The sequence below is a fragment of the Paenibacillus sp. Y301 genome (assembly GCF_059445505.1).
Genome location: NZ_JCAIUL010000016.1, coordinates 57,672 through 115,342, shown reverse-complemented (window position 1 = coordinate 115,342; position 57,671 = coordinate 57,672). Strand labels below are relative to the sequence as shown.

The 57,671-nt window shown below is 39.2% G+C and carries 52 protein-coding genes (2 of these 52 cut by a window edge); 47 read left to right on the top strand and 5 right to left on the bottom strand.

Annotated features, from left to right (window positions below; translation table 11 throughout):
• From ppc to AC1D69_RS21280, 12 genes are all read left to right on the top strand, one after another.
• Nucleotides 1-2,563 carry the 3' portion of a phosphoenolpyruvate carboxylase gene (gene ppc / locus AC1D69_RS21335; protein ID WP_495458151.1) on the top strand. The gene continues 239 nt to the left of window position 1, outside the view, so the window shows 2,563 of its 2,802 coding nt (coding positions 240-2,802); its start codon lies beyond the left edge, outside the window; the stop codon is at nucleotides 2,561-2,563.
• A 186-nt stretch (nucleotides 2,564-2,749) separates the two neighbouring features.
• Nucleotides 2,750-3,319 carry an RNA polymerase sigma factor SigW gene (gene sigW / locus AC1D69_RS21330; RefSeq protein ID WP_495458159.1) on the top strand — a complete coding sequence of 190 codons (570 nt, stop codon included), beginning with the start codon at nucleotides 2,750-2,752 and terminating at the stop codon, nucleotides 3,317-3,319.
• A gap of 117 nt (nucleotides 3,320-3,436) precedes the next feature.
• On the top strand, nucleotides 3,437-4,051 hold the full coding sequence (locus AC1D69_RS21325; RefSeq protein WP_495458150.1) for an anti-sigma factor family protein: 615 nt from the start codon (nucleotides 3,437-3,439) through the stop codon (nucleotides 4,049-4,051).
• 194 nt (nucleotides 4,052-4,245) lie between these two features.
• Nucleotides 4,246-5,085, top strand: coding sequence for a diadenylate cyclase CdaA (gene cdaA / locus AC1D69_RS21320; protein WP_495458149.1), 840 nt, complete (start codon nucleotides 4,246-4,248; stop codon nucleotides 5,083-5,085).
• Nucleotides 5,069-6,487 carry a CdaR family protein gene (locus AC1D69_RS21315; protein ID WP_495458148.1) on the top strand — a complete coding sequence of 473 codons (1,419 nt, stop codon included), beginning with the start codon at nucleotides 5,069-5,071 and terminating at the stop codon, nucleotides 6,485-6,487. The genes cdaA and AC1D69_RS21315 overlap by 17 nt, the downstream gene beginning before the upstream one ends.
• Before the next feature lie 58 nt (nucleotides 6,488-6,545).
• Nucleotides 6,546-7,886, top strand: a complete 1,341-nt coding sequence (gene glmM, locus AC1D69_RS21310; protein WP_495458147.1) for a phosphoglucosamine mutase — start codon at nucleotides 6,546-6,548, stop codon at nucleotides 7,884-7,886.
• A gap of 588 nt (nucleotides 7,887-8,474) precedes the next feature.
• Nucleotides 8,475-10,307: a glutamine--fructose-6-phosphate transaminase (isomerizing) gene (gene glmS / locus AC1D69_RS21305; protein ID WP_495458146.1), complete on the top strand. Its 1,833-nt coding sequence runs from the start codon at nucleotides 8,475-8,477 to the stop codon at nucleotides 10,305-10,307.
• 418 nt (nucleotides 10,308-10,725) lie between these two features.
• Complete coding sequence (locus tag AC1D69_RS21300) at nucleotides 10,726-11,628, top strand: SDR family oxidoreductase (RefSeq protein ID WP_495458145.1); 903 nt, start codon at nucleotides 10,726-10,728, stop codon at nucleotides 11,626-11,628.
• Nucleotides 11,629-11,869: 241 nt separating this feature from the next.
• Nucleotides 11,870-12,295, top strand: coding sequence for a DMT family transporter (locus tag AC1D69_RS21295; protein WP_495458144.1), 426 nt, complete (start codon nucleotides 11,870-11,872; stop codon nucleotides 12,293-12,295).
• 48 nt (nucleotides 12,296-12,343) lie between these two features.
• Nucleotides 12,344-13,042: a Crp/Fnr family transcriptional regulator gene (locus AC1D69_RS21290; protein ID WP_495458143.1), complete on the top strand. Its 699-nt coding sequence runs from the start codon at nucleotides 12,344-12,346 to the stop codon at nucleotides 13,040-13,042.
• A gap of 38 nt (nucleotides 13,043-13,080) precedes the next feature.
• Complete coding sequence (locus AC1D69_RS21285) at nucleotides 13,081-13,542, top strand: DMT family transporter (protein WP_495458142.1); 462 nt, start codon at nucleotides 13,081-13,083, stop codon at nucleotides 13,540-13,542.
• Nucleotides 13,539-14,267, top strand: a complete 729-nt coding sequence (locus AC1D69_RS21280) for a YjjG family noncanonical pyrimidine nucleotidase (RefSeq protein ID WP_495458141.1) — start codon at nucleotides 13,539-13,541, stop codon at nucleotides 14,265-14,267. Before AC1D69_RS21285 ends, AC1D69_RS21280 begins: the two co-directional genes overlap by 4 nt.
• A gap of 57 nt (nucleotides 14,268-14,324) precedes the next feature.
• On the opposite strand, the gene AC1D69_RS21275 is transcribed toward AC1D69_RS21280, so the two are convergent.
• Nucleotides 14,325-14,687: a winged helix-turn-helix transcriptional regulator gene (locus AC1D69_RS21275; RefSeq protein WP_495458140.1), complete on the bottom strand. Its 363-nt coding sequence runs from the start codon at nucleotides 14,685-14,687 to the stop codon at nucleotides 14,325-14,327.
• Between the two features lie 190 nt (nucleotides 14,688-14,877).
• Between AC1D69_RS21275 and AC1D69_RS21270 the strand changes: the two genes are divergently transcribed.
• Both AC1D69_RS21270 and AC1D69_RS21265 read left to right on the top strand, forming a co-directional pair.
• Complete coding sequence (locus tag AC1D69_RS21270) at nucleotides 14,878-15,720, top strand: aldo/keto reductase (protein ID WP_495458139.1); 843 nt, start codon at nucleotides 14,878-14,880, stop codon at nucleotides 15,718-15,720.
• 13 nt (nucleotides 15,721-15,733) lie between these two features.
• Nucleotides 15,734-16,528 carry an SDR family NAD(P)-dependent oxidoreductase gene (locus tag AC1D69_RS21265; protein ID WP_495458138.1) on the top strand — a complete coding sequence of 265 codons (795 nt, stop codon included), beginning with the start codon at nucleotides 15,734-15,736 and terminating at the stop codon, nucleotides 16,526-16,528.
• Nucleotides 16,529-16,609: 81 nt separating this feature from the next.
• On the opposite strand, the gene AC1D69_RS21260 is transcribed toward AC1D69_RS21265, so the two are convergent.
• Nucleotides 16,610-17,923, bottom strand: coding sequence for a hemolysin family protein (locus AC1D69_RS21260; protein WP_495458137.1), 1,314 nt, complete (start codon nucleotides 17,921-17,923; stop codon nucleotides 16,610-16,612).
• 245 nt (nucleotides 17,924-18,168) lie between these two features.
• Between AC1D69_RS21260 and AC1D69_RS21255 the strand changes: the two genes are divergently transcribed.
• Nucleotides 18,169-18,936: a DUF1836 domain-containing protein gene (locus AC1D69_RS21255; protein WP_495458136.1), complete on the top strand. Its 768-nt coding sequence runs from the start codon at nucleotides 18,169-18,171 to the stop codon at nucleotides 18,934-18,936.
• A 14-nt stretch (nucleotides 18,937-18,950) separates the two neighbouring features.
• Here the strand turns inward: AC1D69_RS21255 and AC1D69_RS21250 are convergent, their stop codons facing one another.
• Nucleotides 18,951-19,721: a MerR family transcriptional regulator gene (locus AC1D69_RS21250; protein WP_495458135.1), complete on the bottom strand. Its 771-nt coding sequence runs from the start codon at nucleotides 19,719-19,721 to the stop codon at nucleotides 18,951-18,953.
• A gap of 96 nt (nucleotides 19,722-19,817) precedes the next feature.
• On the opposite strand from AC1D69_RS21250, the gene AC1D69_RS21245 reads away from it, so the two are divergent.
• Nucleotides 19,818-20,399, top strand: a complete 582-nt coding sequence (locus AC1D69_RS21245; RefSeq protein ID WP_495458134.1) for a hypothetical protein — start codon at nucleotides 19,818-19,820, stop codon at nucleotides 20,397-20,399.
• Nucleotides 20,400-20,443: 44 nt separating this feature from the next.
• Here AC1D69_RS21245 and AC1D69_RS21240 read toward each other — a convergent pair whose 3' ends face one another.
• A complete protein-coding gene (locus AC1D69_RS21240; RefSeq protein ID WP_495458133.1) occupies nucleotides 20,444-21,349 on the bottom strand; it encodes a copper amine oxidase N-terminal domain-containing protein in 906 nt (301 codons plus the stop codon).
• A gap of 176 nt (nucleotides 21,350-21,525) precedes the next feature.
• On the opposite strand from AC1D69_RS21240, the gene AC1D69_RS21235 reads away from it, so the two are divergent.
• The 3 genes from AC1D69_RS21235 (at nucleotide 21,526) to AC1D69_RS21225 (ending at nucleotide 23,193) form a co-directional block, all read left to right on the top strand.
• Entirely contained in the window at nucleotides 21,526-21,978 is a 453-nt protein-coding gene (locus tag AC1D69_RS21235; RefSeq protein ID WP_495458132.1) for a CPBP family intramembrane glutamic endopeptidase, read from the top strand.
• A 74-nt stretch (nucleotides 21,979-22,052) separates the two neighbouring features.
• The gene (locus AC1D69_RS21230) at nucleotides 22,053-22,226 is read left to right on the top strand and encodes a hypothetical protein (RefSeq protein ID WP_495458131.1); all 174 of its coding nucleotides are present in this window, start codon (nucleotides 22,053-22,055) and stop codon (nucleotides 22,224-22,226) included.
• Nucleotides 22,227-22,446: 220 nt separating this feature from the next.
• Nucleotides 22,447-23,193: an SDR family NAD(P)-dependent oxidoreductase gene (locus AC1D69_RS21225; protein WP_495458130.1), complete on the top strand. Its 747-nt coding sequence runs from the start codon at nucleotides 22,447-22,449 to the stop codon at nucleotides 23,191-23,193.
• Between the two features lie 84 nt (nucleotides 23,194-23,277).
• Here the strand turns inward: AC1D69_RS21225 and AC1D69_RS21220 are convergent, their stop codons facing one another.
• A complete protein-coding gene (locus tag AC1D69_RS21220; RefSeq protein ID WP_495458129.1) occupies nucleotides 23,278-23,460 on the bottom strand; it encodes a uracil-DNA glycosylase in 183 nt (60 codons plus the stop codon).
• Between the two features lie 751 nt (nucleotides 23,461-24,211).
• Between AC1D69_RS21220 and AC1D69_RS21215 the strand changes: the two genes are divergently transcribed.
• The 28 genes from AC1D69_RS21215 to AC1D69_RS21080 all read left to right on the top strand — a co-directional run.
• Nucleotides 24,212-24,544, top strand: coding sequence for a hypothetical protein (locus tag AC1D69_RS21215; RefSeq protein ID WP_495458128.1), 333 nt, complete (start codon nucleotides 24,212-24,214; stop codon nucleotides 24,542-24,544).
• Nucleotides 24,545-24,706: 162 nt separating this feature from the next.
• Nucleotides 24,707-25,774, top strand: coding sequence for a hypothetical protein (locus AC1D69_RS21210; protein WP_495458127.1), 1,068 nt, complete (start codon nucleotides 24,707-24,709; stop codon nucleotides 25,772-25,774).
• Between the two features lie 113 nt (nucleotides 25,775-25,887).
• Nucleotides 25,888-26,442 (top strand): SLOG family protein, encoded by a 555-nt coding sequence (locus tag AC1D69_RS21205; RefSeq protein ID WP_495458126.1) that lies wholly within the window; start codon nucleotides 25,888-25,890, stop codon nucleotides 26,440-26,442.
• Between the two features lie 139 nt (nucleotides 26,443-26,581).
• A complete protein-coding gene (locus AC1D69_RS21200) occupies nucleotides 26,582-26,866 on the top strand; it encodes a DUF6509 family protein (protein ID WP_495458125.1) in 285 nt (94 codons plus the stop codon).
• Nucleotides 26,867-26,909: 43 nt separating this feature from the next.
• The gene (locus AC1D69_RS21195; protein ID WP_495458124.1) at nucleotides 26,910-27,431 is read left to right on the top strand and encodes a hypothetical protein; all 522 of its coding nucleotides are present in this window, start codon (nucleotides 26,910-26,912) and stop codon (nucleotides 27,429-27,431) included.
• 295 nt (nucleotides 27,432-27,726) lie between these two features.
• Nucleotides 27,727-29,514 (top strand): L-fucose isomerase, encoded by a 1,788-nt coding sequence (locus AC1D69_RS21190; protein WP_495458123.1) that lies wholly within the window; start codon nucleotides 27,727-27,729, stop codon nucleotides 29,512-29,514.
• Between the two features lie 23 nt (nucleotides 29,515-29,537).
• Nucleotides 29,538-30,197: a class II aldolase/adducin family protein gene (locus tag AC1D69_RS21185; RefSeq protein ID WP_495458122.1), complete on the top strand. Its 660-nt coding sequence runs from the start codon at nucleotides 29,538-29,540 to the stop codon at nucleotides 30,195-30,197.
• Nucleotides 30,198-30,234: 37 nt separating this feature from the next.
• A complete protein-coding gene (locus AC1D69_RS21180; RefSeq protein WP_495458121.1) occupies nucleotides 30,235-31,734 on the top strand; it encodes a rhamnulokinase in 1,500 nt (499 codons plus the stop codon).
• Between the two features lie 25 nt (nucleotides 31,735-31,759).
• Nucleotides 31,760-32,188 (top strand): RbsD/FucU family protein, encoded by a 429-nt coding sequence (locus AC1D69_RS21175; protein WP_495458120.1) that lies wholly within the window; start codon nucleotides 31,760-31,762, stop codon nucleotides 32,186-32,188.
• Nucleotides 32,189-32,459: 271 nt separating this feature from the next.
• Nucleotides 32,460-33,617, top strand: coding sequence for a cation:proton antiporter (locus tag AC1D69_RS21170; RefSeq protein WP_495458119.1), 1,158 nt, complete (start codon nucleotides 32,460-32,462; stop codon nucleotides 33,615-33,617).
• A 231-nt stretch (nucleotides 33,618-33,848) separates the two neighbouring features.
• Complete coding sequence (locus AC1D69_RS21165) at nucleotides 33,849-34,586, top strand: glycerophosphodiester phosphodiesterase (RefSeq protein ID WP_495458118.1); 738 nt, start codon at nucleotides 33,849-33,851, stop codon at nucleotides 34,584-34,586.
• Between the two features lie 4 nt (nucleotides 34,587-34,590).
• Nucleotides 34,591-35,808: an SLC45 family MFS transporter gene (locus AC1D69_RS21160; RefSeq protein WP_495458117.1), complete on the top strand. Its 1,218-nt coding sequence runs from the start codon at nucleotides 34,591-34,593 to the stop codon at nucleotides 35,806-35,808.
• A gap of 121 nt (nucleotides 35,809-35,929) precedes the next feature.
• Complete coding sequence (locus AC1D69_RS21155; RefSeq protein ID WP_495458116.1) at nucleotides 35,930-36,862, top strand: manganese-dependent inorganic pyrophosphatase; 933 nt, start codon at nucleotides 35,930-35,932, stop codon at nucleotides 36,860-36,862.
• A gap of 240 nt (nucleotides 36,863-37,102) precedes the next feature.
• The gene (locus AC1D69_RS21150; protein ID WP_495458115.1) at nucleotides 37,103-37,420 is read left to right on the top strand and encodes a thioredoxin family protein; all 318 of its coding nucleotides are present in this window, start codon (nucleotides 37,103-37,105) and stop codon (nucleotides 37,418-37,420) included.
• A gap of 118 nt (nucleotides 37,421-37,538) precedes the next feature.
• Nucleotides 37,539-39,326: a cache domain-containing sensor histidine kinase gene (locus AC1D69_RS21145; RefSeq protein WP_495458158.1), complete on the top strand. Its 1,788-nt coding sequence runs from the start codon at nucleotides 37,539-37,541 to the stop codon at nucleotides 39,324-39,326.
• 1 nt (nucleotide 39,327) lies between these two features.
• Nucleotides 39,328-40,872, top strand: a complete 1,545-nt coding sequence (locus AC1D69_RS21140; protein ID WP_495458157.1) for a response regulator — start codon at nucleotides 39,328-39,330, stop codon at nucleotides 40,870-40,872.
• A gap of 217 nt (nucleotides 40,873-41,089) precedes the next feature.
• Entirely contained in the window at nucleotides 41,090-42,070 is a 981-nt protein-coding gene (locus tag AC1D69_RS21135) for an ABC transporter permease (RefSeq protein WP_495458114.1), read from the top strand.
• Nucleotides 42,071-42,085: 15 nt separating this feature from the next.
• Nucleotides 42,086-42,982 carry a carbohydrate ABC transporter permease gene (locus tag AC1D69_RS21130; RefSeq protein WP_495458113.1) on the top strand — a complete coding sequence of 299 codons (897 nt, stop codon included), beginning with the start codon at nucleotides 42,086-42,088 and terminating at the stop codon, nucleotides 42,980-42,982.
• 175 nt (nucleotides 42,983-43,157) lie between these two features.
• Nucleotides 43,158-44,837, top strand: coding sequence for an ABC transporter substrate-binding protein (locus AC1D69_RS21125; protein ID WP_495458112.1), 1,680 nt, complete (start codon nucleotides 43,158-43,160; stop codon nucleotides 44,835-44,837).
• Nucleotides 44,838-45,065: 228 nt separating this feature from the next.
• Entirely contained in the window at nucleotides 45,066-46,418 is a 1,353-nt protein-coding gene (locus AC1D69_RS21120; RefSeq protein WP_495458111.1) for an ABC transporter substrate-binding protein, read from the top strand.
• A gap of 115 nt (nucleotides 46,419-46,533) precedes the next feature.
• Complete coding sequence (locus tag AC1D69_RS21115; RefSeq protein ID WP_495458110.1) at nucleotides 46,534-47,484, top strand: carbohydrate ABC transporter permease; 951 nt, start codon at nucleotides 46,534-46,536, stop codon at nucleotides 47,482-47,484.
• On the top strand, nucleotides 47,481-48,344 hold the full coding sequence (locus tag AC1D69_RS21110) for a carbohydrate ABC transporter permease (protein WP_495458109.1): 864 nt from the start codon (nucleotides 47,481-47,483) through the stop codon (nucleotides 48,342-48,344). The genes AC1D69_RS21115 and AC1D69_RS21110 overlap by 4 nt, the downstream gene beginning before the upstream one ends.
• 84 nt (nucleotides 48,345-48,428) lie before the next feature.
• Nucleotides 48,429-50,159: a sensor histidine kinase gene (locus tag AC1D69_RS21105; protein ID WP_495458108.1), complete on the top strand. Its 1,731-nt coding sequence runs from the start codon at nucleotides 48,429-48,431 to the stop codon at nucleotides 50,157-50,159.
• Nucleotides 50,160-50,188: 29 nt separating this feature from the next.
• Nucleotides 50,189-51,538, top strand: coding sequence for an ABC transporter substrate-binding protein (locus tag AC1D69_RS21100; protein WP_495458107.1), 1,350 nt, complete (start codon nucleotides 50,189-50,191; stop codon nucleotides 51,536-51,538).
• Between the two features lie 19 nt (nucleotides 51,539-51,557).
• A complete protein-coding gene (locus AC1D69_RS21095; RefSeq protein WP_495458106.1) occupies nucleotides 51,558-53,141 on the top strand; it encodes a response regulator in 1,584 nt (527 codons plus the stop codon).
• A 273-nt stretch (nucleotides 53,142-53,414) separates the two neighbouring features.
• On the top strand, nucleotides 53,415-55,133 hold the full coding sequence (locus AC1D69_RS21090; protein ID WP_495458105.1) for an ABC transporter substrate-binding protein: 1,719 nt from the start codon (nucleotides 53,415-53,417) through the stop codon (nucleotides 55,131-55,133).
• Between the two features lie 337 nt (nucleotides 55,134-55,470).
• The gene (locus AC1D69_RS21085; protein WP_495458104.1) at nucleotides 55,471-57,204 is read left to right on the top strand and encodes an ABC transporter substrate-binding protein; all 1,734 of its coding nucleotides are present in this window, start codon (nucleotides 55,471-55,473) and stop codon (nucleotides 57,202-57,204) included.
• A 260-nt stretch (nucleotides 57,205-57,464) separates the two neighbouring features.
• A protein-coding gene (locus AC1D69_RS21080; RefSeq protein WP_495458103.1) for a glycoside hydrolase family 95 protein crosses the window boundary here: on the top strand, nucleotides 57,465-57,671 show its 5' portion. It continues 2,172 nt past the right edge of the window; only the first 207 of its 2,379 coding nucleotides appear in the window; the start codon lies at nucleotides 57,465-57,467; its stop codon lies off the right edge, out of view.

Below are 57,671 nucleotides of genomic sequence, written 5' to 3'. Positions count from 1 at the left end.
GGTGATTCGAGCGTTCGCAGTCTACTTTCAATTGGTAAATATCGCTGAACAGAACCATCGTATTCGTAGAAAACGTGATTATGAGCGTTCTGCAGGAGAAACAGTTCAACCAGGTTCTATTGAAGGCGCAATTCAAGAATTGAAAGAGCAAAATTTCACATATGAAGAAGTTCAGGATATTGTAGAAGGTCTTTCACTTGAACTTATCATGACAGCTCACCCGACAGAAGCTATGCGCAGAGCAATACTCGATATTCATAAGCGGATCTCTGAAGATGTTATGTTATTAGATAATCCAACACTTACTTTCCGTGAACGGGAACAACTAAGAGAGAAACTTCTGAATGAGGTCATTACTTTATGGCAAACGGATGAATTAAGAGATCGTAAACCAACTGTTTTGGATGAAGTTCGAAACGGTATGTATTACTTTCATGAAACGTTATTCCATGTACTTCCGGATGTATATCTGGAACTTGAACGATGTCTAGATAAATATTACCCAGGAAACCACTGGCATGTTCCAACGTACCTCCAGTTTGGCTCTTGGATTGGAGGAGATCGTGATGGTAACCCATCCGTTACTTCTGACATTACTTGGCAGACGTTGTGTATGCAACGTAAGTTAGCTGTTCGAGAGTATCAACGCATTATGGCTGAATTCATGCAGTACTTAAGTTTCAGTACATCTATTGTTACGATCTCAAGTGAACTAGAAGAATCGATTCTTCGCGACCAGTCCATGATTACGTTGAGCAAAAATTCTATATGGCATAACGATAATGAACCTTATCGTATCAAACTTGTTCATATGATGGCGAAGGTAAATAATGTTCTAGATGACAGTAAGAAGGGTACACCAGAGCGTTATGCATCACCTGCAGAGTTTATTGAAGATCTGAAGATTATTGATCGAAGTCTTCGTCATCACTATGCAGATTATGTAGCAGACACTTACATCGAGAAATTAATCCGTCAAGTTGAATTGTTTGGATTCCATACGGCATCTCTAGATATTCGCCAACATAGTCAAGAACATGAGAATGCAATGACTGAAGTGTTGGCAAAGATGAATATTTCGGAGAACTATGCTCAACTCACTGAAGATGAGAAAATTACTCTACTGAATAATTTATTGAATGATCCAAGACCTATTACATCTCCTTATCATGTATATAGTGAAAGTACTACGGAATGTCTAGATGTATATCGGACCGTGTATAAGGCACAAGAGGAATTCGGCAAAAACTGTATCACGAAATATCTCATAAGTATGGCCGAAGATGCTAGTGATATTCTGGAAGTGATGGTATTCGCTAAGGAAGTAGGCCTATTTTGTCAACATGCAGATCAGACAGTTACATGTACTCTTCAAGCCGTACCATTGTTTGAGACAATCGAGGATCTTCATGCGGCGCCAGATATTATGAGACAAGTACTCGATCTTCCTATTTACCGACAAAGCGTTGCTGCCATGAATGATTTACAGGAAATTATGTTGGGATATTCTGACAGTAACAAAGATGGAGGCGTAGTTACAGCGAATTGGGAGCTACGTGTTGCTTTGAAGAAAATAACTGCAGCTGCAGATGAATACAACGTGAAGTTGAAATTCTTCCACGGTCGTGGAGGAGCTCTAGGCCGCGGAGGGATGGCGCTGAACCGTAGTATCTTAGCACAACCTGCTTCTACCGTTGGTGGAGGTATCAAAATAACCGAGCAAGGCGAAGTTATCTCTTCACGTTATTCTTTGCAAGGTATAGCTTACCGAAGCTTAGATCAAGCAACAGCAGCCCTTATAACAGCCGCTATTAATGCTCGCTCACCTCATAATGATCTTTATGAACAACAAGAAGAGCAATGGGATAATATCGTAAGGGGGATTTCAGAGGTTTCTCTTGATAAGTACCAAGATCTGATCTTCCGTGATCCTGACTTCTTGAGGTTCTTTAAGGAATCAACGCCATTACCAGAGGTTGGAGAGCTTAATATTGGTTCACGTCCTTCTAAACGTAAGAATAGTGATCGATTCGAAGATTTACGTTGCATTCCTTGGGTGTTTGCGTGGACGCAGAGTCGTTATTTACTTCCAGCATGGTATGCTGCAGGTACAGGCTTACAAAGCTTTTATCAGGATAAGGAAGAGAACTTGAAGGTTCTACAAGATATGTATTCTAACTTCTCATTCTTCACAACACTTATTGATACGTTACAATTGGCTATTGCGAAGGCAGATCTCTTGATAGCGAAAGAGTATGCTAATATGACGAAAGAATCATCGTATCGTGACCGTATTTTCAATCAGATTGAAGAAGAATTCAAGTTGACTTCAGATCTTATTCTCAAAATAACAGGACAAAAAGAGATCCTTGATAATGTTCCGGTTATACAGGAATCGATTCGACTTCGTAATCCTTACGTAGATCCACTAAGTTATCTTCAAGTTCAGCTTGTTAGCGAGTTACGTGAACTACGCGATCAGGGCGAAGATAACAATGAGCTACTACGTGAAGTATTATTAACTATCAACGGAATTGCTGCAGGACTTCGAAATACGGGTTGATGTATTTTTGAATAAACTTTGGAACAATGTAAGATATCATGTCGAGAGTTCCTTCGGGAACCTCGATTTTTATTTGGTCTTTTTTGTTAATAATAGAGATGTGGTATTGCTTTTTTGACAGACATGAATTACTATTCTAATGTTGTATTAGAACCTATGATACCCATCAGCAAGTCTGGGGGAATAATGTTGGACCAAATAGAGAATAGATTAACGAAGCTTGCACTAAATGGTGATCAGCAGGCTTTTGCAGAAATTGTTGAGTTATATAAAGATAAAATATACCATTTGGGCTATAGGATGCTGAACAATCGTCATGAAGCGGAGGATGTCGTTCAGGAGACATTTTTGCGTGTATTTAAAAGTTTGGATCGATTTGATCCTAATCAGAAATTCTCGACATGGATTTATCGTATTGCAACCAACCTCTGTATTGATCGTTTGAGGAAAAGAAAATCTACATATTCGCTAGACGCTGATATGAACGAACAGGAGGGTCTGGACGGTTATTCCTTGATCCCAAGTGATGATCGAACCCCCGAAAGTGAGTTAATGATTTCAGAAACAAAACAGCTGATTTACGATGCCATCGAGAGTCTTCCAGCAAAATATAAATCTGTCATGATCTTAAGATATCTTCAAGATTTGTCTTTACAAGAAATTAGTGATGTATTAGATATGCCTGTGACAACGATAAAGACACGTGTTCATCGGGGTCGAGAGTTTTTACGTAAAAAATTAGAGCCGAAGTTGTAAACTTCCCATTATATTATGAAACATCTTTAGCATTGATACGTATGTAAATTATCAAGTCTTATGCCTTATGTTATAGGTAATGGGAAATTAACAGATTTTTTGAAAGGAATGGCTCATATGGAATGCAAGATAGCCGTCTCTTTAATGCATGATTATCTAGACGATGACTTGTCCAAGGAACAACAACTGATGCTAAAGTCTCACTTATTGTCCTGCCCAAGTTGTCGTATGGATTTTAAAGAACTTGAGCAAACAGAAATGATGCTGTATTCTGTTCCTCACCATATTCCTTCTGCATCGAGTGAGTTAACGGATCGCATTATGAGTATCATGCCCAAACATAAGAAGCAACAAGTGTGGGTTAGATGGATGAAAATGCATCCCGCAGCAACAGCGGCAGCTCTATTTCTTGTAATCATGCTGTTCAGTGCTGTTAATATCTTTAATCAAGATACACAGTTATTGGTTCAAGGAAGCGATTTGGATGAAGTAGTTATTAAAGGGAATACAGTCATTGTACCTGAAGGAACAACGATTTCAGGCGATCTAACGATAGAGAACGGGAAGACAGAGGTATTTGGGGAAGTACAAGGGAATTTGACTGTGATTGACGGGTCGTTGTTCAGAGCATCAACTGCACATATTTCTGGACAAGTAAAAAATGTCGATCGAGCGGTAGATTGGATCTGGTACAAAATCTCTAATGTTTTCTCGGATGTTGCCTACCGTTAGTGATTTAAAGGTAACAGGACGTTATGGTGCCTCTTTTACACAAAGATGGCACCTTTTTTGTTGAGATTACCCATTTTGTCCAAATTTATATAACCTTCGCTTGCATCATGAGGTTGATCGTTATAACCTATACATTAGGGACATTATATAGTGAGAGCATAATATTATTAAAGGGAATAAACGGGGGCCTTTGGATGAGTTATTTCACCGACATCACTTGGAGCGATTCCATTAAGGATATTATCGATATCGCTATAGTATCATATATCATTTACCACGCTATTTTGTTGGTAAGGGGTACCAGGGCAATTCAATTGTTAAAAGGAATTCTGGTTCTAGTTATTATTTGGGCACTAAGTACTTGGTTAAATCTGTACACGCTGAAGTGGCTCATGAATCAGATGTTTACTTTTGGAGTATTGGCCATTTTTATTATATTTCAACCGGAGCTTCGACGAGCATTAGAGCAATTAGGTCGAGGTAAATTTCTCGGGCGAAGTTCTGCTGAAGATGAAGAGTTCACTAAATTAATAAGCGAAATGATTAAAGCTGTGAATTATTTATCACGCAGAAAAATTGGTGCATTAATTGTTTTTGAACGTGAGACAGGATTAAATGAATATACTGAATCGGGTATACCCATGAATTCGATGATTAGTTCTGAACTGATCATTAACATCTTTATTCCTAATACACCCTTGCATGATGGTGCGATGATAATTCAGTCGAATAGAATCGCTGCTTCAGCTTGTTATTTGCCGCTATCAGAGAATCCTTTTATCAGTAAGGAATTAGGAACTCGTCATCGTGCTGCAATAGGGATAAGTGAGGTAGGCGATGCCATATCTGTTATAGTGTCGGAAGAGACGGGACAGATCTCATTGGCAATGAATGGTCAAGTGGTGAGGGATATAAAAGAGGAGTCACTGATATCGAAGTTGTATGAGGAATTACGTCCAAGGTCTAGTGTAAAAGAAAAACGTCCTGCATTCTGGAAACGGAAGGGGGGCGGCAAAAATGGAAAGATGGATTAAGAACAACACGGTAGTAAAAATTCTTGCGATTGCCGTCAGTGTTCTATTGTGGGGTATGGTCCATATTGAGGATGTTACACCAACCCCTACTACGGCCATGGATACCACTATTATAGAAAATGTCAAAATACAACCATCTGGCTTAGACGACACTTCCTATGAGTTAAGTTCGGTGGATATTGATCGGGTCAGAATGGAAGTTAAGGGCAAACGATCTGCGATTACATCGATCTTCAATGACGATTATAAAGTTATATTAGATCTTCATGATGTAAAGGAAGGTACCTATACGGTACCTTTGTCATCCGAACTTCCATCAGGCGTTGAACTGGTGTCTATGGAGCCATCGAAGGTTACGATCACGATTGAAAAGCGAACAGATGCCACCTTCCCTGTAACCATTGTAACGACAGGGTCTCAGTCTGATGGATATGTTATGGGTGAAATGACAATAGAACCTAGTGCTGTACAGGTTACATTACCGGATAGTGAACTATTAAGTGTAGTGAAGGTACAGGGAACGATTGATCTTGATGGGAGTAAAGAAACAATTCGTGAGAAAAAGGTGAAACTGATTGCTCTGGACATTAAAGGGCAAGAGGTAAAGAATGCTATTATCGAACCTTCCGTGGTATCGGTACAAGTACCAATATCTGCATCCTTCAAGAGAGTGCCACTGGAAGTTAAATACACCGAAAATTTACCCGAAGGATTAGTACTGTCTAGTGTAGTTTCTAATGTGAAAGAAGTTAAATTATATGGCCCCAAAGAAGCATTAGCAGCAATTGAGGCGTATAATGCCGCAACGGTAGATCTGAGTCAAATTGATAAAGCAGGTAAGTTTACACTGAAAGCTAATCTTGATCTACCTTCGGGTATTGAGAAAATAGAACCAAGCATTGTGGATGTGGAAGTAGAAGTCGTATCTGTAGATCAGATCACAATAGATAATATTCCTATTGAAGTTGAAGGTGCAAGTGAAAATAAACAGGCAACGATTGTGGAACCTAAGGCCATTAGTTTGACTCTTAAAGGGGCATATTCCCAACTTAAGAGTCTAGATGCTAAAGATATAAAAGTGGTTGCAAACGTTGCAAATTTAAAAGCAGGCGTTCAGGAAGTAACTCTAGATGTTACTCTTCCTCAATTCACATCATTTGCTAGTGAAGATGTGATGAAGGCTACGATTGAGGTGAAGGATAAGACACCTACAGACGGTAAAGAACCACCGGATGTACCAGTTGGAGAGATATATGAACCAGATCCGCCTTTAGATCCTGTGACAACCACACCTGAACCAGAGGAAACTCCTGATCCAAGTGTAGATCAATCTAATGCTTCCACTAATTCTAATTCTTCCATTGGGGAAACTAATGGAGACGAAAGTAACAAATTACCGTAAAACGGACAAAAAAGGGAGACAACTCGGGGTTACATGAGTTGATATAAAGGAGAAAATTATGGGTAAATATTTCGGAACTGATGGCGTACGTGGGATTGCTAATATTGAGTTAACAGCTGAAATGGCTTATAGCATTGGACGTTGTGGTGGATATGTACTTACGAGTAATGTAGATAAACCAACGGTCGTGATTGGAATGGATACTCGAGTCTCAGGACATATGCTTGAATCTGCTTTAGTAGCGGGCTTATTATCTATCGGGGCACATGTTATTCGTTTAGGTGTAGTGACTACACCAGCTGTAGCTTATATAACACGTCTATTAAAGGCAGATGCAGGTGTCATGATCTCTGCATCACATAATCCAGTTGAGGATAATGGCATTAAGTTCTTCGGCGGAGATGGATTTAAACTTTCTGACGAAACAGAGCTTGAAATTGAGAAATTAATGGACGCTGAGGTGGATCAATTGCCACGCCCAGTTGGAGCGGATTTAGGAAATGTCATTGTAGATAATGATTCTAAATATAAGTATCTAGATTTCTTGAAGACAACAATTACCCAATCCTTTACTGGACTCAAGATTGTATTGGATAGCGCAAATGGTGCGGCATTTGAACTTGCACCAATGTTATTCCGTGATCTGGGTGCTGAGGTAATTACAATAGGTTCGGAACCAAATGGTCTGAACATTAATGATCACTGTGGATCAACACATCCAGAGAAGTTGAAACAGGAAGTATTGAATCATAAAGCTGATCTTGGATTAGCTTTTGATGGTGATGCTGACCGATTGATCGCTATTGATGATACTGGAGAAGAAATAGACGGTGACTTTATTCTATGTATTTGTGGAGAATCAATGAATCGAAGCGGTAAACTAAATGATAACACGATTGTATCGACGGTCATGAGTAATATCGGTTTCTATAAAGCTGCTGAGAAGTTAGAACTTAAAACATCCAAAACAGCAGTAGGCGATCGTTACGTGATGGAAGAAATGCGCAGAGGTGGATACAACTTAGGTGGAGAACAGTCTGGTCATGTTATTTTCTTAGATTATAATACGACAGGTGATGGTCTTCTTACAGGGATCCAACTAGTAGATACCTTAATACAATCCAGTAAGAAACTTAGTGAAGCTAAGATGATGATGAGAAAATATCCACAAGTATTGGTGAATGTTCGCGTGGAAGACAAGAGCAATTATGAAGGCAATGTCGCAATTCAAGAAGCTGTGGCATCCATTGAAGAGAAGTTAGCGGATAACGGACGAGTTCTTGTACGAGCTTCAGGTACTGAGTCATTGATTCGAGTGATGGCTGAAGGACCAGATAAAGAGAGTTTGGATCGTTATGTAGCAGATATCGTTGAGGTAGTGAAGCGGGAATTAGTGTAAGAAAGCAAGATAGATAGGTACACCTTGATGTCGATGAGACTAGTTTTATAAAGTTTCTTCGGCATCACCATAGGTTATATAATATGGGACTACGGTCAATGTTTTCTATTTATATTGCCAAATCGGGTTAACATGCATATAATAAACGGATGTCATTCAAATATAGAGAGTGAGGATCGTAGGGTTTAAGATTGAAAAGCGCCAGAACTTGGCTAGCGCGGGAAGTAAGATGGACGAAGATCCAGATGATTGATCTGTATCGGGCTCCTGACGACAACGGCAGCTCAAGTTGACGAGGTGGAGGTGTTCGAAATGTTCGGCGGGGACCTCCCGGTGATACACCAGAGCCGTGAATCGGATAACGGAAAATGAGCGGGCGACTGTTCATACAACGTACCGATGGGTGTAGCAATTATATAATCATAAGTGTGCGAGAGCTTAAGTAGCGGTAGGGAACCTGAATGTACATTTGTGAATGAACTTTTGAAAATTAAATACATTTACCGTGCATTCTTGTACGTGCCGCACAGTGGACTCGTACACTTTTATTCTAAAAATAGAGCAGAAGTGAACGGGAGGATTTTATATATGTGTGGTATAGTCGGATACATTGGAAATAAGAATACGCAATCGGTGCTAATTGAGGGTCTTAAAAAGCTGGAATATCGAGGTTATGATTCTGCAGGAATTGCGGTATTTACAGATAAGGGTCTTGAAGTCGTGAAAGCCAAAGGACGTATGGTTAACTTGGAAGCCAAGCTCGAGAATGATCCATTAATTGGAGCAGCAGGTATTGGCCATACGCGTTGGGCAACTCATGGTAAACCATCTGATGCGAATTCCCATCCACATACGGACGAGAGCCAAAGGTTCTCCGTTGTTCATAACGGTATTATCGAGAACTATTTGGATTTGAAGGAAGAGTTAATCCGTGAAGGTCATACGTTTAAATCGGATACGGATACTGAGATTATTGCTCATCTAATTGCTCGTGAATATGATGGAGATATTGTTAAAGCTGTGCGAAAAGCGATTACCTTTATGCGTGGTGCTTTCGCATTAGGCGTATTAACGGAGTATGAGCCAGATAAACTCGTTGCAGTTCGTCAAGCTAGCCCACTGATCATTGGTCTTGGAGATGGGGAGAACTTTATCGGTTCTGATATTCCAGCAATTCTCCAATATACGCGTAATGTGTATATCCTGAATGATGGTGAAATGGCTGTATTGACACAAGATTCCGTCGAATTAATGACTATTGAAGGGAATTTTATTTCTCGGGAAATGATTCATGTCGATTGGGATGCCGTAACAGCAGAAAAAGGCGGCTTTGAGCACTTCATGTTGAAGGAAATTCACGAACAACCAAAAGCGTACCGTGACACTATGCGTGGACGGATTGATGCTAAGGGTGAGAAGGTATTCCTTCCAGAGTTGAAGCTGACTCATGACCAAATTTTAAATATACGTAATATACAGATCGTCGCTTGTGGAACAGCTTATCATGCGGGTCTTGTCGGACGTAATGTGATTGAGCAATTGGTACGTATTCCTGTTGAGAACGATGTCGCTTCAGAATACCGTTATCGTTCACCTATCGTGACACCAGAGACGCTTGTGATCGTTGTAAGCCAGTCTGGAGAGACAGCAGATACACTTGCAGCACTACGTGAGGCGAAGGCTAATGGGGCGCATGTATTAGCTATTACTAACGTTGTAGGAAGCTCGATCGCTCGTGATGCAGATGATGTCATTGTTACATTAGCTGGTCCTGAAATCGCAGTAGCATCGACTAAGGCTTATACTTCCCAATTGATCGCATTTTATCTCTTCGGATTGTATCTTGCTGAAGTACGTGGGACACAGACTACAGAAGCTGTTAAAGAAATCATTCAAGCTATGCAAGCATTGCCTGAACAATTAGATAGTATGTTGGAGCAATCCGAAGCTATTAAGGCTTATGCAGAACAGATTTCACACCATGAACATTTATTCTTCATCGGTCGTGGAGTAGACTTTGCCGTTGCTCAAGAGGGATCTTTGAAGCTTAAAGAAATCTCATATATTCACTCTGAAGCTTATCCAGCAGGTGAATTGAAACACGGAACTCTAGCATTAATTGAAGAAGGAATTCCTGTTATTGCTTTAGTTACACAAGAATCTGTTCTTGAAAAGACAGTGAGCAATATTAAGGAAGTAAATGCTCGTGGAGCAGATATCATGGCCATTACGTATGAAGAGCACGTATCGACCCTACTGAAGTCTGTAGACCAAGTATTTGCTATTCCTAAGACATTACCACTCCTAAGTCCAGCATTGTCTGTAGTGCCTCTACAACTGCTGTCATACTATGCTTCACTTGCTCGTGGTAATGATGTAGATAAACCACGTAACTTGGCGAAGAGCGTGACTGTGGAGTAAGAGGGTTGATTCGGTCGTTGTCTGGTGAAATAAAAGTTTATAACCAGTAACAAACTGTGGAACTGACAAAAGAATAGAAACACATGATGGGTCGTCCTAATTTATGATTAGGGCGACCCTATTTTATTATAGAGAGGAAAAACGATCTAAGTAAAAGCAATTAGAGAGATCAGCAAAATATGAAACAGAATCTGGATATAAACAGTATTAATATTTCAATACATAAAAAAGATAAGTTACATAGATGATGGTTCATTAGCGAATCAATTAGGGCAAATTAGAATGAACCTTTTGGTTATATTATGATCAAAAAATGTTGTAAACCGTTTAAATATGTCCGATTAGGGTTACAAAAAGAAGAGTTAGATCTTTAAAGGCAACTACTAAACTTTACATTCATCTAGAGGAGGAATTGCTTATGTCAGATCAAGACCAATATACAATGCAAGACCCAACTACACAATATCCGAAGGCAACACCTGAATGGAAGCAGAAACAGCCTGAACCAGGGCTCCAACATAAAATGAATCCCGTACCAGATACTGGTGAGACAAGTTATCGGGGTACGGGACGTTTAACGGGACGAAAAGCAGTAGTTACGGGAGCAGATAGTGGGATTGGTCGCGCGACAGCGATTGCTTTTGCCCGGGAAGGTGCAGATGTGTTGCTCTCCTACTTGCCGGAGGAAGAGGAAGATGCTCAAGAGGTAGTTAAGTTAATCGAAGAAGCGGGTCGGACCGCTATTGCTATGCCTGGTGATCTCATGGACGAACAATACTGCGAGCAATTGATTACCACGGCAGTGGAGAAGTTTGGATCCATTGATATTCTGGCCAACGTTGCCGGTAAGCAACAGTTCGTGGAGGATATTGCGGATTTAACCACAGAGCAATTCGATGCCACTTTCAAGACTAATGTGTATTCACTGTTCTGGCTGTGTAAGGCTTGCGTGAAACATATGAAACCGGGTGGCTCGATCATTAATACTTCTTCGATCCAGGCTTATAAACCATCACCAATCCTTCTAGATTATGCGACAACGAAATCGGCGATTAATACTTTTAGCAAAGCCCTTGCACAGCAAGTAGCAAGCAAAGGCATTCGGGTAAACGTTGTGGCACCTGGTCCCGTATGGACGCCGCTTCAAGTCGTCGGAGGTCAACCAACAGAGAAACTAGCAGATTTCGGTGGAAACACCCCACTTGGCCGTGCAGGACAGCCAGCAGAAATGGCTCCTGCTTATGTGTTCTTGGCCAGCCAAGAGTCAAGTTATATTACAGGTGAAACCCTTAATGCGAATGGTGGTACGCCGACACCGTAACATTCTAGTAATCTCAAGAGGAATATATCTCTAAACTTAAATCAAGGTGACTCAAGGGATCTATCAATAAGATCTTCATGGGTCACCTTTTTTCGATTCTAAAAAGTAAAAAGAAGCCGTATTCACATACCATGAACAAAGAAGAACGTCATCTTTCACATTTGAGGACATATGTCCTTTCCAAAGGATTAGGAAATAACATTTAATGAAATAGAGAGAAATGGATCTGGGGGAAGAGACAATGAGAGGGATTATATTTGCATTTTTTGCTGGAGCTTTTATTACCCTACAAGGTGTAGCGAATGCTAGGATTAGTCAAGATATTGGTACATGGCAAACGGCGGCGTTAACACAGTTCACGGGGTTCGTTGCAGCGATGCTTATTTTTATGTTTGTTCGCGACAGTTCGTTGAAGCGGTTCAAGCAAGTAAAACCATTGTATTTGTTCGGGGGAGCTTTTGCGGCAGTCATTATTTTCAGTAATGTTACGGCTATTCAGCAGATTGGTGTTACCCTTACCGTATCGATTATAATGATCGCTCAGTTGGGATTGACCTTTTTAATAGATATTAATGGGTGGTTTGGTGTAGAGAAACTCAAGATGAGGCTGCCACAGTTCATTGGAATTGGTATGATGGTAGCAGGTGTGATAATACTGGGGCTGTGATAGGTAGTACACTATACAGGTTGAAAAGACTGGTGGTGAATCGGTGTAATGAAAGTCATGAATGATCGTGAGGAATTAGAATCTTATCTACGTGCTCACGAATTAGAATCGGTATTTAATGAAGAACTGATGCCATATTTGACGTTAGTTAGTTTTGAACATGGGGAACGGATCTGTTCACAAGGGGAACCTTCAGAGTATCTGTATGTTCTTGTTAAGGGAAAGGTAAAAGTGTCTACGACTTCGGAAGAAGGCAGAACACTTATTCTTTCGTTCAAGACAGCGCTTGAAATTATAGGCGATATTGAATATGTACAGGATATTAACATTATTAACACAGTAGAAGCTGTATCAACTGTTTATATGATTGCTATTCATCATCGTTGGTTGAAAAAGTACGGAAGCGACTATTCGCCACTATTACAATTTTTATTAAAAATTATTACGCGCAAATTTCATCTTAAAAACAATTCAATGAGCTTTAATCTGCTCCACCCGGTGGAAGTAAGATTGGCAAGTTATTTATTGTCTATTTCATTCGATGAGTCCGATGATCTATATAAAGGGCAACAAGGAAGAGTCAATATTAAGGATGCAGCGAACTTCATTGGAACGAGTTATAGACATTTGAATCGGGTTATTGGGCAGTTCTGCACCGATGGTCTGATCGAGCGTAGCAAAGGGTTCATCCTAGTTAAGAATAGAGAAGGATTGAGAAAGTTGTCGAGCCATAATATCTACGAATAACGTGTCATAAAAAATGAACAAATGGGAGAGTTAAAGATATGGTTCTAGGACTAATCTTGGCACTGGTCGGAGGTTCACTGGTCAGTTTACAAAATATTTTCAATAATAAAGTAAATGAACGAGCGGGATCTTGGGCGACAACGACGTTAGTATTAGGTATGGGATTCCTAGCGTCATTAACGATTGGTCTTATCTTTGAAGGAAAACATATGTTTGAACTGGACAATATGCAACTATGGTATTGGTTCAGTGGTCTAATTGGTGTAGGCGTCGTTATCTGTATGGTGCAAGGAATGAAATCACTCGGTCCTACGTATGCCATCTCTATTGTTCTAACATCACAGCTGGGATCTGCTTTACTATGGGATTCTCTAGGATGGTTAGGGTTAGATAAGGTACCGTTTACTCCTAAGCAATTAATAGGTGTGCTCGTCATTGTTGGCGGGATTGTTGTATTTAAATTAGGCGGTGTGATGCAGAGAGTGGAGAGATCAATTTGAGAAAATATCAAACGTTATTATTCGATGTAGATGATACATTATTAGATTTCGGTGCAGCAGAGAAATTAGCGTTACGTTTACTTTTTGAGGATCAACAAATGCCTCTAAGCGCCGAAATCGAAGCACATTATAAAGTAATAAATCAAGGACTCTGGAGAGACTTTGAAGTAGGAACGATTAGTCGCGATGAGGTAATCAATACTCGCTTTTCCATTCTTTTTAAGGCATATGGTCAAGAGGTTGAGGGGGCATTGCTGGAGAATAAATATCGGAGTTACCTAGAAGAGGGACATCAACTTGTTGACGGAGCCCTTGAACTGATAACAGTTCTACAACAGCAATATGATTTATATGTTGTAACTAATGGTGTCTCCAGAACTCAGGATCGACGGTTACGTGATTCCGGGTTACACCCCCTATTTAAGGACATTTTTGTATCAGAAGATACGGGGTTTCAGAAACCCATGAGGGAGTATTTCAATGTTGTGTTTGAACGAATTCCTAACTTTGCTGTGGAAAATGCCTTGATTATCGGAGATTCCTTGAGCGCGGATATTCATGGTGGGCAGCTAGCAGGTCTAGATACATGCTGGTTCAACCCTGGATTGAAACCTAACCCTACTGGGATTGTACCTACCTATGAAATACAAGATCTGAATGAACTGTATCGAATTTTGGATAGCTTGCTGCTGACAGACCTCCAGTCTCTTGGGTGTGGTGGATAATCCCTAATTAGGTGGAAATAATAGTGTTTATATCAACCATGGCTATTATCGAAAGGTCTAATTATTTAATATGTTGTCCTCTAGCACAGCATACTTATCACCGTATTCTCTAATGATATGTTGCTCCCCCCAATTACATAGGGAACTAAGAATGGCTTCTAAACTATGTCCATATTCACTCAGTTCGTATTCGACTTTCGGTGGAACCTGATTATAACTAATTCGATGAATGATGCCATCAGCCTCTAATTCGCGTAGTTGCTGGGTCAGCATTTTTTGTGTGATCTTGGGCATCAACTTTTTCAATTCTGTTGTACGTTTCTTGCCATGAGTCAAATGACATAAGATCACACATTTCCATTTCCCACCGATGACTTCAAGTGTTGCTTCAACAGAGATGTTGTATTTTTTCTGGATCATGATCTTCCTCCATTAGATAGGTACTTTTAAGTGCCTATATTACTTTAAAGTACGTACTGTTCTTTTTATTGTAATTAACTTATCATAGCATTTGTAGTCATTGATGACTATAGCTCACGAGTGCAATAACCTCAGATGGAGACCAGCTCTCCATTATAAATAAAGTGAAAGACAAGGAGGAATACGGATTATGCTAAAAAGTCTGCAAGATACAACAACACTTCATAATGGTATAAAAATGCCCTGGTTTGGATTGGGAGTATTTCAAGTAGAAGAAGGTCCAGAACTTGAACATGCGGTGAAAACAGCGATCAAGAATGGATACAGAAGTATTGATACAGCAGCCATTTATGGGAATGAAGAAGGTGTAGGTCGTGGCATTCGCCAAGGAATGGAAGCAGCCGGGATTTCTAGAGAAGAGTTATTCGTTACATCAAAAGTGTGGAATGCTGATCTAGGCTATGAGTCAACGATTGCCGCTTATGAGACGAGCTTGCAAAAGCTGGGATTGGAATATTTAGATTTATATCTGATCCACTGGCCAGTAGAGAGTAAATTCAAAGAAGCTTGGAGAGCATTGGAGACCCTCTATAAAGCAGGACGTGTAAAGGCAATCGGAGTCAGTAACTTCCTTGTTCATCAACTTGAAGAGTTAATGAAAGATGCGGAGATTAAGCCGATGGTAGATCAATTAGAACATCATCCACGTTTGACACAAAAAGATGTACAAGCATTTTGTAAAAACAATGGCATTCAATTCGAAGCATGGTCTCCGTTAATGCAAGGGCACTTATTAGATCATCCAGACTTAAAAGAAATTGGTGCTAAGTATGGTAAATCGATTGCTCAAGTGATTTTGCGCTGGGATTTACAGAATGGTATTGTAACGATTCCTAAATCGACCAAGGAACATCGTATTATTGAGAATGCATCCGTGTTTGATTTTGAATTGACTAAAGAAGATATGGAGCGAATCGATGGATTGAACCAGAACCTTCGAGTAGGTCCAGATCCAGAAAATTTCGATTTCTAAGGAGCGGTCTTGTATGGAACTTAATTTAAAAGGGAAAACGGCGTTAGTTACTGGATCTACAGCTGGTATTGGTAAAGCAATCGCTATATCTTTAGTTGCGGAGGGTGCAACAGTCCTTATTAATGGGCGCAATGAAGGGAAGGTAAGGCAAACGATTGATGAAATTCAAGGACAATATCCGGAAGCGATTCTTCAATCGGCAGTAGCAGATTTGGGTACAGAACAAGGATGTCAGGAGCTTATAAAGAAATATCCTGAGGTAGATATTCTGATAAACAATCTTGGAATATTTGAACCTGCAGAATATTTCGATATCCCTGATGAAGAATGGTTTAAATTTTTTGAAGTTAATATCATGAGTGGTGTTCGGCTTACAAGGCACTACCTCCAACAAATGATTCCTCATAATGAGGGGAGAATCATCTTTATTGCTAGTGAGGCAGCGATTATGCCATCTCAGGAAATGGCTCATTATAGTGCAACTAAGACGATGCAGCTCTCGCTCTCTCGCAGTTTAGCTGAGCTGACTCGGGGAACGAATGTGACAGTAAATACGATTATGCCAGGGTCGACTTTAACAGAAGGGGTAATGACGATGTTAGATTCTCTTTATCCTCATGACAATTTAACAGTCGAAGAAGCGGAGAAGCGATTTATGAGTGAGAATCGCCCCACTTCTATAATTCAAAGGCTTATTCGACCTGAGGAAATAGCAAATCTCGTTGTCTTTTTAAGTAGTCCCCTTTCCTCAGCCATTAATGGTTCTGCATTAAGAATTGATGGAGGATTAGTGCGTAGCGTGTTTTAGTTGATGATTATAAAAAACCATGTTTTCTAATGTATAGAAAACATGGTTTTATTCTTTGCTTATTAAGAAGCCAACTAGCTTTTATAATTGTTCTTCGAGTGTAAGTTCATCTTCATAATGACGTAGAACTTCTATCTTGCGAACCCGATATTTTTCTTTTTCTCGAATGATGAAGGTTAGTTGCCCATAACGCCACTCGATACCTTTTCCAAGGTCAGGCATCATAGTATATAACCACCCACCAATGGTATCAACATCGACATGCTTAATCGCTACACCTAGCACCTGATTTACTTCATCAACAGAAGTATTTCCTTGAATAATATAGCGATCCTCGCTGATCAGTTCAATGGGTTTCTTCTCATCCGCATCGAATTCATCTCGAATCTCACCGACAATCTCCTCAAGGATATCTTCAATGGTGATTAATCCAGAAGTCCCACCGTATTCATCGACTAAGAGTGCAATATGAACCCGTTCTTCTTGCATTTTCAGTAATAATAATTTAATAGGCATCGTCTCAGGAACAGTTAAGACAGGTTGGATTAAAGAGTTGAAGTCAAAATTAGGATTGTTATCATAGTTCAGGAAGAACTTCTTTGTGTTCACATATCCAACAATATGATCTCTACTTCCTTTGGTTACCAAGAAGCGTGTATATTGTTCTATTTTAATAATAGCTAGATTTTCTTTAAGTGTCTTGTTGGCATCTAAACAGATCATATCTGGACGTGGGACCATGATTTCCTTGGCAAGTAATTCGTCAAAGGTAAAGATTCGATCCACATAACCATATTCCGTATGATTGATTTTCCCACTTTCATAACTTTCGGAGAGAATAATACGAATCTCTTCTTCCGAGTGGGCTTCTTCATGTTCACTAGCTGGTTTAATTCCGAACATTTTCACTAGACCATTTGCGGAACCGTTTAATGCCCAGATGAAGGGATACATGATTTTATTAAATATGATAATAAGGGGTGCTGTAATCACCGCAATTTGCTCAGCTTTCTGAATAGCCAGTGTCTTTGGAGCAAGTTCACCAATAACAACGTGAAGGAATGTAATAGATACAAATGCAATAATGAAAGATAAAAGATGTCCTGTACTTTCTCCAATGCCTAGTTGTTGGAATAGAGGGTATAGAATTTCCTCGACAGTAGGCTCTCCGAGCCATCCTAGTCCCAAGGCTGTAATCGTAATCCCTAATTGACAGGCTGATAAATAACCGTCTAAGTTACTTGTTACCTTTTTTACAGCTAAAGCATTTTTCTTACCTTCCATAACCATTTGATCCACTCTGCTAGGACGAAGTTTAATGACCGCGAACTCGGTAGCGACGAAGAAAGCAGTAAGGATAATTAATAAAGCTACTAAAAACAAATTGAGTACCATATCAAGCTCCTTTATTTATTGTCTGAGTAGTTCATTTAAATAGTTCTTGTGAACTTATATTGATTATAAGTCTTAATTCTCTCCGTATCAAATGACTGTTGAGCCTATATTAGACTGTGAGTGACGATTTTAACTCGTTTATAAAATAAAAGAAGTCATTCTCGTTGGGTATATCATTTTGACACCATCACATAAACATTTTATGATGAGTTCATATGAACGACTCCAGATAGAAAGGTGTTTATATGGAAACTTTAACGTTTACACGCAAGGATATGGCAACCTTATTACTTTCACTACAAGTAGGTAAGACAGAAGCAAAATCACCACGAGCTGTCATTCAAGATGTCTGGAGAGCAAATCATGAGCGGGAATTAGCACAAGGTAGTTCAATGTCGGCGTTCATCTCGACGGCGCTTCCACCTATCATCGAGAAAATGATTAAATCAGATGACCGACCTACGTTTTCTCTTCATGATATTGTTTCCTTAGGTACACAAATTGAATACACCCACTTCTCTATTACCTCTGTCCAGAACTGGGTGAAGCGCGATTTCAAGGAGTTTATTGGGCATGCAGAAGAAGGGAAGAAGTACTCGCTGCAACAAGTTGCTCTATTTTTTATCATAGAGGACCTTAGGTCAACCTTGGATTACGACACGATGCGCAAGTTCTTTCAAATTATATTTCAAGTCTCTGGGCAGGATCATCAAGATAGCCATCTGGTTCAGCCACTTGATTTCTATTCGTCGTATGCTGAATTATTTGAGCAACTGGATGAACGTTACCGTAACTACGGGGGCGAACGAACAGATTTTGTATATAAGTGGGACCAGATGATTAATGAGGTAGCTGAGGATTATGTGGCGGATAAAGGGGATCTATCGAATGAACAAAAGGAAGCACTACAAACAGCGATCCATGTAGCCTTAACCTCTGTTCATACATCATGTTTCCAATCTCTTTCTCGTCGTTACGTTCATGGTATGTTATTTCTGCATAGTCTTAATTGAGTATATGAGGTAGATTAGGCTGGTGATCCCACTTGGTGGGCTTCATCGGCTTCTTTGCGCATTGCGTCTTCTAGAAAAGTAATGACATCTTCTCGAATAGGATATAAGTTTAAAGATTCTGAGTCTGCTGCCGACCTACGCACATTCCAGAACTTTTCTTCTAATTCTCGATCCCCTCCAAATGTTTCTTCAGATAATAAAAGAACATCTTCGGCGATAATCTGCCCTTCTTCTGAAGTAGGGCTTGTGTTGTTGCTTAGACATAGTTCTATTCGTCTAATAATATTGATCCATTTAGCTGTTTGTCCGTCATTCTGTTCCATTTTGGGGAGACGAGTGGTCATTAGTGCTTGCTCATCATCGTTAAAATAAGAGCTCCAGGCAATGTCCCTTTTCTGTTCACTACCCTCACTATTTTTGATGATCAGGATAAGTTGCTCCCAGTTTAGATCCCCATCCATGTGTAGAATGTTGAGCAAGGTGTTGGTATGTAATACGGAAGCTTCAAGCTCATGAATCTTGTCCTTTAATGAATCTCTATGCACATTTAACAATTGCTTAATGGTCACTTTAGATAACACTTTCTTAATATCTTCCAGAGGTAAAGCAAGATTCTTAAGAATGGTAATCTTCTCTATAATGAGAATGTCTTCATCACTGTAATGTCTGTTCCCGTTGTCGTTCTTGAATGAAGGTGTGATTAAGCTGATTTGGTCATAGTAGCGTAAGGTTCGTACGGATATTCCTAATTTCTTGGATACTTCTCCTGTTGAATAATATGTCATAATCATACCTCCTGAGAAAAAAGTGCTTGCAGGTGACGTAACGTCACCTTTTAAACTGAGTGTATCACATCACATACATATTCTGGAGGGATAGAAGTGAATTGGAGAGAGCTGTATTTCAAGCAGACGTCGTGGTCAGCTAGAGAATTAATTCGTATTCTTATCATTGTGTTGGTTGCGGTCCCATTTTTCGTTGAATTTCTATTGAAAAATATGCTGTTAAAATGGTTTCAAAATGACCTGTATTCAGGAACATTAGTAGGTTTTATCATGTCTATTATTTTTATGATAGCCATTTATTTCCTTGCTTTAAGACCCACTAACAAACTTAATTTTTACATTAACGGCTCTGCTACTCCTGTATACATCGGTGATAAAGTGTACAGTGGTACCCTGGACGACTGCCGTGTTGTTATTGGAGCTGGTCAAGCATCAGGAACCGCTGCACCACTGACAGCATGGAGAATTTTCCATGATAACGTGACAGTATCGAACATTTACTATAGAGACGCCTCTAATAACTGGGTGGCTATGACATCAGGGACATTGGATGCATTCCATCAACCAACCGCGGTATCCGATGCTAACACACCTGCACCACTTAATTATCTCACCAGTGCGAATGGCAGCCATCAGTATAGTGGCGGCTCCTTTACCGCTAAATTGGTTAAGTCGTAAGAGCACAAAAAAAAGCCCCGGCATCATTGCTGGGGCTTTTTTATTTATTTATTTTCTTCTGGAAAGTTAACGATAATGTCACTGAGTTGTTTAGGTTCTTGAACGGTATGGGAGAAGACTACAGATCCATTCGTATCAATAATCCCATATCCTCCTTCTCCCTGAGCGTTTACACTATTAAAGAAGACCAGTCGCTTAGTCAACGTTGGCTGTTCTCCCCAAATCGTTTTGATACCGCCATTTAGATATTTAGCTAGTGGGCTAGAGGAATTGTCCTTAGTTGGAACCGTTAGTTGACCTTCCCAAACAAGGCTCATATAGCCATTTTTCAGCTCGTAATAGTAGATACTGCTGTTCCAAATGAAATACAACTTGGAATAATCTTTTTCCGTAAAAATGTAGCTAAAGCTAGATCCTTCGGGACTTACAGGAGAAATATAGAATTGGACTTCAGGCAAAGGAATAACAGCCAACCTTGCTTTTGCCAAGTCACCGCTTTTTATTTGCTTTTGTGCATTAGGATCTGGAGTAACTACGACAATTCCATTATTCTTAACATCCCAGTCTACAACCGCCCCAAAATTTTCGCTAATAAATCGGAGAGGAACGTAAATGGTATTGCTTTTGATTAGAGGTGGCGTAGCCAATTTTAGCTCTTCTTTATTTTTAATTGCAATATTACTCCCAACTTTCAAAACTAACATATCTGAAGTAGTACGGTTGATTATAGAAACCGTTTTAGAAGCACTATCCCAAACCACCTTATATCCTAAAGATTCCACCGTTCGAATAGGTACATAACTAACGTTGTTCTTAACCAAAGGAGAAGGCAGATCCGCCAACAAACTTCCATTTACATTCAACTGAAGAGGCTTTGCAGCAGACACTTGTGATTGTCCAAAAAAAACTAAACATAATATAAGTGATAAAACAGATAAAGCTGTTTTCATAATAAACCCTCTTTCTTAAGTTGTGATTATTACATTCTTATAGACACTTTATTTCTTAAAAGGTTGCACTCGCGAACAAAGAAAATGTTTATTAGTCTTATTTAAGAGAACGACTTCCAATTTACTCTGAAGCAGGATGAAGTAAGAACATAAGTTCGTCATGGAATGCAGTAGGGGTGAACCCATTTCACAAACGTTATTGGGGGCCAATAGTTGGTTGGACGATAGCATTAGTAGTTGGTTCTATTGGGCTTCTTATCGTTATGAGTCTATTAGGGGTAGGGTCTGAGAATAGTAAAACTGAAAGTATACGAACACAGATGACGGTAATGCACATATTCATTGCTTGGGTATCTGCAGGGGTGATTTCACCCATATATGAGGAAATTTTGTATCGCGGATTTCTGTATCGGTGGATCAGAAGTAAATATGGTGTGAGGACAGGTATGATCATTAGTTCTTTCATATTTATGATTGTACATATACCAACGTATAATGTTTTGCCAGTGACATTTATATCAGGACTGCTGTTTGCCTGGACATATGAGAGAACTAAGTCAGTCTTTCCTAGCATGATTATTCATAGTGCCTTTAATACGATTGCGCTTATAGCTACTGTCATTGGATAAAGCACAGCGTATAGAATAAGAGACAGATGGAGAAATTAGGGAGGAGGAATTGAATAGGAAAGGAGTGAAACCTAATGGAAGTTACGCTAGGAGCCGACGAGGTTATTGAGCGCATCAGGAAACTTCAATCCAGTGGAGAAACAATAGGTAAGAAACAAGTAAAGCAAAGTGACCCCGAGTTAATGCGAAATGCATTATTCTATTTTCCAAGTTGGGATCATGCGGTAAAGAATGCAGAGACATTCTAATTCCACCAAAAGATAAAGGAAAGTCGAGTGATGTTTAGGGTAATACCTGCATTCCTCGGCTTTTTTTCCATTTGTGATGACCTTACTTATGGGAAGGATTGCGCAGGGAGCGTAGCTCACGCATTAGCACTTCTTAGACAAATTATTTTCTAAAAGTGTTATTTATGTTAGAATTGTACGTTCTCAATTTGAGATATACTAACCAAAAAGGGTGATAAACATGTCAGATAAAGTTGCTATTATTACAGGTGCAGCAGGAGGAATTGGTTTTGCTGCGGTTCAGAAGTTTTCTTCGCAGGGTTATAAAGTAGTATTAGTGGATTTTAATGAAACAGCCGGGTTGGAAGGGTTAGAGAAAATTAAAAGTGCTGGTGGGGAAGGGATTTTCGTGAAAACCGATGTTTCCTCCGAGTCAGATGTGAAAAAATATATTACGAAGACGATGGAAGCGTACGGAAGAATTGATGTATTGGTGAACAATGCAGGTGTAGTTGAAAAGGCGACTCCATTGGCAGAGAAATCCCTAGAAGATTTTGAACGCATTATTGGAATTAACCTTAGAAGTGTATTTCTTGGTATGAAATATGCATTGCCGATTATGGTTGAACAGAAAAAAGGGGCTATCGTTAATACAGCTTCCATTGGCGGTTTGTTTAGTACGCCACTTAACAGTATCTATGCGGCGAGCAAACATGGTGTCGTTGGATTGACCAAGACTGCTGCCGTTGAATATGGTCCATTAGGTGTACGTATAAACGCAGTATGTCCTGGAACAGTCCATACGAATCTGGTCATTGAAGCAGCTAAGACTATGCCGAAATTGGACCGTCAGTATTATCCCGCATATCCTTTGGATCGCTTGGCACAGGCAGAAGAGGTTGCTAATGTCATTGCATTCCTTGCTTCAGATGAAGCTAGCTATATGAATGGTGCTGCTGTTACAGTTGATGGCGGACAACGTATGTAATTTCAGTATAAGGAAGTAAGAAGAGGACAATCCATCATAGGATTGTCCTCTTGAATTTTAGTGTGAGATTAAAGTGTAACCTAATTATCGGAATCTTTCTTTGAGTTCGAAGCTCATGCAGGGCTTACCTGAAGAAGAAAGAACAGCAGCGCTTGGCATGACTTTTGTTTTGAAACCAAATGCTGAACATCCTTTAGGCAATTGTGGATCCCAGGTGACATAATAAAAGGAACATTTCATACAATCAGTACGTTGAGATTCAGACATATGTACTCCTCAATGGTGTAAGATATGTTCATTATACTAAGGGTTAGAAACGAAGTGTAGCTCTAATTTTACGAAAAAAAACGATTCTATAAGTGCGTGTTCAAAAAGTCGGATTTTCAGCACCAAGAAGATTGGATGAAGATAGGGAGTGAGGAGCGGAGCGTAGGCAGTACCTACGTGAGCACCGGAAGGACCGGCTGAATTCAATCTTCGATGTCGAATAAGCTTCTTGGTATACTTCGTGATCAAAAGATGAATTTTTGAACAACCTCTATAAAAGAGGTTAGTGAATATATAACTTATTCGTTAACCTCTTTTATAGAGATCACTTGCGACACATAAGTAGGATAGATTATGAAGGGTACGTAATCCAAACATGATCATGAATAAATTATTGTCCATGAATGGAATAGAGGATGAATACACTATAAAACACGGCATAAAAGACTCCGATACCTACAAAGATCAGAAAAATTTGGCTTTCACGTTTACTTTTAGGGGTTACCATACCAGATCATCTCCTCATGTATTGATATGAAAATTGTGAACATTATGTGTCTTTTGTTAATTATTGAACATTCTGTGACAAAAAACAAATACGCATTTTAGATGAATTGAAAGCGGATTCAATGAATAGTAAACAAAAGTAAACAAAATTATGGCAACTCTATTAATTTGTGTAAATGGAGAGGGTCTTGTATCCAAGCTAATCCTCGTTACTTAGCATTTATTGTAAGCAGGAGGTGAGGATATGAAAAAAGTAATCGTAATGAAAAAAACAGATGCAAAGACTAGAAGAGTTAGAGTTATCGCGAATAAAGCGAAAGCAACACAGAATCTAGGAAATGGTTTTTTTAGATTCGTGTATTACAGAACAATAACACCGAACACATTCTTCACATTCACATTTAGTGGGGGGAGTCTGAAACCTGTAAGTGGTGGCTGGTGGATTGACAGAAATAACTCATTACCAGCATACGCTACAGCGAATTACTCATTAAATGACAATCAATGGGTTATCGTTCTCTATAACCCTACTAGTATATCAAGACAGATCGCATTTACGTTTATAGCTAAATCATGAGAATTGTTTAATATATCTCATGACACAAATAAGGCAGTTCCCTCGGATGAGGAAACTGCCTTATTTCTTTGTTTCTCATTGAATTGCTTAATCCTATAAACCGCCCATAAACAATTGTCTTTCCGCGAATACAATAACGTATCAAATGGAAAAAGGTGATGGATGTTGGCTACTTTTTTAGAGGCACATGCGATGAAGAAGCGTATGTCCCGCACAATGTTAGGTAAATCTAAAGTACATGGTATAGGGGTAGGCTATCATGATCCCAAGAACCCTAAGAAGGGTGCCGCTGTCATTATCTACACCAATACCATTACGCCTAAGTTCCTTGGAATCTCATCGACGCTAACGATGAAGGCAAAAGGTAAATCTGTAACTGTACCTGTTCGATTCGTGAAATCAGGAAAGATGCATGCCTATGTGGATTATAAGGCGAGGATTCGCCCGATCCCGGCTGGTTATAGTATAGGAACTCCGAGCGGTTCGGGTTCGGTAGGTTTAATTGTTACGGATGTTCCCAAGGCAAAGCAACGGTATATTATTAGTAATAATCATGTTTTAAATCCGACGAATTCAAGTATGATGACTCGGACATTGCAACCTGGTGCAGCTGATGAGGGTCAAATAGGCAGGGATAACGTAGGTAAACTATATCGATATGTGAAGTTAGAGAAAAACAAAAGCAATCGTGTTGATATTGCCTTATCCAAACCCTTAAGAAATAGTTTGTTAAGTCCGAGTTATGCAACGGTTGGTGTACTTCCGGGGTATGTAACAACTTATCGGATAGGTGATCGTTTAAAAAAAGTAGGAAGAACAACCGGCCTGGTGCATGGAATCGTTGATTCCATAAATACAGATATTCAAATCGATTACGGAGAGCTGGGGATTCTTAGCTTTAAGAATCAGACGGTGGTTCGAGGGGTGAATCCGGTATCACTTCCCGGAGATTCAGGTTCCGTATGGCTAAGAACTGTAGATAATTATGCGGCAGCCATGAACTTTGCAGGGAGTTCAGACGGCCGAATATCCATTTCGTTCCCAGTGAATTGGGCTATGCAGGTATTTGGAACCCAAATAGTTCGTCCAAATGGATTAGGAACTGTCAAAAAAGTGAAAACGAAACATTCTCCCAAATCTTATGCACCACAACTGACATCCAAAGAACTTGCATCATTGAGAGTGTTTCAAGCCAAAATGATGAAACGCAAGAGAACCTACCTAGCTTAAGGCTAGGTTCTTTCTCTAAAATAGCATTGTAAACATGGACAGTGAGGAAGTGGGAATCTATACTAAAAGGATTGAATGAAAGTGGAATTTGAGCAATTCAAAAGGAGCTAGAGATGAAGAATCTTCTCGTTACAGGCTATCGCGCACACGAACTTAATATTTATGATCAAAAACATAAAGGCATTCCATATATAAAGAAAGCTATTAAACGCAAGTTGGTTCCTCTCATAGAGGATGGACTCGAATGGGTGATAACACCTGGGCAGTACGGTGTCGACTTATGGGCTTGTGAGGTCGTCATCGAGTTGAAAGAACAGTATCCGCATTTGAAATGTTCTATCATCACAGCTTTTTTGAATCAAGAGGAGAAATGGAAAGACACCAAAAAGGATTATTATCATCAAATTTTGCAGGGTGTGGACTATTATGCCGCGGTAAGTAAGCAACCTTATGAAGGAATTTGGCAATTCACAGCTAGAGACGATTTGTTATTTAGAAAAACAGATGGTATTTTGCTTATCTATGATGAGGACGCGGGCGAAGGAAGCCCTAGATTTTTTAAAGAGAAGGCATTAAAGAAACAAGACAAAGATGGATATAGTTATATGAATGTCAGCTCGGAGGATATTCAAAGTATAGCGGATGAAGAAAATTTGGAGATGGATTAAAAAACAAGGTTTTTTTTAAGAAAAATAACAAATACTATACGAAAGTCTTTCTATGTGGATACATCTATTATTCAATTCGAACCAGAGTATGGTATGATGAGATATTGTTCCTACTTTAATGATTTGAAAGGATGAAGATATGTTAACGATTACGAATTATACAGTGAAGTTAATCAAGGATCCATTTAAGATTTTGACCGGAGAGCGTTATGAGTTTATTCTCGAAATTGATGTTCCGGAAGATGATGAACTTTATTTGGAGAACGGGTTAAATGCAAGAGTTATTTTTACGGTAGATGAGACACGGACAGGGATCGTGAAGTATGAACTTCTAGAGAGAACTTCTGAGAAGTACGTAGAATTCGATCTGGAAGAGGATGAACTTGAATTGCTGGCAACCTTCTGTAAAGAACACTTATCTTAAGCAATAAACACCACTAACGAACTCGCTATAGGAGGGAATAAACATGCATCGGAATGTTCAGTCCGTAACCTATGGCTACGAACCGCCAGAGGAGAAACAAAAGGGCACATTGATTTACTATGATACTTTTGAGAATACAACGGATGGTGAATTAGACCTTGCAGTGGATAGTATAGAGCGATATTCATTTGATAAGCTTGTGCTGTATCCTCTACATGAGGAGACTGTAAGAAGGATGCGGAAGGAACCGGTAAGTGCATTTCACAAGCGAGAGCAACGGTTACACGATTGGAAGCGTGATCGAGGGTACTCGAAAGTGGTGATTGAAGGATGGGAAGGAAAGCGGAAGAAGTATACACCCATGGATTCTGCTCTTCGATTGTTAACGGAGAAATATAAGGCACCCTATTTTCTGTACATAACACCAGAGATGGCTAATCTCTTCGCTTCGTTCTCGTCCTTTGAGGAATGGATTGTTAAGATTCGATTGTTACTAACAGAAGAGCCACATGATTTACACCCCAATCTTGAAAAGTATCAACATCGGTGGAAATATAATGGATGATGCTCAAGCTACTTTTTGTGCACAAAATAAAAGTTGCTAACACTATTGTTAATAACTCTGCTTATTTTGTGGATAAGTATATCAAGTTTGTGTATAAGGTTGTTAATAACTTATTTTGAGTGCTCATTCAAAAAAAAGTTGTCCAGATATGTTCTGGGCAACTTTTTCTGTTCGAATCTATACATTGTAAATAGTACTAGTCACCGTAAATAAAAAACAATTGACACCAAAGAAGCTTATTGATAATTTGGGTTTATCAACAATAAAATCAAATAATGGAAAAGGATGGTTGGATATGTCAATGGAGCAACGTTGGGGCAATCATTTTCCGAAGATTGGTATTCGTCCTACAATTGATGGTAGGCGCAAAGGCGTGAGAGAATCTCTTGAAGACCAGACTATGAACCTTGCGAAGTCAGTGGCTAGGCTCCTTTCCGAACAATTAAAGTATCCAAATGGTGAACCCGTTGTGTGTGTGGTGGCTGATACCTGTATCGGTGGTGTGACAGAAGCATCTCAAGCAGCAGATAAGTTTCGAAAAGAAGGGGTAGGTTGTTCGATTACGGTAACCCCTTGCTGGTGTTATGGAACAGAGACGATGGATACGGACTCCTCCATTCCAAAGGCTGTATGGGGATTTAATGGTACAGGTCGTCCAGGAGCGGTCTATCTAGCAGCTGTTCTATCTGCTCATGCACAGAAAGGATTACCTGCCTTTGGCATATACGGTAACGATGTTCAAGATGAAGGTGACAATAACATCCCTGAAGATGTAAGAGAGAAACTTCTACGTTTCGCAAGAGCTGGCTTAACCGTAGCTATGATGAGAGGACAATCCTATTTGTCGATGGGATCGGTATCTATGGGTATTGCAGGTTCTATAGTGGATGAACGCTTCTTTCAGGAATATTTAGGTATGAGAAATGAATATATTGATATGAGTGAGTTTGTGCGTCGTATGGATGAAAATATCGTTGATCCATTGGAATTTGAGAAAGCGCTTTCCTGGGTGAAGGAGTACTGTGTGGAGGGTGTTGACAACAATCCTGAAGCGATGCAGACTTCTCGCGAACAGAAAGATCAAGATTGGGAAACGGTCATTAAGATGACGATCATCGCACGAGATTTAATGATTGGAAACCCACGGCTTGCCGAATTAGGTTTCGGTGAAGAAGCATTAGGGCATCATGCTATCGTTTCTGGATTCCAAGGCCAGAGACAATGGACAGATCATTTTCCAAATGGTGATTTCATGGAAGCAATTCTGAATAGTTCATTTGATTGGAACGGAATCAGATCACCTTTTATTGTTGCTACTGAGAATGATAGCTTGAATGGCGTTGGAATGTTATTTGGGTATCTATTGACCAATACAGCCCAGATTTTTGCAGATGTTCGTACGTATTGGAGTCCTGATTCAGTGAAGAGAGTGACAGGCTATGAATTAGAGGGGATGGCTGCTAACGGAATCTTGCATTTGATTAACTCAGGATCCGCCTCTCTTGATGGAACAGGAGAACAACAACGCAATGGACAACCGGTGATGAAGCCATTCTGGGAAATTACAGAAGAGGAAACACGTCAATGTCTTAACAGCACTTCTTGGCGACCTGCATCTATTGAATATTTCCGTGGAGGGGGATTCTCATCGGATTTCTTGACAAAAGGCGGAATGCCCATGACGATGTCTCGGTTGAATCTAGTCAAGGGAATAGGACCTGTTCTTCAGATTGCTGAAGGATATTCAATTGATTTACCTGAACATGTCCATGAAATACTAGATGAGAGAACAGACCCGACTTGGCCAACAACGTGGTTCACCCCGATTGTAACAGGTAAAGGTGCCTTCACAAGTGTCTACTCCGTTATGGATCATTGGGGTGCCAACCATGGTTCTATTTCATTCGGGCATATTGGTGACGACCTGATTACGTTAGCCTCCATGCTTCGCATTCCCGTTGCAATGCATAATGTATCGGAAGAGCGAATATTTAGACCAAGAGTATGGGGAATGTTTGGAACAGAACATGTAGAAGGTTCAGATTTCAGAGCTTGTACCAATTTCGGACCACTTTATAAATAGACTCATAGGAATGGAGGATCTCAATGAGCGATATGAATATTCGTCTTGAACTATGTAAATATGCCAAGAAAACCGTTGAGAATGGGCTTGTTGTTGGACCCGGTGGTAATATCAGTGCCCGTATTGGAGATACGATGTATGTGTCACCAAGTGGGTTCGCGATGGAGGATATAACCCAAGAGCAATGGGTTGAAGTAGATATCCCGACAGGGGAGATAACGGACATTGGACTACGACCGTCCTCGGAAGTCCTTATGCATTTATTTTGTTACCGGAACAACTCAACGATTGGGGCGATTGTTCATACACATCCTTCATCATGCATTGCTTTCACACTTGTCAAAACGGAACTTCCGATTATGTTCCCAGATCAAGCTGCACTAGTAGGAAAGACAGCTTTTGTTCCATACGTCCTTCCCACAACGATTGTTCTTGCGGAAGCTGTAGCAAACAAAGTCAATGAAGCAAGCTCCATCCTACTCGGTAACCATGGTCTCGTTACGGTAGGAAGAAATTTACGAGAAGCCTATTACCGTACACAAGTTGTAGCAGAGAGTGCCGCAATCTATATGTCTGCAAAGGTTATTGGTACACCCAAAGCTTTGAGTGACGAGGAATTTGCAGAAATTGCTTCTCTAGAAAGTGAAGATTATCGCATCAAGCTTCTTCAACAAATGAAGTAACCTATAGCCACCAGTATAGTAAGGGCGGTGCAGGACAATGAGCTTAAAGTCTCCAACAGTTCTTGCCTTTGATCTCGGAGCAAGTAGCGGAAGAGCTTTGATTGGTGAAATGATCTCTGGAACCGATGGAGAGAAAAGTCTGCGAATGACAGAAATTCATCGATTCACGAATGGACATATCCAAGTAGGTAAGCATTACTATTGGGATATCTTGATGATTGTACAAGAGATCAAGAGAGGGATTCGTAAAGCATTTCAACAAGGATTCCTACCTGTTAGTTATGGGATTGATACTTGGGGTGTTGATTTCGGACTCCTGGATCACAACGGAGAATTGCTTGGTAATCCATATCACTATCGAGATCCTCAGACGAATGGATTAATTAATGAAATCTGTGAGAGGGTCGGTGAAGAGAGGCTTTTCATAGAAGGTGGACTACAATTGATGCCTTTTAACACCATCTATCAGTTGTATGCTATGAAGAAGGCGAATTGTCCTAAGTTAACCCATGCGAAGACATTGTTACTAACGCCTGATTTATTGAATTATTTCCTCACTGGAGAGAAGACCTGTGAGTTTACTATGGCTACAACGACGCAATTATTCTTACCTAACCAAGGTGTATGGAATGAGCCGCTTATGAAGGAATTAGGCATTCCATCCTCCTTGTTTATCGAACCTATACAGCCGGGTGCGATCATAGGGAACCTCACCGATGAAGTGCGTAAGGAGCTTGGTATACCTGATCTAAAAGCGATTGCAGTTGGCTCGCATGACACGGAATCCGCTATCGTTGCGGTCCCAGCAAACACTTCTAATTTCGTATATCTGGTATGTGGGACATGGTCACTCCTTGGCACAGAACTTGAAGAGGCTTTATTGACTATGGAAGTGAGGCAACTCCAATTCTCTAATGAGGGCGGAGTGGGCCATACATATCAGCTATTGAAGAATATTATGGGGTTATGGCTTTTACAAGAATGTAAGCGTAAATGGGATAGGATTGATACAGAAGTGACCTTTACGGAAATAGTCAGGGAAGCGGCAGAGGTTACTCCTTTTCGGAGTCTCATTGATCCGGATGATCTTAGGTTTCTTAACCCGTCTGATATGGAGAAGGAAATCCAGAAGTTCTGTGAAGAATCGGAACAACCTGTACCTCGTCAACGAGGGGAAGTGGTACGTTGTATTCTAGAAAGTTTAGCGCTTCGTTATCGTAAAGTGTTGGAACAAGTCGAGAAGTTGACAGGTCATGCCTATGCAGGATTACACATGATTGGTGGTGGGATTCAGAACGAGTTATTGTGTCAGTTCACTGCTAATGCCATTGCTCGTCCGGTATGGGCAGGTCCCATCGAAGCGAGTGCAATCGGAAATATAATCGTACAGTTCCATGCCAATGGGGAGATTAACGATGTTAAAGAAGCTGCATCTATCATTAAGAGATCTTTTCCTGTAGTAACTTACGAGCCATTCACAACAGAGGATTGGTCAGATGCTTATTATCAATATGATCAGATCTCACACTCTATTTAATGTAGATTAGGAAAGGATGGCTCATATGTTATATGGTGTTCCTGGAATCATAACACCCGATCTTTTGAAAATAATGATGGAGATGGGCCACGGCGATGAGATTGTACTAGCGGATGCTAATTTTCCTGCAGCAAGTCACACATCGAGACTCATTCGTTGCGATGGGCATGCCATTCCATTATTGCTAGATGCTATTCTGCACATGTTTCCTTTAGATAAATACGTTGAGAGACCGGTGGTACTTATGCAAATTGTTCCAGGGGACTTAGTGGAGACACCCATTTGGGAAAAGTATAAGACGATTATCGAACAACGAACAGGATTATCTCAACCTCTAGAGAAGATCGAACGGTTCGAATTCTATGAGCGCACGAAAAGGGCTTACGCCGTAGTTGCAACAGGGGAGAAGGCCTTGTATGCAAATATAATTTTAAAGAAAGGTGTAATTACCTAATGGACTGTAGCTGGAATTAAGTTGAAATAAGGGGACTAGCGAAGTACAGTTGAGGTGTAATGTGGTTTACAAAACTATAAGATTTCTTTATAATTGTAATATAAGATTTATTATATGCACCTGTTGATTTACGGAGGAGCCTGTCACCAAGGGCTCCTCCTGTTTATTTTTGGGGATTCCGAATATAGGAATCCTCTTTTTTTGTTGTTGCAACTTCCTCATAGTAAACAATATTAGAGGGTATTTTAATCGTAAGAGAGGGAGATGACGTATGGCATTTATTTTTTATCTTGTCCTTATTCTATTTTTTACTAAAGTAGCAGGGGATCTATCGGTTCGACTCGGACAGCCAGCAGTATTAGGGAAGTTGATCATAGGGGTTGTCTTAGGGCCAGCTGTACTAGGTTGGATTCCAAACGATAGTGATTTTATTCATTACATGTCAGAAATCGGTGTATTATTGCTCATGTTTATAGCCGGTCTAGAAACAGATGTGGATCAACTTAAGAGGAATTGGAAGTCTGCACTTGCGGTTGCCGTAGGAGGGATAATTCTTCCTTTTGTCGGAGGGTTCGCTGTCGCTGAATTATTTGGATTCCCTAATAGTTATGCACTTTTTATGGGGGTTATTTTTAGTGCTACGTCCGTTAGTATTTCAGCTCAAGTGCTAAAAGATATGAATAAACTGAATTCCCGTGAAGGTACGACGATCCTGGGCGCCGCGGTAGTAGATGATGTCCTCGTAGTTATTCTATTAGCCGTAATGATGAGTTTACTTGGTACTGGGGAGGACGTGAACTTAGGTTTACTCATCGGCAAGAAGGTATTATTCTTTGTCATTATTATTGCCGTAGGGGCGTTCCTTGTACCTAAGGTGATGAAGGTGCTCTCTAAGTTACAGGTGACGGAAGCGACCATAACAGCTGCTCTAGTTATATGTTTTGGTTTTGCTTATTTTGCAGATCTGATGGGTATGGCCGGAATTATAGGTTCATTTGCAGCTGGGATTGCGATTTCACAGACTTCCTTTAAGCACATTGTGGAAAAGAAGGTAGAACCCATTGCGTATTCTATATTTGTACCTGTCTTTTTTGTGAGCGTTGGACTTAATGTTTCCTTTGAAGGTGTGGGACAACAAATTGGATTCCTCATTCTACTCTCGTTAGTAGCTATATTGAGCAAATGGATAGGTGGAGGACTTGGAGCAAGACTAACCGGATTTAATACACGGTCGTCGATTGCCATTGGAGCAGGAATGATATCAAGAGGAGAAGTAGCTTTAATCATTGCGGCGACAGGATTAGAAGCAGGTCTACTTCAACCGCAATATTTCACTTCCGTCATCATTATGGTTATTCTCACGACGTTAGTTACGCCTCCTTTGTTAAAATACTTGTTCCGTGAGCCCGTAACAGTTAAGGACAACTAGACTACGCATAGCTTCTTATTTTTATGAAGAGCTTCAATCTAATAATGGGTTGAGGCTCTTCGTCTGTTATAGGATCAGTTGCTTCCATGAACGTGTCACTTTTTACATTCGGATGATGTATTTTTTACCAATTGAAACTATACTATTAACGAAGCCTACAATCTCATTCTCTTAAGATATTGGGATGTAAATGTATGAATGAGGGCTATTTAGGATATGGGGGTACGAAGGATGAAGAAGTTAATCAACTATGCGCATCGAGGTGCATCAGCAGCATGCCCTGAGAACACGATGGCGGCTTTTGTTAAGGGTCTCGAACTAGGAGCAACAGGGATCGAAACAGATGTCCAGATGACCAAGGATGGCCATTTGGTACTGATCCATGATGAAGCTATCAATCGTACTACGAATGGGTCGGGTTATGTGAAGGATATGACCTTGGAACAGTTATCTTTGGAAGATGCAGGTTCTTGGTTCGGAGATTCTTTCGAAGGTGAGCGTATACCTTTGCTAGAAGATTTACTGAAGCTTCTTTGTCAACGTGACACAATGTTAAATATTGAACTAAAAAATGGTATTTTTATGTATCCAGGTATGGAGGAGAAGGTAATCCAACTTGTTCGTCAATATAACATGGCGGATCGAGTGGTATTCTCAAGTTTTAATCATTATTCTTTAGCATTTTGTAAAAGTATTGCCCCTGAGATTCGGACTGGAATCCTTTACATGGAGGGGCTGTACCAACCTTGGGAGTATGCTGCAACATTAGGTGCTGATGCACTTCATGCGAACCATTATGCTGTGTTGCCCGAATTTGTGAAGGGTGCGACAGCACATGGAAAGGAATATTGTCCTTTTACAGTTAATGATCCTGAGCGAATGACATATTTAATTGAAGCGGGTGTCTTGGGGATTATAACCGATTATCCTGACAGACTAGCTGAACTATTAGCCATTAGAGGAGAGTGACCGAGTGAGGAAGACATGGCTTCTGGGTTTTGGGTTCTTCAGTATTAGTATTACTTGGGCATTATATAATGCATTTGTACCCTTCTTTCTCGAAAACTATGTACAAAGCATCGCTGTTGTCGGCTTCTTGATGACCATCGATAATTACTTTGCCCTTTTTCTACAACCATGGATAGGCAATAGAAGTGATCGCACGGCAACTCGGCATGGTAGAAGAATACCTTATTTGTTATTTGGAATGCCGCTAGCAGCGATCTTTACGGCAATCATACCGTTTCATACGGGATTATTCACTCTCTTACTATTTATGATACTGATGAATCTATCCATGAGCTTATATCGCTCTCCTACGGTGGCATTGATGCCTGATATTACGGTAGAGAATAAGCGTACGAAAGCCAATGGGATTATTAACTTTATGGGTGGAGTAGGCTCCATTCTTGCTTTTGGAGTAGGTTCCATATTGTATGACTACCATCGTTCGTTACCTTTTATTGTAGCAGGGTTGTTAACCTTATTATGTCTATTAGTTGTCTCACGCACGATAAAGGAATCTAGAGATTCTTTAATCACACCTTCGGAGCAACTTGGATCGGGAACGAAACCTCGTATATCGTTAAAAAAACAACTAGACCGCACAACAGTGTTTTTACTAGCTGCAATCTTCTTCTGGTTCGTCTCTTATCAAGGGGTTGAAACGTTATTTACGTTGTATGGGAAAAATCACTTAGGACTAAGTGAGAAAGCCGCGTCATTCTCCTTAACTTTTTTCTCATTAGCATTTGTTCTGTTTGCGATCCCAAGTGGCTTTCTAGGTAACCGATTTGGTAAGAAAAAAATGATCATTGCAGGTATATGTGGTCTGTTTATTGTCTTTTCCCTTGTAATCTTTGTAAACGATTTATTGATTCTCCGCCTTCTCTTATTAGTTGGAGGGATGTTCTGGGCATGTATTAATATCAATTCATATCCATTTATTATATCTACAGGCAAAGAAGAGAGCATCGGTACACGAACAGGGTTATATTACTTAGTGTCTTCTTTAGCAGCCATATCCTCTCCGCCATTATTAGGAATGATGATCGATAGTTTCGGTTACTCTATATTATTCTACTGTGCATCGGCAAGCATGCTGGTAGCATTAGCGTTTATATTGATGGTCAGACAAGAAAAAGAGTCTTTGAATATGCCAAAGAGTGGGCTTCCGACAGAGAGTATCTAATATATTGTCAATTATTCTCTGTAAAGGAATTGGATTAAGGAGAATTTGACGTTATAATTAAGACAGGACAATCATTTAGGCGCATACTTTTATTGGCCATAAGAAGGAGAGAATTATTATTATGACGAAGGTACTTATTTTTGGACACAAAAATCCAGACACAGATACAATCTGCTCGGCTATTGCTTATGCTGAACTAAAGATAGCTTTAGGTGTAGATGCAGAACCCGTTCGATTGGGCTCGATTAACGGAGAAACACAATATGCATTAGACCATTTCAATGTGAGTGGCCCTCGTCTTGTAGAGACGGTCTCTAATGAAGTAGAGGAAGTTATTCTCGTCGATCATAATGAACGTCAACAGAGTGCTAGTGATATTGATAAGGTACGCGTTGTGGAAGTTATTGATCATCATCGAATTGCGAATTTTGAGACCAGCCATCCGTTGTATTACCGTGCAGAGCCAGTAGGTTGTACAGCAACTATTCTAAATAAAATGTATAAAGAAAAGGGAGCCGCGGTTCGTAAGGAGATTGCTGGATTAATGTTATCCGCTATCATTTCAGACTCGCTACTCTTGAAGTCTCCAACATGTACAGCTGAGGATGTGGCTGCGGCGAAGGAATTAGCTGAGATTGCAGGTGTAAACTTAGAAAGCTATGGCCTAGAAATGCTTAAAGCGGGTGCGGATCTTAGTGATAAGACTATTCAAGAATTGATCTCTCTTGATGCTAAAGAATTCCAAATGGGCAACTACAAAGTGGAGATTGCTCAAGTGAATGCAGTGGATACGAATGATGTATTAGCTCGCCAATCTGAATTGGAAGCTGCCCTATCCACTGTAATTGCGGAGAAGGGTTTAGATTTATTTGTATTTGTCGTTACGGATATTCTTAATAATGATTCCGTAGCATTGGCACTTGGTAAAGTAACTAACGCAGTAGAACAAGCTTATGACGTACAATTGGTTGATAACAAGACGATATTAAAGGGCGTTGTGTCACGTAAATCACAAATTGTCCCTGTATTAACTGAAACATTAAATAAATTGTAATTCTCGAATAGAAGAACGTAATCATAGCCGATTCTTGGCGCGATTGCGTTTTTTTTGTGTGTACAAATAATTAGAGTGGCAATGAGGAGGGGTATGAATTTAATAGTGTAGAGCATACTGAATTTGCAAAAGGATAAATAATCGTTAAAATAAGAAATAAGATAAGTAATGAGTGTGATGTTTGTCATTGCAATCAACAATAATGGTCTGATCTAGATCATCCTTAGGAGGAACAACAAGATGGAGAGAATTCAAACAGAAGAACAGTACCGTCAATTAACACAAAGTGATGAATGGACTGTCATTAAGTATGATGCAACCTGGTGTCCCGATTGTAAAACACTGGATAAATTCATGGGTGGAATCATTGATAACAATTCAGACAAACAATTTTATGCATTGGATGTTGAACAGTTTCCAAATATCTCAGATGAGAATGATGTACGTGGAATTCCTAGCTTATTAGTGTATCGAAATGGAGAAAAGGTAGCTCATCTACATAGTAAATTTGCCAAAACTCCAGCTCAAATTACAGAGTATCTAGAATCAATTAAATAAATTTTTTGCAAATAAATGATACCCCTATCCTCATGATAGAGGGTATTTTTTGTGTCTAATTCTCAGAAGAAATTGAATTGAATGTTAGCTATGCTAGAATGGAGGGGAGGTGAACAAGATGTGGGGCTTCTTTATCCGGAAGACAAACAATATGAAGATCAAGACCAAATTAATCTATTCATACATTGGAGTCGTAATGATTCCAGTTATTATTATCGGTGTTACGCTAACAGGATACTTTCGTCAAATGGCACTAGATAATGCAGTTGCTCAAATGTCTAATAACGTGGATAAGATCCGTTCTCAAATGGTGAACTTGTTAAAAGTCCCCGTTGATATTTCCAACAAAATTTATCTTGACGAGGATTTACAAACGATTGTGAACACACGTTATAGAAGCAATCTTGAAGTGTTTAATGCCTATAAGGATTATGACGAATTTCAGAAAATGAGTGATCTCTACAGTGAGATTAGCGGCATTCGATTCTATCATTATAATGAGAGTATGAGTGATAATTTAGAATTTACTCGTATTAATCTGGAAACAAGTCAAACGCCTTGGTTTAAGTCAGCCACATCAAATATTGGTATTAATTGGTTCTACTTAAAGGATCAGAATGCAGATGATGAGAAGAGACTAAGTTTAGTTCGTCCCATTCAATTTAGTGAATATAGATCAAGAGGTGTTCTAGTTATCCCCGTGAATCAGAACCGGCTGAACTCGATTCTAATCAACGAACCTTTTGAGACGATGATAGCTGACGAAGATGGATATATTGTAGCCGCAAAGAATCCAGCATTGGTGGGAACAACGTTAGCCAAGCTTGACCTTAAGTTCAGCCTTGAAGAGTCTACCAAAAGTACATTTACGGCCGAAATTAATGGGGTACCTTCAAATATAGTGATTAGTGAATTAACACCGGAAGCAAGTCGAAATAGTCTTACTATCGTTTCTGCCTTTTCTACGGAAAGTATCGTCAAAGATTCGAAGCGGGTCAGTTGGATTGGATTAGCATTAATATTGGTCGTCTTGGCCCTTGCGCTTGTTCTCATATATGTTGTATCCCAGTTAATATCGAATCGACTTCTACATCTCAGCAGACAACTTAATAAGGTAGCAAGAGGTGACTTCACAGTTAACTCGGGTATTGATGGGAATGATGAGATTGGTCAATTGTCACGGCAATTTAATTATATGGTCAATAGTATTAATGATTTAATGAATCAAGTCTACGAAACGAGTGAGAAGAATAATAAGCTTGAAATCGCCCAGAGAGAAATTAAATTAAAAATGATGGCTAGTCAAATTAATCCTCATTTTTTATTTAATGTGTTAGAATCCATTCGTATGAAGGCGCATATTCACGGAGAAAAAGAAATTGCTAATATTGTTCAATTACTAGGCAAATTAATGCGTAAAAACCTCGAAATTGGTGGTGGAATAACGACTCTGAGGGAAGAGATGGAAATGGTTCGATCGTATCTGGGGATACAGAAATTCAGGTATGAGGACCGCTTGAACTTTGAGTTAATGATGGAACCCGAATCTAAAGAGATTAATATTCTACCTCTTATCATTCAACCTCTTGTTGAGAATGCAATTATACATGGACTTGAAGGCAAGGAAGTGAATGGGATTCTAATTGTAAGAAGTTGGGTGAGTAATAATGAATTACATATTGAAGTCATGGATAACGGTATTGGGATGTCATGTGAGCGTATGCAAGAAGTTGTATCTTCTTTAGAATTAGATGAGATAGAGGGTGCAAGGATCGGTCTACGTAACGTACATCAGAGACTTAAATTGTTTTATGGTGCCCAATATGGATTAAACATTTCTAGCGAGTTAGGAAAGGGTACTACAATACATTTTGATATCCCGATGGGAGGAGACACCTTTGTTTAATGTGCTAATTGTAGATGATGAGCCCAGCATTCGCGAGGGACTAAAGACGATAATAGATTGGGAAGAACATGGTTACAGGGTGATAGATACTGCGTCAAACGGGCGCGAAGCATTAATGAAATTTAATCAACTACGACCAGATCTAACAATTATCGATATTCGTATGCCCGGAATGACCGGACTTGAAGTCATTGAGCAAATTCGCCAAGAGAATAGTGGAGGGCGATTCTTAATTCTAAGTGGTTATGCCGATTTCGATTACGCGAGGAAAGCAATCACGAATAGAGTAGATGGATATTTACTGAAACCCGTAGATGAAGATGAGATGATTGAAGAATTACAACGCATTAGAGCATCGTTATCCAAAGAGATTCAACTTCAACTACGCAATGCTGAAGGGGATCACTACCTACGGGAGCATATGGTGGAGTCCTTCCTGTTTGATGGGAACGAACAAGGGAATTTAGAGAGTATTATGAATTTAGGACTTTCTTGGAACAGTTATCAAATGTTATTGGTTGAAGTACATGGTCAACCTTCTGGGGATTCATTACACTTAACGACGCTCAAAGGGAAACTAGCGGATTGGTTTGATCAATCAGATAGTGGAATTGTTTTTTCAGCAGGACCTAACATTGGTATTTTGATGAGACATGCTATTATTCGAGATGATCAAGCCGAGGTCTTGTATAAGGAATTATCCATGATCACAGAAGAATGGGGATGGATTATATATGCGGCTGCAGGTCAAATGGTAGATGACATAAGAGAGATCGGAAGCTCATATACGAGTGCTGCTGAGCTACTCCATCATCGGTTCCTTTTTGAGCATAAGCGAGTCATGATTAGTGATGATCAACAGGTGATGATCGATAAATTCGATAACGAGCTTGTATTAAGCCATAGTGATGAGATCGAATTATCGGACAAACTTTATTATGCATTGGATATTCGGAGTAAGGAAGCGGTCTGGCGAGTGATGGAAGAAATAGAACAATGTATTATGAGCACTAGAAGATCAGAGCATACGATGAAATCACAATATACCCAAATATTCTCTATTGTGATGAATAAACTTTCTAGTAATAATCCGGAAATGTATTCTATTCTGCAAGATTATACATCATTCATATCAGAAGTATATCAACAAGTGACACTTAAAGAATTAAGACAATTAACGATTAACCATCTAAATAATTTGATTGAAAAATTAGGCGGCATAAGCAAGGATACCGTAGTCAAGCAAGTTATAGATTTCATTCAAAGAAACTCGAGTGAAAATTTAAAGCTAGAACTTTTGGCAGAAGTATTTAATTATAACAGTGCTTATTTAGGGAAACTATTTAAGAACTATACAGGTGAACATTTCAATATGTTCCTGGATAAAGTCAGGATAGACAAAGCTAAAGAGTTGTTAACGGAAGGGCTTAAAGTTCATCAAGTTGCAACCCGCGTAGGATATGCCAATGTAGATTATTTTCATAGTAAATTTAAGAAGTATGTTGGGGTTTCACCTTCCTCGTATAAAGGTAGAGAAAAGGAATAAATGATAGCGATTACAAAATATGGTCTATATTCAAATCATATGCATGAAAGCGCATATGATTTGTTTTCATCTAAAAGTATAATATTTACATGATTTTCAAGTGTGAAATAGGGGGTATATCTAATTTTTATATGAATTTATATAAAAATGATTGGGTATTATGCTAAATATGTTTCAAGTAAAATAAAGTATATCAAATAGAGGAGGGGTCCTTAAGATGGAAACGCTAACAACCAGCGGTAATTCCCCCGACAGCAACGGTGGTGCATCGCAAGCTCCTAAGAAAAAGCGTGGGATATGGGATGCGATTGTAAATCAAAAGTATCTATATTTAATGTCTATGCCTTTTGTAATATGGGTCGTTGTATTTAATTATCTTCCCTTGTGGGGATGGACAATGGCTTTTCAAAATTATAAACCTGCCCGTTCATTCGGTGAACAGAAATGGGTAGGATTCGATCAGTTCGTTGAGTTATTCTCAGATGAACGTTTTTATCTAGTGTTAAGAAATACATTAGCGATGAGTTTAATGGGACTAGTTGTGGGATTCGTTATTCCTGTTATATTCGCACTACTATTAAATGAACTTCGTGGAATGATGTATAAAAAGGTAATTCAGACCGTTTCTTATTTACCTCACTTTGTATCATGGGTAGTTGTAGCTGGAATTATTACAAAGTTATTGTCTACAGAAGGCGGAGCAGTGAATCAGTTGTTAATGCTTCTACATATCATTGATGAGCCGATTCAATTCATGGCCAAAGGGAACTTGTTCTGGTACATTGTAACTGCTTCAGATGTATGGAAAGAAACAGGTTGGAACACCATTATTTATTTGGCAGCGATTACAGGGATTGACTTGGAACTTTATGAAGCATCACGTGTTGATGGTGCGAATCGATTCAAACAAATGTGGCACATCACGATACCAGGAATTCGGTCCACAATATCCGTGCTTCTGATTATGTCTATTGGTCACTTGATCAGTAACGGATTTGAGAAACAATTCCTACTAGGGAATAGCTTAACAACGGACTATGCCGAAGTACTTGATTTATACGCACTAAATTATGGACTCAATATGGGTAGGTTCTCATACGGTACTGCCATAGGGATGTTTAACTCCGTTGTGAGTGTAATCTTACTCTTCACTGCGAATGGTATTTTCAAGAAAGTTACTAAAGAAAGCATAATGTAGAAGGAGGGGGTAGATATGAATAAAGCCTTCAATGCAACTAAATCCGAAAAAATATTTGATGTACTTAATATAATTTTCATGGCAATCATACTGATTGCTACGGTATATCCCTTCTTAAATGTACTAGCCATCTCTTTTAATGATTCTATTGATACGGTACGAGGTGGGATCTCGATATTCCCTCGTCAATTCACATTAGAGAATTATAAAACGATTTTCGGTTATGATACTTTACTTCAAGGGTTAAAGGTATCTTTACTACGTACTGTAGTGGGTACGGTATTCGGATTACTAAGTGCTTCAATGATCGCATACACACTTAGCCGACCAGATTTCCGTGCACGTAAATTTGTTTCAACATTTCTTGCAATGACGATGTATTTCTCAGGCGGAATGATTCCTGTATACATCCTAATGCGTGATTTGAACTTGATTGGAACGTTCTGGGTATATGTTTTACCTGGATTAGTAAGTGCGTTTAACGTGTTCATTGTAAGATCATTTATTGATGGACTGCCTTACGCATTACAAGAATCAGCTAAGCTTGATGGAGCAAATGACTTCACGATTTATTGGAGAATCATTCTTCCATTGTGTAAACCGGTTCTAGCAACCATCGCCTTGTTCATTGCTGTAGGACAATGGAATGCATGGTTTGACACATACTTGTATAACGGAAGTAATGCTACTTGGACGACATTACAGTACGAATTGATGAAAGTACTACAAAGTACTCAGCAAGGCGGATCTAATGTGAATGCCAATGATATGGCAAAACAAATGGCACAAATTTCACCAGAATCGATCAAAATGGCGATCACGATCGTCGTTACAGTTCCAATTCTAGTTGTATATCCTTTCCTTCAGAAGTACTTTGTTGGCGGAATGACACTTGGTGCTGTGAAATCTTAATATAATGGTCTTAGTGATGACGGATGAATAAGCGCTATGTGTTTATTCATCCGTCCAATATAAAGATAGATATAGAGATAGATTTATAAACAGATTAGTTTAGACTAAGACAATTTGTACAACAGAAAACCTGTGGGTACAACAAGATTAGACATATGATAGGGGAGTGTTTTGAATGGCAATGAATAAAAGTAAATATGCATTTGTTCCGCTGATTGTAGCTTCACTAGCAATTGCAGGATGCGGTAATAATGGGAATGCAGAACCTACCGACACGGGAGATACTACAAGTCCGATTACATTCTCATTCTTCGGTGCAGATGCAAGTCCTAACTGGAATAAAATGCAGGATGAAGTTGGTAAAGTTATTACTGAAAAAACAGGTGTAACCCTTAATGCAGAATATGCTATTTCAGGTGGAGGCCAAGACAAGATTGCCTTAATGGCAGCTAGTGGTGAATATCCAGACTTCGTGTATGCGAAGAGTGATATTAACAAACTTGTAGATGCTGGTGCGATGCTTGATTTGACAGATTTGATTGAACAATATGCTCCAAATCTAAAAAAGGTATATGGGGAATACATGAATCGTCTTCCTTATAGCTCTGAAGATAAAGGAATCTATGTTATTCCAACGAATGCCGCAGTGAGTCAGTCCTATTTCGATGCAACAGGTGGATTCGAAATTCAACATGCGGTTCTAAAAGAACTAGGTTATCCTGAAGTGAAGACACTTCAAGATTTCGAAAATGTCCTTAAAGCTTATAAAGACAAACATCCTACAATCGATGGTCAACCTACGATTCCTTTGACGCTTGATGCAGATGATTGGAGAATCATGATCACTGTAACGAACCCAGCTTTCTATACTACTGGAGCACCAGATGATGGTGAATATTACATCAATCCAGAAACATTTGAAGCTCAACTTCACTACAAACGTCCAGAAGAGAAAGAATACTTCCGTTGGTTGAACCATATGTACAATGTAGGTTTACTTGACAAGGATACGTTCGTACAGAAGAGTGACCAATATAAATCTAAGATTTCTAGTGGTCGTGTCCTTGGTCTGATTGACCAAGAATGGGGATATGCTGACGCAGAGAACTCTTTGAAGGCTTCTGGTAAAGATGAAAGAACATATGCGCATTTCCCTGTAACACTTTCTGAAGAATATAAAGATCATACCTTTGTAGATACTGGATTCTTGTCTGGTTGGGGTATAGGGATTACAACAGCAACGAAAGATCCTGTACGTGCTATTAAATTCCTAGATTACTTGGCTTCCGATGAAGGACAAGTTCTTCAGAACTGGGGCATAGAAGGTGTACATTATAACGTTGTAGATGGCAAACGTGTCATTCCTGCAGACGTTCTAGATAAGAAAAATAATGATGGTTCTAATTTCGCGAAGAAAACTGGTATTGGTCTATATACCGCGATGTCTGCACACTATGGTGACGGTGTACTTGATCCATCCGGTAACTATTACACAACGAACTACCCTGATCAGATTGTTAATAGTTACTCTGATGCAGAGAAGGAAAGTTTAAAAGCATATAACGCAACAACATGGAAAGATCTATTCCCAACAGAGAAGGATTTCCCAGTTAAAGCGTACGGAGCGGCATTCAACATCACAGTTGAAGAAGGTTCGAGTTATGCTGTGAAGTTCCAAAAGACTCAAGATATTATCCGTAAACGTATTCCAGAAGCAATCCTATCTACTCCTGAGAAGTTCGACGCTGTATATGATGGTATGATTACAGAGCTTAATAAAGCAGGGGCAGAAGATATGGAGAAGGAATATACAGAACTTGTGAAAGAACGTGTAGAATTGTGGAGCGGTAAATAAGCTACGGTACTACTAAATAGGTAACAACTAAGGACCTGCTAATAAGCAGGTCCCTTTTTAGTGTTAATCTCTTAATAATTAATAGCATAAATCCATAATTTACATATCAAAGAAAAATGTGTCGTAATATTTTCAACCATAAATCGCAATATTACCTCCTCAAAAAATGGGAATGAATCTTGTAGAATAAAAAATGTAAACAGAAACATTCTCGAGAGGGGTAAGAAAATGAAAAAAGCTAAACATTTTACAGCTCTTTTGCTTGTGATCATGTTAGTCTCTGCTTTAACAGCTTGTGGAGGTAATAATAACAATACTTCCAAAAACAATGCTGCTACTAAGGATGCCACAGAGACTACAACAACACCAGAGGCAACGAAAGAGGAGCCTGCAGAGAAGATCGAACTTTCATTCTGGTCACTTGGAACGACCAACTATGAAGATCTTGCTAAGGAATACACCAAAGAACATCCAAACATTACGGTTAAATTTCAAAATACATCAGATCAAACGGCTCACCATAACAATCTGACAACAGCATTGTCTGCAGATTCAGGAGCACCTGACATCTTCATGCTTGAAATCGGTTTCATGGAACGTTTCATCAACGCTCAAGATAAATTTTATAACTTGAACGACCTTGGTGCGAAGGATATCGCAGGTAACTATTTAGACTGGAAATGGAAACAGGCTTCATCTGTAGATGGAAGTTTCCAAATTGGTCTTCCAACGGATATTGGTCCTACAGTTGTTTATTATCGTACGGATCTTGCTGAAAAAGCTGGTTTACCAGTTGATCCAGAAGGATTCGGAGCAGCAATCGATACTTGGGATAAATTCGCTACAGTAGCTAAACAATTTAAAGAAAAAACAGGTAAACCATTTGCAGATTTGACAGACCTTGTGTACAACGGTCTTCGTGATCAATCTGCTGATCAGATCTACTTTAATAAAGAAGATGGTTCCTTTATTGGAGACACTAACCCACAAGTTAAGAAAGCATATGACTTTACGGTGAAAGGTATTCAAGAAGGATGGATTGGTAACACATTACTTTGGTCTCCTGAGTGGGGTCAAGCAATGAACGATGGTGGATTCGGAGTTGTTCTAGGTCCAGCTTGGATGGCAGGTAACATTAAGAGTAACGCTCCTGATTCAACAGGTAAATGGAAAATCGCACAATTACCAGAAGGTGCTGGTAACTGGGGTGGATCATTCCTAACATTACCTAAAGAAGGTAAGCATTCGAAAGAAGCTTATGAATTCATCGCTTGGTTGGATAGCCAATCTAGCCAACTTGAATCTTTCAAAGCAAGTGGTTTGATGCCATCTATTCCAGCATTGTATACAGATGCAGCTTTCACAGGTTTCCAAGATGAATTCTTCGGCGGCCAAGCTACAGCAGTTGAGTTTGGTAAAGCGGCAGAACGCGTTAAACCAGTTTACTACGGTCCATTACATGACCAAACAGATACATTCTTCAAAGATGCACTTAAAAATGTGTTAGAGAAGAAATCGGACCCTGCAAAAGAGTGGGATTCAGCAGTTAAAAAGGCTAAAACATTAGCAGAACGTAGCTAGATATTATAACTTAATCAACATTTTAATAAAATGCAAGATAGAAATGATCCAAATTCGCAGGGAGGAACAATGCCTTGCGAATTTGGATTTATAAATTAATTCCTGGAGGTAAACCATGGCAGAGCCGGTCACTGTTATTCCACCTGTCAGTATCAAGAAGCCCTTTCTGACAGAACAACGAAGAAGTCGTATTACAGCTTATACATTCATATCACCATTCTTTATCATTTTTGGTATTTTCGGATTATATCCGATTTTATTTACTATTTATCTATCCTTCTTCAAGTGGGATGCATTAGGTCCAATGAAATATGTTGGACTTAAGAATTATGAACTCATAACAAGTGATCCTACATTCTGGATCTCTTTCACAAATACACTCATTATGGGTGTAATGGGGACTGTTCCTCAGTTAATCGTAGCGCTGTTATTAGCGATTCTTCTAAATTCAGCATTAACCAAGTTTAAGAAGACATTCCGTATTCTTTATTTTATGCCTAATATCACGTCAATTGTTGCAGTTACTCTAGTATTCAGTACCATGTTTGGTAATAATGGGATGATTAACTGGATTTTAAATTCACTTGGGTTGGAGAATGTGGCTTTTAACTCTGGATTTTGGGGAGTTAAGATCGCAATTTCAACCATGGTTATGTGGCGTTGGGTAGGATATAACACGATTATTTTCCTATCAGGTCTTCAAAGTATTCCAACAGATTTATATGAGGCAGCTAGAATCGATGGGGCGAATAGTAGACAACAGTTAGCGTTTATTACACTACCCTTACTTAAACCGTTTATCGTATTCGTTACATTGTTATCAACAATTGGAGCACTTCAATTATTTACTGAACCTTATGTATTCCTTGGGCAAACGGGCTCAGGATCGACACGTGAGGAAGGTGTTACGATGGTTACATATTTATACAGTGAGGCTTTCCGTAATGGGTTCTTTGGTACAGCGGCAGCAACAGCAGTTATGCTATTCCTATTCACGATTGTCTTCTCCGTTCTTAATATGGTAGTAACCAGCCGCATGGGCGGAGATACAGGAGGTAAAGCATGAGTTCATTAAATACTACAAAAGGTAAGCTCGGTAATCCTGGTAAAGCAAGCAAGTTGCTCTATCATTTGTTACTTATCGTTGGAGCTCTTATATCTATCTTTCCATTCTATTGGATGTTTGTTATTGCAACAAATGACCGTGGAGCTGTATTCCACATTCCACCGTTACTAACGATAGGCGATCAATTTTTTAACAACTTTGAACGCGTACTTGAGAAATCAGACTTTTTTAGAGCTTTAGGTAATTCACTATTTGTTTCTACGATGGTTACTGTATCCGTGGTGTTCTTCTGTACACTCGCTGGTTATGCCTTTGCCAAATATGAATTTCCGTTTAAAAAGATTCTGTTTGTATGCGTCATTGGGACATTGTTTGTTCCTACACAACTAAGTGTTCTACCGACATACATTATCATGGCTAAGCTTCACTGGATTGATTCTTACAAAGCACTCATTGTACCTGCTATGGTCAATGCGTTCGGTATATTCTGGATGAGACAATATATTTCCACTTCTGTGCATACAGAGCTCATTGAAGCAGGAAGAATTGATGGTGGTGGACATTTCCGTATATTCTGGAATATTGCTATTCCTGTCATTACTCCTGCCATGGCAACGCTAGCCATTCTGAACTTTATGAATGTATGGAATGATTTCTTCTGGCCATTGGTCGTTCTGAAGAATAAAGAGCATTATACTATTCAGATTGCATTGCAACAGTTATTCACGAACCGTGATGGACTTGATTATGGTATGATCATGTCAGCTACCTTTACGGCTACATTACCACTATTAATTGTCTTCCTTTTCTTCAGCCGTTACTTTATTGCAGGGCTGACGTCGGGTGCGATTAAAAGTTAATTTTACTTATGCTTATCAAAACAAGGGATTACAGAGCACAATGAAGAATAATATGAAGTAAAGACAGCTGGAGGAAGTGCGTATATGAAACTCCGTCGTAAAATTTTGCTAGCTATTATTCTTCTTGTGTTTATTCCTGTGATCGTAATGGGTGCCATAACGTACTATAACTTTTCAAGCGCTATGGAGAAGAAATCTAGTAACTTCTATTCGATTTCTTTATTAGAGACAGATCGCAAGCTTAAATTTGCCCTAAATGAAATCACAGCCATTTCAAATTCAGCCATATCAAAGCCGGGGTCTGAGATTCAGCAATCACTGAAGCAATCAGATACCATCTTAACGTATGATCGTAAACAGAATATTAATAATCTACTGATCGATCATCCCATGATTTCATCATTTAGCCTTTATACCAACGATAGCTTAATTTATCAATATAATGAAGCGATGCCATTTGATGAATTGAAGAGGAAAGACTGGTATGAACCTATGAAGGAAGCTGAAGGGCGACCGGTATGGGTTGGACCAGGTGAGAATGGATCATCCGCCGAAGGTAATCCTATACTTATTCAAGCTAGAGTGATCAAAGATTATTATTCGTTAGAAAATATAGGTTCTCTTGTGATTTATATTAAACCGGATATATTAGATCAGGTTTTCTGGGAAGCTGCCACGCTGAAGAGCGGGGATATTTTGCTTGTAAATAAAGAGGGATCCATCGTTTTTACCAAATCAGGCGAACATATAGGTGAACAAGTGCAATTTCCATTTATATCGGATACAAGCTTTCAAGATAAGGATTACTATATTGATAACTATCGGAATGAGAAATCGCTGATTACCTTTTTACCGTCCCATAATGAGGATTGGTATTTAGTGGCTATCACCCCTATGAAGTTAATTCGTTCAGAATCTGATTCTATTCGCAACATTGCGATTATATTGGGATTATTCTCATTGTTGACTGCATTTTGGTTCGACCAGTTCTTCGTAAGTAAATTAGTTCGAAGTATTATTAGCGCCTCTAATGGGATGAAACGTGTTCAACAAGGTGTATTTACACCTATTACTTCACACACGAAAAGTGATGATGAAACAGATATATTGATTGATGGTTTCAACCGAATGAGCTCCCAAATCAATGAACTCATTTTACAGGTGGAAACGGAACAAGCTCGTAAGAAAAAGGCAGAATTACAGGCACTAGTTGCTCAGATCAATCCCCATTTTATTTATAATTCTTTGGAATCGATTAATTCTATGGCAGTGTTAGAAGGAAATAAAAATATTAGCAAGATGGTCATTTCCTTAGGGAAGTTATTAAGAATTAGCATAAATGAGAATCAAGAATTAATTCCAATACATATGGAAATCGAGCACGTTCGTCACTATTTAAATATTCAGAAGTTTCGATTCGAGGATAAGTTTGAGTATGAAATTGAGTTTGCAGAATCTTTGAAATATTATATGACACAAAAATTAATCGTACAGCCGATCGTTGAGAATGCATTATATCACGCAATTGAGCCTATGGAACACAAAGGATATATCACGATTAAGGCCCATGAATCAGACCATGATATTCTAATTGATGTTATTGATAATGGACTAGGTTTCGATGAAGCAACGTTATTAAATTTATGGAAAACGGATACAGCAGATCAAAAGAAATATCGTAATAGCGGGGTAGGGCTTAAAAATGTCCATGACCGTTTAGTTATCCGATTCGGCAGCCCATATGGTATTCTCATCTGTTCTTCTCCAGGGTACGGTTCAACCATTCGAATCCGTTTACCTAAGATCATATCATGAGATTATAGCGAAGAAGAGGAGCAACGAATATGAGACGATTTCTGAATTGGGGCTGGATCGTACTTTATGTCATTGTGTTGACTGGAACGGTTATGCTGATTATGGTGAGGGATGAAGATAGTCCATTAGAAGAAGTTCCGACAGATAAGATTACGCTTACATTCCGCCATTTCTGGATTAAGGAACATGATCGACCCATCATTAATATTTTTGAAGAAGTTGTACGCACCTATCAAGAGACTCACCCAAATGTGAAGGTCAATTTTGATGGAATGGATCAAACTGTCCATAGAGAACAGAAGCTAAAGAGTGAAATGGTGATTGGTACACCTCCAGATATGTTTGTTTTGTTCGGAGGGGCTGAGATCGAACCCTATATTCGTTCAAATAGGCTTATGGATCTATCAGATTTTGTAACAGATAATCAACTGAAGGATCAGTTTAAGGATCTTCATTTGTGGACGTCAAATAGTCATATCTATGGTTTACCGCTGGAAGGGAATGCTGAACCTCTTTACGTGAATTCAACCATTTTCGAAAAACTTGGCCTTCCATTGCCTAAGACCCTTAGTCAATTGAATGAAGCGATTGTTGTATTGAAAGAGAATGGCTATATCCCTTTTGCATTGGGAAATGAAGAACGCTGGCCCGCTGGTATTTTTGCTCATTATCTTATGGATCGTTACTCTAATCCGGAGGTTATTAACTCACTGGTACAAGGAGATGAAGGGACCAGTTTTCAGAATGAAAATTATTTACGCGCTTTTGATCAGTTAAAGTCATGGGTAGACGAGGATATATTTGGTCCTACGTCTAACGAACTTTCCACGGAAGAAGCGGCGCATTTATTTACTCATGGAAAAGCTGCAATGTATTTAAACGGAAACTGGGATATCACCTTGTTTCACAATGAGGATGCTCCTCCAGATTTCCAAAATGAAGTCAGCGTAATTCCTTTTCCCTCGTTATATCAAGGAGGGCCACAAGCGATGGCTGGAGGATATACCATTGGCATTGGATTATCTTCTAACTTAACAGACGCTAAGAAAGAAGCGGCACTCGGATTAATGAAGGCTTTTTATACTGAAGAAGTCCAGAAACGGATTGTATACGAAGGATTACGAATTCCATCCATGCAGATTAAATTTGACTCTTCAAAGACAGGCCCCATCTTTACACAGATGATTACAGTTATGGAGCAGAGTAAGAGTACCTTTGTGCCTTATGATAACTTGTTGTCTCCTGAAGTTAGTAAATCCTTCTTAAAAGTAATAGAGGAACTAATAGATAATAAAGTGAGTGCGAAGGAAGCTTTAGATGAACTTGATCTGTCTTCGATTCAATATTGGAATTTAAGGCGTAACTCTTTAGGAAAATAAAAAAAGGGGGTTGGGAGTAATGGTTACATTAGGAAATAAATACAAGGTTATTCTAGTAGATGATGAACCAATGATTTTACGTAGTCTAAAAGTAGCCATTCCCTGGGAGGAACTAAATCTTGAGATTGTGGGAGAAGCGAGAAATGGGGAAGGGGCATTACAGTTAATTAAAGAGAAGTCTCCACATATGGTTGTTAGTGATATCCGTATGCCAGGTATGGATGGCATTTCTCTGATGAAAGAAGTACTGGCGGACAATGCTAAGCTTATTTTTATTATCATTAGTGGATATGGTGAGTTTGAATATGCGCGTGAGGCACTTCGACAAGGAGCTTTTGATTACTTATTGAAGCCCATTGACCATGAAGAACTGACAGAGATGCTTGTAAGAGCCAACAAAAGGCTAGATACTCAAATTGAGAATGATAAGTTAATACATTCTGTTCAGGTTCTGTCTCTGATGGCACGTGAGCGAATGTTCTTAGAACTTATAGAGGGCAATCAGAGAACGCTTCAGCATATGAATTGGATGGAGAGCGATGAATTAGAACAGGACTATTTCATGGCTGTTGTTCAGCTGGATCAATATTTAAATGGACACTGGACGATGCAAGAGAAACGACTGTGGTTATTTGCCATACGAAATATATTAGAAGAATGGTCTGAGCAGAATAGTGGCATGACGGTTTTCCCTTTTCATAGTGGAGAATGGATTGTCATATTTCCAAGTCACATGAACGACGATACAATGATGCTGGGTAAAGATATCATTCATCAAATCAAAAAATACTCTAAGCTTACTTGTTTTGTAGGTATTAGTAAACGTAGCAAGGGCATTGATCAGTTAAACTCTGCATACCAAAGTGCCACCAGAGCCTTATATCAGCGTTTTTATACTGAGCAAGAAGGGGTATTTATTGACTCTGACGATAGTATTGAACATGCTCCAATTCAAGAAGTTAAGTATCCTAAACATCTCGAAACTGCTATTCTTCAATGTATTCGTACACTAGACTTAGAACGTATGTTACCTTTGTTTGATGACACCAAGGCTTATATTGAGGGTTATTCTTTAACAAAAGATATTGCTGAACGAATGATCGTTGAAATGACAGTGGTTTTGTATAGACAGTTTGAATACTCGAATTTACATGTAGATGGATCTCTAGGTGAACTTATTCAAAGACTTCATGATATGGGTACATTAAGTGAAATGATTAACGAGGTTAAGGCAACTTTTGAGAAAAAAGTGAATGAAAATAGGTATAGTCAGTCCAAAGAGGACGTTCAGACGATCGTTGAAAAGGCTCAAAAGTATATAGAAAATCATTATCACAAAGATCTAAGTATTGAAGAGATCGCGGAGGTAGTAGATTTAAGTATCAGCCATTTTTGTATGATATTTAAACAAGTATCAGGGTATACTTTTTTGGAATACCTAACCAAGTGTCGAATGGATAAGGCGAAGTATATCTTGAAAAATACGAGTGTGAAAGTGTATCAAATTGCTCCGCTAGTAGGGTACCAAGATCCAAAATATTTTACACAAGTTTTCAAGAAGGCGACAGGTAAGACTCCTTCTGAATTTCGCGATGAAAAGTGAATTATAGGAAAAAGTAGAACGGAACTGGGGTGGATTTGCACTGAATTTATCTTTATTTTAGTTTTATTAATTAATTGTTGACAGCTTTCTCCACATCTTATACAATGCATATATGAAAGCACTTTCATTCATGTAACAATGTTTGTAAGCATTTTCCGAAAACGTTTCATTTGTTTAATAAAGAGAGAAAAAAAACAAGATTCAGCGAGGTATCTTCAGGGTTTCCTGTTTATACATATTTATGGTTAGTCATTTAAAAGGGGGATTTACGGTATGAAGGGGAGAACACCGAAAACGTTTGCAATGTTACTATTAGCTAGTGCACTTCTTGTGTCTGCTGGATGTAGTAACAACAATGCAGCTACGAATGCAGGTAAGACTGAAACGGCTACAAACGCTACTAATACAGAGAAAGAAGTAGATACGAGTCCAATTACGTTCAGTTTCTTCGGAGCAGATGCAAGCCCTAACTGGAATAAAATGAAAGATGATGTTGGTAAGGTTATTACTGAGAAAACAGGCGTGACACTAAATGCAGAATATAACGTTACAGGTGATGGTTCCGACAAGATTGCCTTAATGGCAGCTAGTGGTGAATATCCTGATTTGATTTTTGCAAAAAACGATGTTGGTAAGATGATAGACGCAGGTGCCATGTTAGACTTAACAGACTTGATTGACAAATATGGTCCTAACCTTAAGAAGGTATATGGAGAGGACATGAAACGTCTACCATATAGTAATGAAGATAAAGCAATCTATGTTGTCCCAAGTAATGCTGCTGTGGGTCAACAGTATTTTGATTCGACTTCAGGGTTTGAAATTCAACATGATGTGTTGAAAGAACAAGGATATCCTGAAGTGAAGACACTTCAAGATTTCGAGAAAGTACTACAAACTCACGTTGACAAACATCCTACGACCGATGGTCAACCAACAATTCCACTGACATTGGATGCGGATGATTGGAGAATTATGATCACTGTGACCAATCCGGCATTCTATACTACTGGAGCACCGGACGATGGGGAATATTACATTAATCCAGAAACGTTTGAAGCGCAACTTCACTACAAACGTCCTGAAGAGAAAGAATATTTCCGTTGGTTGAACCATATGTACAATGTAGGTTTACTTGATAAAGATACATTTGTCCAAAAGAGTGATCAATATAAAGCTAAAATTGCTAGTGGCCGTGTCGTGGGTCTGATTGACCAAGAGTGGGGATACGCTGATGCAGAGAACGCTTTGAAGGCTGCAGGCAAAGATGGTAAAACATATGCTCACTTTCCTGTAACTTTATCTGCTGATTACCTAGATCATGGCTTTCAGGATACTGGATTCATGGCAGGATTAGGCATAGGTATTACTAAGACTTGTAAAGATCCAGTTCGTGCGATTCAATTCTTAGATTACTTAGCTTCTGATGAAGGTCAAGTTCTTCTTAACTGGGGAGTTGAAGGTAAACATTATAATGTTGTTGATGGCAAACGTGTCATTCCAGCAGATGTATTAGATAAGAAAGTTAATGATGCTAGTAACTTCTCTAAGACTACAGGTATTGGATTATATGCTTCTATGTCTGGTCACTATGGTGATGGTGTATTAGATCCAACAGGTAACTACTATACTACTAACTTCCCTGAACAGATCGTAGCTACTTACTCTGAAGCAGAGAAGGAAAGTTTGAAAGCATACAATGCGACGACTTGGAAAGATCTATGGCCTTCTGAAAAGGAAATGCCAGTTAAACCTTGGGGTGCTGCTTGGAATATTTCTGTTGAAGCAGGGTCAAGTTATGATGTAACGTTCCAGAAGACACAAGACATTATTCGTAAACGTATTCCAGAAGCTATTCTAACTGCACCTGAGAAGTTCGACGCTGTGTATGATGGCATGATAGCAGAGTTGAACAAAGCTGGCGCTGAGAAGATGGAAGCAGAGTATACTACTTATGTAAAAGCTAGAGTTGATCTATGGTCTGGTAAGTAATTAACTACTATAAATATTGTAGGAGGTCCACCTAGGGTGGGCCTCCTTTTAATAATATAAGACCTAAAATACCTGATAATAACCTAATATAACCTAATATAACCTAAAAAAGCCTAACTAAAACCTAAAAAACCTAATGAAAACCTAATATCAACCTAAAAATAACCTAAAAAAGACTCATAATAGTCCTAAATAATGGTATACAAAATGCTGAAAATGATATATATTTAGTGTTGTAAGCACTTACATGGGTGTTTAAAGAAAACGATTTCTATTTTTTGTAATTTGTTTGTTGTTGCACTATTTATGTTTCTATTCGTATTGGGAGGGTTATTTTATGAAGAGAAAGAGTCCAAAGACATTTGCAATGCTACTTATCGCAAGCGCTCTCATGTTATCTGCTTGCGGCAACGGTAACAACACGAACGCCACCAAGAACGCAGAACCTACAAAAAGTTCAACATCTACGAACACGACTGCAACTACAGAGGAAACCATGGATACGTCCCCGATTACATTTACATTTTTCGGAGCAGATGGTAGTCCGAACTGGAACAACATGAAAGATACTGTGGGTCAAGAAATTACGAAGAAAACTGGAGTCACGATTAATGCCCAATACGATATGGCAGGAAACGGTGGCGATGATAAGGTTTCCTTGATGGCGGCAAGTGGAGAATATCCGGATCTTGTATTCCCTAAAGATAACTTATCTAAGCTGGTTGATGCTGGGGCTATGATTGATATGACGGATCTAATAGAAGAACACGCACCTAACTTGAAAAAGTTATATAGCCAAAATATGAACAGACTTAAATATAGTACATCTGATCCTGCTATTTATGCGATACCTACAAATGGATCTGTAGATCAGACAAGCTTTGATGCAACAGGTGGATTTGAAATTCAACACAGAGTGTTGAAAGAGTTAGGTTATCCTGAGATCAGAACGATTCAAGATTATGAAAACGCTCTAAAAGCGTATGTAGCGAAACATCCTGAAACGGATGGAGCTTCGACTATTCCATTATTACTTAATGCTGATGATTGGAAAATTCAGATAACGGTTACTAATCCAGCTGTTAGTGCAACAGGATTAGCCGATGATGGTGAGTTCTACATTAACCCAGAGACACACGAAGCTAAATTCCACTATACTCGTCCGGAAGAGAAAGAGTATTTCCGTTGGTTAAACCATATGTACGCTGAAGGTCTATTAGACAAAGATACATTTGTTCAGAAAGATGATCAGTATCAAGCCAAAATTGCTAGTGGCCGTGTTCTTGGTCTAATTAGCCAAGAGTGGGAATATGGAAACGCTGAGAACGCGCTTAAAGCAGCAGGTAAAGATGAGTATACCTATGGACACTTCCCAGTGACAATGTCAAAGGATATTCTAGATCATTCATTCCAATCTACAGGGTTTGATGGTTACGGTATTGGAATCACAACTGCATGTAAAGATCCCGTTCGTGCTATTAAATTCCTAGATTGGATGGCTTCAGAAGAAGGACAGGTTCTCAGATACTGGGGAGTAGAAGGTAAGCATTATAATGTTGAGAATGGCGTTCGTGTGATGCCAGCAGAAATTAGAGATCGAATGACGAATGACAATGCAGCATTTTCGAAAGAAGAAGGCATTGGCTTGTATTGGGTCTTCAGTGGTCACTATGGAGATGGAGTAAAGGATTCAACTGGCAACTATTACACGCTTAACTACCCTGAACAGATTGTTGCGAATTACTCTGATGTTGAGAAGGAATCATTGAAGGGATATAACGCGACTACTTGGAAAGATTTATTCCCTAAGGAAGATGAATTCCCAGTTAAAGAGTGGGGAGCAGCTTATAACATGACCGTTCCTTCGGATACACAATATAGTGTTATAGCTCAGAAAGCGCAAGATATCGTTCGTAAACGTATTCCAGAAGCGATTCTTACTAGTCCTGAGAAGTTCGATCAAGTATTTGACAATATGTTAGTTGAGCTTGAAAAGGTAGGATTGTCTAAGATGGAAGAAGAGTACACTGGTTATGTACAAGACAGAGTGAAATTGTGGACTGGTAAATAAGATAAGATCAAATTGATCAAAAGAATGACTCCTGATATTTCTTCAGGGGTCATTCTTTTGATTTTTTTAATATAATAAGCATTTCTTTTTATAGATAGGCTTATATTTCAATGCTAAACGTTTCTTCGTAGATAAAGGAAGGTAAGGCCGTGTATACTTGTATGAAATAATTATCCGTTCTTCTAGATGCCTTATGATAAACTTAATACATGATTATAAGAAAGAAAGAAAGAAAGATAGATAGATAGGAGTATAATTCTATGACAAAACGTAATGAGAAAAGATGGCTCATGTCTTATCTAGCTCCTGCTTCAAAGTGGGAAGAAGCTTTGCCGCTTGGTAACGGACGAATGGGTGCCATGGTACATGGAGGAATTGAACGAGAAGAGTATCAATTAAATGAAGATACACTTTGGTCTGGTTTCCCACGAGACAATGTGCAATATAATAGTGTCCGCTATTTGAAG

What these genes read in the sequence shown, in the direction of transcription:
- sigW (WP_495458159.1), top strand. Translation starts at nt 2,750, where the DNA reads ATGTTGGACCAAATAGAGAATAGATTAACGAAGCTTGCACTAAATGGT.
- AC1D69_RS21325 (WP_495458150.1), top strand. Translation starts at nt 3,437, where the DNA reads ATGGAATGCAAGATAGCCGTCTCTTTAATGCATGATTATCTAGACGAT.
- cdaA (WP_495458149.1), top strand. Translation starts at nt 4,246, where the DNA reads ATGAGTTATTTCACCGACATCACTTGGAGCGATTCCATTAAGGATATT.
- AC1D69_RS21315 (WP_495458148.1), top strand. Translation starts at nt 5,069, where the DNA reads ATGGAAAGATGGATTAAGAACAACACGGTAGTAAAAATTCTTGCGATT.
- glmM (WP_495458147.1), top strand. Translation starts at nt 6,546, where the DNA reads ATGGGTAAATATTTCGGAACTGATGGCGTACGTGGGATTGCTAATATT.
- glmS (WP_495458146.1), top strand. Translation starts at nt 8,475, where the DNA reads ATGTGTGGTATAGTCGGATACATTGGAAATAAGAATACGCAATCGGTG.
- AC1D69_RS21300 (WP_495458145.1), top strand. Translation starts at nt 10,726, where the DNA reads ATGTCAGATCAAGACCAATATACAATGCAAGACCCAACTACACAATAT.
- AC1D69_RS21295 (WP_495458144.1), top strand. Translation starts at nt 11,870, where the DNA reads ATGAGAGGGATTATATTTGCATTTTTTGCTGGAGCTTTTATTACCCTA.
- AC1D69_RS21290 (WP_495458143.1), top strand. Translation starts at nt 12,344, where the DNA reads ATGAAAGTCATGAATGATCGTGAGGAATTAGAATCTTATCTACGTGCT.
- AC1D69_RS21285 (WP_495458142.1), top strand. Translation starts at nt 13,081, where the DNA reads ATGGTTCTAGGACTAATCTTGGCACTGGTCGGAGGTTCACTGGTCAGT.
- AC1D69_RS21275 (WP_495458140.1), bottom strand. Translation starts at nt 14,687, where the DNA reads ATGATCCAGAAAAAATACAACATCTCTGTTGAAGCAACACTTGAAGTC.
- AC1D69_RS21270 (WP_495458139.1), top strand. Translation starts at nt 14,878, where the DNA reads ATGCTAAAAAGTCTGCAAGATACAACAACACTTCATAATGGTATAAAA.
- AC1D69_RS21265 (WP_495458138.1), top strand. Translation starts at nt 15,734, where the DNA reads ATGGAACTTAATTTAAAAGGGAAAACGGCGTTAGTTACTGGATCTACA.
- AC1D69_RS21260 (WP_495458137.1), bottom strand. Translation starts at nt 17,923, where the DNA reads ATGGTACTCAATTTGTTTTTAGTAGCTTTATTAATTATCCTTACTGCT.
- AC1D69_RS21255 (WP_495458136.1), top strand. Translation starts at nt 18,169, where the DNA reads ATGGAAACTTTAACGTTTACACGCAAGGATATGGCAACCTTATTACTT.
- AC1D69_RS21250 (WP_495458135.1), bottom strand. Translation starts at nt 19,721, where the DNA reads ATGACATATTATTCAACAGGAGAAGTATCCAAGAAATTAGGAATATCC.
- AC1D69_RS21240 (WP_495458133.1), bottom strand. Translation starts at nt 21,349, where the DNA reads ATGAAAACAGCTTTATCTGTTTTATCACTTATATTATGTTTAGTTTTT.
- AC1D69_RS21230 (WP_495458131.1), top strand. Translation starts at nt 22,053, where the DNA reads ATGGAAGTTACGCTAGGAGCCGACGAGGTTATTGAGCGCATCAGGAAA.
- AC1D69_RS21225 (WP_495458130.1), top strand. Translation starts at nt 22,447, where the DNA reads ATGTCAGATAAAGTTGCTATTATTACAGGTGCAGCAGGAGGAATTGGT.
- AC1D69_RS21220 (WP_495458129.1), bottom strand. Translation starts at nt 23,460, where the DNA reads ATGTCTGAATCTCAACGTACTGATTGTATGAAATGTTCCTTTTATTAT.
- AC1D69_RS21215 (WP_495458128.1), top strand. Translation starts at nt 24,212, where the DNA reads ATGAAAAAAGTAATCGTAATGAAAAAAACAGATGCAAAGACTAGAAGA.
- AC1D69_RS21210 (WP_495458127.1), top strand. Translation starts at nt 24,707, where the DNA reads ATGTTGGCTACTTTTTTAGAGGCACATGCGATGAAGAAGCGTATGTCC.
- AC1D69_RS21205 (WP_495458126.1), top strand. Translation starts at nt 25,888, where the DNA reads ATGAAGAATCTTCTCGTTACAGGCTATCGCGCACACGAACTTAATATT.
- AC1D69_RS21200 (WP_495458125.1), top strand. Translation starts at nt 26,582, where the DNA reads ATGTTAACGATTACGAATTATACAGTGAAGTTAATCAAGGATCCATTT.
- AC1D69_RS21195 (WP_495458124.1), top strand. Translation starts at nt 26,910, where the DNA reads ATGCATCGGAATGTTCAGTCCGTAACCTATGGCTACGAACCGCCAGAG.
- AC1D69_RS21190 (WP_495458123.1), top strand. Translation starts at nt 27,727, where the DNA reads ATGTCAATGGAGCAACGTTGGGGCAATCATTTTCCGAAGATTGGTATT.
- AC1D69_RS21185 (WP_495458122.1), top strand. Translation starts at nt 29,538, where the DNA reads ATGAGCGATATGAATATTCGTCTTGAACTATGTAAATATGCCAAGAAA.
- AC1D69_RS21180 (WP_495458121.1), top strand. Translation starts at nt 30,235, where the DNA reads ATGAGCTTAAAGTCTCCAACAGTTCTTGCCTTTGATCTCGGAGCAAGT.
- AC1D69_RS21175 (WP_495458120.1), top strand. Translation starts at nt 31,760, where the DNA reads ATGTTATATGGTGTTCCTGGAATCATAACACCCGATCTTTTGAAAATA.
- AC1D69_RS21170 (WP_495458119.1), top strand. Translation starts at nt 32,460, where the DNA reads ATGGCATTTATTTTTTATCTTGTCCTTATTCTATTTTTTACTAAAGTA.
- AC1D69_RS21165 (WP_495458118.1), top strand. Translation starts at nt 33,849, where the DNA reads ATGAAGAAGTTAATCAACTATGCGCATCGAGGTGCATCAGCAGCATGC.
- AC1D69_RS21155 (WP_495458116.1), top strand. Translation starts at nt 35,930, where the DNA reads ATGACGAAGGTACTTATTTTTGGACACAAAAATCCAGACACAGATACA.
- AC1D69_RS21150 (WP_495458115.1), top strand. Translation starts at nt 37,103, where the DNA reads ATGGAGAGAATTCAAACAGAAGAACAGTACCGTCAATTAACACAAAGT.
- AC1D69_RS21145 (WP_495458158.1), top strand. Translation starts at nt 37,539, where the DNA reads ATGTGGGGCTTCTTTATCCGGAAGACAAACAATATGAAGATCAAGACC.
- AC1D69_RS21135 (WP_495458114.1), top strand. Translation starts at nt 41,090, where the DNA reads ATGGAAACGCTAACAACCAGCGGTAATTCCCCCGACAGCAACGGTGGT.
- AC1D69_RS21130 (WP_495458113.1), top strand. Translation starts at nt 42,086, where the DNA reads ATGAATAAAGCCTTCAATGCAACTAAATCCGAAAAAATATTTGATGTA.
- AC1D69_RS21125 (WP_495458112.1), top strand. Translation starts at nt 43,158, where the DNA reads ATGGCAATGAATAAAAGTAAATATGCATTTGTTCCGCTGATTGTAGCT.
- AC1D69_RS21120 (WP_495458111.1), top strand. Translation starts at nt 45,066, where the DNA reads ATGAAAAAAGCTAAACATTTTACAGCTCTTTTGCTTGTGATCATGTTA.
- AC1D69_RS21115 (WP_495458110.1), top strand. Translation starts at nt 46,534, where the DNA reads ATGGCAGAGCCGGTCACTGTTATTCCACCTGTCAGTATCAAGAAGCCC.
- AC1D69_RS21110 (WP_495458109.1), top strand. Translation starts at nt 47,481, where the DNA reads ATGAGTTCATTAAATACTACAAAAGGTAAGCTCGGTAATCCTGGTAAA.
- AC1D69_RS21105 (WP_495458108.1), top strand. Translation starts at nt 48,429, where the DNA reads ATGAAACTCCGTCGTAAAATTTTGCTAGCTATTATTCTTCTTGTGTTT.
- AC1D69_RS21100 (WP_495458107.1), top strand. Translation starts at nt 50,189, where the DNA reads ATGAGACGATTTCTGAATTGGGGCTGGATCGTACTTTATGTCATTGTG.
- AC1D69_RS21095 (WP_495458106.1), top strand. Translation starts at nt 51,558, where the DNA reads ATGGTTACATTAGGAAATAAATACAAGGTTATTCTAGTAGATGATGAA.
- AC1D69_RS21090 (WP_495458105.1), top strand. Translation starts at nt 53,415, where the DNA reads ATGAAGGGGAGAACACCGAAAACGTTTGCAATGTTACTATTAGCTAGT.
- AC1D69_RS21085 (WP_495458104.1), top strand. Translation starts at nt 55,471, where the DNA reads ATGAAGAGAAAGAGTCCAAAGACATTTGCAATGCTACTTATCGCAAGC.